Source organism: Pseudooceanicola batsensis HTCC2597, assembly GCF_000152725.1.
Lineage (GTDB): Bacteria > Pseudomonadota > Alphaproteobacteria > Rhodobacterales > Rhodobacteraceae > Pseudooceanicola > Pseudooceanicola batsensis.
This window is the reverse complement of record NZ_CH724131.1, coordinates 1811409-1867921: the sequence shown is the minus strand read 5'-3', so window position 1 is coordinate 1867921 and position 56513 is coordinate 1811409. Positions and strand designations below refer to the sequence as shown.

Here is a 56513-nt window from a genome sequence, read left to right as displayed (position 1 = left end):
TCTGCGTGGGATAATTCCAGGCCCCGATCCCGACGCAGACGCCAAGCGCCTCGCGGATCGTGTAGACCCAGTCCCGACCGAGGGGGATGTGCTCTCCGGTCAGGGTTCCGGCCAGTCCGCCGAAATATTCCAGCGCGTCGGCCCCGCTGGTGGCGTCGGCCACGAGCGTTTCCTGCAGGGGCTTGCCGGTGTCGCGCGTCTCCAGCACCGAAAGCTCGTGGTTCCGCGCGCGCATGATCTGTGCGGCGCGGGTGAGGATGCGACCGCGCTCGCGCGGGCTGAGGGCGGCCCAGTCCGGCTGCGCCGCCTCGGCCGCGGCCAGCGCCTGGTCCACGACAGACGCCGTTGCGGCATGGACGGTCGCGATCCGGTCCCCGGTGGCCGGGTAGATCACCGGAATCGCGGCGCCGGCCGTGTCCTCCACGTAGCGGCCGCCGATATGGTGGCTGGCCTCGGGCTGCGTGTCGTAGGTCATCGCCGGCTCCTTCATTCGCCGCGCGGAAAGCGCTGCTTTTCCTCGACCACGTTCAGGTCCATGTGGTTGCGCATGAACCGCTCGCTCGCTTTCTGCAGCGGCTGGTAGTCCCACGGGTAGTAGGCCCCGTTGCGCAGCGCCTCGTAGACGATCCAGCGCCTGGCCTGCGACCGCCGCACTTCGTCGTCGAACCGGTCGAGATCCCATCGGTCTTCCGCCTCGGCGCGGAACTCCGCCAGCGTGTCGGCATGGGCCGGGTCGTCGGCGAGGTTGGTCATCTCGTGCGGGTCGGCCTCGAGATCGAACAACTGGTCGGGGTCCAGCTTGCAGCGATTGTATTTCCACCGTCCCCTGCGCAGCGAGACGAGCGGCGCGTAGGAGGCCTCGGCCGCGTATTCCATCCGCACCGGCGTCTCGCGCGGCGTGCCGTTCGCGATCGGCACCAGCGTCTCGCCGAAGGACCATTGCGCGACCTCGGCCATCGATATGCCGGCCAGGTCGCAGAGCGTCGGGCAGGCGTCGATGTTCGACACCGGGTCCGTGACCAGCCCCGGGGCGATGCCGGGGGCCGAGATCATCATCGGCACCCGCGACGAGCCTTCGTAGAAGCTCATCTTGAACCACAGCCCGCGTTCGCCCAGCATGTCGCCGTGATCCGAGACGAAGAGGATCACCGCCTCCTGCCGCGTGCGGTCCAGCACGTCGAGGATTTCTCCGATCTTGTCGTCGAGATAGCTGATGTTGGCGAAATAGGCGCGGCGGGACCGGCGGATATCCTCGTCCGTTATGTCGAAGCTGCGCCAGTCGTTGGCGTCGAAGATCCGCTTGGAGTGGTTGTCCTGCTCCTCGTAGGGGATCTTGCCCACCTCGGGCTCGAGATGCTCGCAGTCCTCGTAGAGATCCCAGTATTTCTTCCGCGCCACATAGGGGTCGTGCGGATGGGTGAAGCTGACGGTCAGGCACCAGGGTCGCGCATCGTGCCCCCGCGCCAGGTCATAGAGCTTGCGGGTCGCGTTGTAGGCGACCTCGTCATCATACTCCATCTGGTTCGAGATCTCGGCGACCCCCGCCCCGGTGACCGAGCCCATGTTGTGATACCACCAGTCGATCCGCTCGCCCGGCTTGCGGTAGTCCGGGGTCCAGCCGAAATCGGCGGGATAGATGTCGGTCGTCAGCCGTTCCTCGAAGCCATGGAGCTGATCGGGGCCGACGAAATGCATCTTGCCGGAGAGGCAGGTCTGATACCCGGTGCGGCGCAGGTGGTGGGCGTAGGTCGGCAGGTCCGAGGGAAACTCGGCGGCATTGTCGTAGACCCCGGTGACCGAGGGCAACTGCCCCGACATGAACGACGCCCGCCCCGGCGCACAGAGCGGCGAGGCGGTATAGCAGTTGCGGAACCGCGCGGATTTCGCCGCCAGCCGCTTGAGATTGGGCGCGTGCAGCCAGTCGGCCGGGCCGTCGGGAAACAGCGTTCCGTTCAACTGGTCGACCATCAGGATGAGGATGTTGGGTTGTGTCATGACAGCGCCTTGAGTTCGTAGTCCAGTGCCGCGAGGACATGGTCGGCGGCATGTTCGCCGGTGGTGTCCCCGGGGTTCACGGCGAAGCGCAGATAGATGCCGTCGATCAGCCCGCCCAGCCGTTCGGCGATGTCCGGCGCATGGTCCCCCGCCAGAGGGCGCAGATCATGCGCCAGGTTGGACTTGAGCCGCCGGTGATAGATCGACAGAAGCCGCCGCGCTTCCGTCGACCGCTGCGCCATCACGTAGAAGTTCAGCCACGAGGCGATGACCTCTGACCGGAAGTTCGTCGCGCTGAAGCTCGCGCGGATCACGCCTTCAAGGCGGCCCCGGCGGGACGTGGCGCCGGCCAGGGCGCCGCGCACCTCGGCGCCGTAGATCGTCAGCACATAGCGCATGGCGGCCAGGAACAGGTGGTCCTTGTCGCCGAAATAGTGGAACGCCAGCGCCGCCGACACGCCCGCCCGCTTGGCGATCTGCCCGACCGTCACGTTCAGCGAGCCGCTGGTTCCGATCTCGTGGATGGCAGCCTCGACAAGCTGCAGTTTTCTGGCGGGCAGGGGAGGCATGGTGACCGGTACTCCGAAACAGGGGGTCTGCCCGCTTGGTAGCCGGGGACTGATTGACCAGTCAATCAGAAAGCGGTTCCGCGGCACTCGCGGCGCCGTGTGCCCCTTTCAGCACCTGCGACGGCTCGCCCGTGGCGCGGCGCGGCGACGGCCCCGGGGCACCTCGTGCGTGGCCCGGGCTGTCGCCGGATCTCACCGCGAACGCCCCCGACCCGAAGGGGGGCGCGCAATGGCCCGTTCCGTGGCGCAGCGGGCTGGCTGTTGCGCCGCTTCCGGGGGCGCCGCACGGTCGGTTTACCACTCGGAAAGGGCGCGCCGTTATCAATGCCTAATCTTCGTGCAGCAGGTAAGGGCTTCCCATGCAAGTACAATTCCGCCGTTGCGACGGGGTGCGCGCCCCCGGACTTGACAGGCTGTCGCCGAGGCGCACCATCGGCTTCAGACCGGTCGGCGCGGGGCGGAACCCGCGCCAAACGGCACCCCGGCAGGGATCGGGACAATGTTGAGCAGTGCGGGAGGCACGCGCGCGGACCCCCGGGGGGCCGGTGGCGCACCAGGTTCCCGCACGAGTGATCGAACGCTTTGCCAGGGAGGGCAAAATGACTTCATTTCACAGGATCCGGGGGCTGCGCGGCTCCTTTCTGATCGCCAGTGCCATGACCGTCGGGCTGGCCGCGATGGCCGAGGCGCAGTCCCTCCGCTTCTGGACGACCGAGGAACAGCCGGAACGGCTGGCGCGGCAGGAGCAGATGGCCGCCGATTTCCAGGAGATGTCCGGCATTGCGGTCGAGGTGATCCCCGTCACCGAAAGCGAACTGGGCACCCGGGCCACGGCGGCCTTCGCCGCCGGCGACCTGCCGGACGTGATCTACCATACGCTTCAGTACGCGCTGCCCTGGGCCGAGGCGGGCATCCTCGACGCCGAGGCGGCGACCGAGGTGGTCGAGGATCTGGGCCGCGACACCTTTGCGCCGGGCGCGCTGGACATGGCCTCGTTCGAGGGCGGTGTCGCCTCGGTGCCGGTGGACGGCTGGACGCAGATGATCGTCTACCGCAAGGACCTGTTCGAGGAGAACGGGCTCGAGCCGCCGACCACCTATGCCAATGTCACCGCCGCCGTCGAGGCGCTGCACAACCCGCCCGAGATGTACGGGTTCGTCGCCGCGACCAAGGTGGACGACAACTTCATGAGCCAGGTGCTCGAACATGTCTTCCTCGCCAACGGCGTCTCGCCGGTCGGGCCGCAGGGCCTGCAGGAGCTGGACGAGGCGAAGACCGTCGAGGTGCTGGAATTCTACAAGACCCTGGTCGAGGCCTCGCCGCCGGGCGACCTGTTCTGGAAACAGTCGCGCGAGGTCTATTTCGCCGGCGACGCGGCGATGATCATCTGGTCGCCGTTCATCCTGGACGAGCTGGCCGGCCTGCGTGACAGCGCACCGCCCACCATCACCGACGACCCCACCTCGTCCGAACTGGCCTCGAAGACCGGGATCGTGACCAACTTTGCCGGCCCCTCGAATTCGGAGGGCGCCGCCTGGGCCGAGATGAACCTTTTCGGGATCACCGTGGATGCCGAGATCGACGACGCCATCGACTTCGTCAAGTTCTCGATGGAAGACGGCTACATGAACACGCTGGCCATCGCGCCCGAGGGCAAGTTCCCGATCCGGCGCGGCACCGCTGAAGAGCCGTCCCGGTTCGCCGACGGGTGGGCCGGCCTCGATGTGGGCGTGGACCGCAAGGCGCCGCTCGGCGATCTCTACTCGGCCGACATGATCGAGCAGATCGTCGGCGGTCTGGACGTCGCCAAGCGCTGGGGTGTCGAGGACGGGCAGCTGGCGCTGGCCTCGAAGATCGTGAACAGCCAGGCCATCAACCGCCTGGTGCGCGAATATGTCGACGAGGCGCGCAGCGCCGAGGAGACGGTCGCGATGATGAACGAGGAACTGGCCGCGATCGAATGATCGGCCACCTGGTGCCCCGGCCCTGCGCCGGGGCCTCTGCGCCCCGATGAGCGACACGACCGAACCCGCGCCGATCCAGCCGCCCCCGGCCGCCACCCCGCCCCGGGGACGCGGCCGGCTGGCGCGGCGCGAGGCGCGGCTGGCGTGGCGGTTGCTGCTGCCGACGCTCTTCGCCGTCTCCCTGGCGGTGGTGGTCCCGCTGCTGGCGATCTTCTGGATCTCGGTCAAACCGGTGGAGCTGGCGGACCTGCGGCCGCCGGCGCCGGTCGTGCGGGAAAGCCTGCGCGGCTCGGGCGAGGAGATGCGCATCCAGTACCGTCTCCGCAACTCGTCGCGGGATCGGGAGATCCGGGGCGTCGTCCTCACCGACACGCTGCCCGGGGTCCTGCGCCTGCGCGGCGAGCCGGAGGCACCCTGCACGGTCGAAGGCAGGGAAATCACTTGCGATTTCGGCGATATCGAGGGCGGCTTCCGTGCCTCGGTCGAGGTGCCGGTCGCGGGGGACGAGGACGAGGAGGTGCTCGAGGCCGCGGCGGAAGGCTCGGCCCCGGTGGTCACCGGCCAGGCCTCCCACGTGTTGACGGACGGGACCTTCACCCTGGCGAACTTCGCCCGCATCTTCGACGGCGAGGCGTTCTGGCGCGTTCTCGGCGTCACGCTCTTCTACACCTTCTTCGGCACCGCCGGGGCGCTGCTGGTGGGCCTTTTCGCCGCGCTCCTTCTGGACCGCTCGTTCCGGGGGCAGGGCATTCTGCGGGGGCTCTACCTCTTTCCCTATGTGGCGCCGGTGATCGCGGTGGCCTTCACATGGGTGACGCTGTTCGACCCGTTCTCGGGCTCGGCCAACGCGCTGCTCTTGCGGATGGGGGTGACGGGGGAGGCGATCAACTTCTTCGGGGAGCGGCCGCTGGCGCTGATCATGGTGACGCTGTTCGAGGTGTGGCGGTATTTTCCGTTGTCGTTCCTGTTCATCCTGGCGCGGATGCAGTCGATCGACACCGACATGTACGAGGCGGCGGACATGGACGGGGCCTCGCCCTTCCAGAAGTTCCGCTACCTGTCCCTGCCGCAGCTGACGGGGATCCTGTCGGTCCTGTTCCTGCTGCGCTTCATCTGGACCTTCAACAAGTTCGACGACATCTTTCTGCTGACCGGCGGCAACGCGGGGACGCGGGTGCTGACGGTCAATGTCTACGAACAGGCCTTCGCGCTGTCGAACATCGGCGCGGGGGCGGCCGTGGCGGTGGTGATCTTCCTGTGCCTCGTGTTGTTCAGCGCCTTCTTCTTCCGGGTGATGAGCCGGGAGGAGGGGCTGTGAGGGCGCCTTGCCGGGATGTTGCGCCGGCCCGGGGCCGTCGCGCCGGCGGGGGGCCAGCCCCCCGCGCCCCCCGGGATACTTGCCGCAAGAAGAATGAGGGGGCGCGGACATGAGGGTGCTGTGGTTCGGGTTCGTGGCCGGGCCCCTTCTGGGGGCGCTCTGGGCGGTGGTGGCGGTGGTGACGGTCGCGGTGGCGGTCGCTTTCGCCACCGGGGAGGCGGTGCGGCCGGGGATCGGCATGGCGGTGCTGGCGGGGGCGTTGGCCGGGCTGGCGGCGGTGGTGCGGGGCGCGCGCTGGCTGACGATGCTGGTGGCCCTGGCGATCACGGCCTCGCTCGCCGTGGCGGGGGCCGGGGTGCTGCGGTTCGGACCGGAGGTGGCGCCCCGGCTGGAGGCCGTGTCGGTGCTGCTGGCGGCGGCGGCGATCGCGGGGCCGGTGGCGCGCGTCCTGGAGGGTGTCGGGTTCCGCGCCATCACGCGGCATGCCTTCGAGGCGGCGGTGATCCGCTTCCTGACGGGCTTCGGCTATGTCTTCTTCACCGCCATCGTGGTGATCCCCTTCTACGTGATGATCATGACCTCGCTGAAGTCGCAGCAGGCGCTGTTGCAGAACCCCCTGGATTTCACCCTCGAACTCGGGCGGGGGGCGGATCTCTTCCGGTCCTACCGGGAGCTGCTGACGGATTACGATTTCGGCCGCTACCTCTGGACCTCGTTCGTGGTCTCGGTGCTGACGGTGCTGGTCACGCTCGCCTTTTCGATCCCCGGGGCCTATGCGGTGGCGCGGCTGCGGTTCCGGGGACGGGCGCTGTTCTCGCGCTCAATCCTGCTGATCTACATGGTGCCGATGATCGTGCTGGCGCTGCCGATCTACATCGGGTTCTCGATGGCGGGGCTGCGGAACACCGTTTTCGGGATCGTGCTGATCTATCCGGTGACGACCATTCCGGTCGCGCTCTACATGCTGCAGGGCTATTTCCGAGGCCTGCCGGCGGAGGTCGAGGAGGCGGGGCTGATGGACGGGCTGGGCCGGCTGGCGGTGATCTGGAAGATCACCCTGCCGCTGTCATTGCCGGCGCTGGCGAGCGTTTCGCTCTATGTCTTCATGATCGCCTGGAACGAGTTCCTGCTGGCCTTCATGCTGCTGGACGATCCGTCGAAATTCACGCTGACGCGGGGGATCGCCTCGCTCAATTCGTCGGAAATCCCGCGCCAGCACCTGATGGCGGGGGCGGTGATCGCGACGGTGCCGATCATGGCGCTGTTCCTGGGGCTGGAGCGGTTCATGACCCGGGGGCTGGCGGCCGGAGCGGTGAAAGGATGAGAAGATGAGCGCGATCACGCTGGAAGGCGTCGAGAAATGGTTCGGCGAGGCGCAGGTCATCAAGGGGATCGACCTGGAGGTGGAGCCCGGGGAGTTCGTGGTCTTCGTCGGGCCCTCGGGCTGCGGGAAGTCGACACTGCTGCGGATGATCGGCGGGCTGGAGGAGATCAGCAGGGGCCGGCTGCTGATCGACGGGCGGGACGCCACCGCCGAGCCGCCGTCGAAGCGGGGACTGACCATGGTGTTCCAGTCCTACGCGCTCTATCCGCACATGACGGTGGCGGAGAACATGGGCTTTTCGCTCAAGACCGCCGGCGCGCCCCGCGACGAGATCGGGCGCAAGGTGGCGGCGGCGGCGGAGGTGCTGAAGCTGGAGCCGCTGCTGGAACGGCAGCCGAAGGATCTGAGCGGCGGGCAGCGGCAGCGGGTGGCGATCGGGCGGTCGATCGTGCGCGACCCGACGGCGTTCCTCTTCGACGAGCCGCTGTCGAACCTGGACGCCGCGCTCAGGGTCGAGATGCGCTACGAGATCGCCAAGCTGCACCAGCGGCTGCAGAAGGCGATGATCTACGTCACCCACGACCAGGTGGAGGCGATGACGCTGGCCGACCGGATCGTGGTGCTGGACGCCGGGCGGATCGCGCAGGTGGGAACCCCGCGGGAGCTTTACGAGCGGCCGGCGGACCGCTTCGTGGCGCAGTTCATCGGTTCGCCCAAGATGAACGTCATGCCCTGCCGGCCCCGGGGCGAAAGCTGGGAGGAGGCCGGCGTGCGCGGCGGCGGCGGCGCGCCCGCGGGGGCGGTGGAGCTGGGCGTGCGGCCGGAGCACATCACCCTCGGGTCGGTCGGAGAGGGGGCCTGCGACGGGACGGTCGATGTGGTCGAATATCTCGGAGCGGATACCTTCCTGGTGGTGGATGCGGGCGACCTGGGGCGGATCACGGTGCGGATTTCGGGCGAGACCGCGCGGCGGCCGGGCGAGCGGGTCGGGCTGGTCTTCGACCCGCAGCGGCTGGTCTTTTTCGGCGAAGACGGCCGGGCAGTGTGACGGAGTGACCGGGCGCGCCCCGGGGCGCGCGGTGGCGGGAGATCCCCGGTCGGGGCCGGGGATGATCCTTGCGGAGCGTCGACGGCGGAGCCCGGAGGAGGGCGCGGCGGGGGGCTGTCTGCCCCCCGTCCGCCGCGGGCGGCGGCCTCCCCCCGAGGATATTTTCCGGACCAAAGAAGCATCTGTCGTTCGAGGAGGCGGCGGCTGTGGAGCGGAGGGTCGCCCGGATCGGCGCGCATGTGGCCCCCGCGGCCGGGGACGGAAGCGGACCGCGGGCGTGTGGGGTCAGTTGCCGCGGAAGATGCGGGAGGCGCCCAGCATGTTCTCGAGTGCGGCAATTCGGTCGGCGCTCTGACCGGAACTGCGGCTCTGGATGTCGGCGACCAGCGCCTCCACGACGAAGTTGATGGCGAGGGTGGAATCCCAGCTCGACGGGACCTCGACCATGGCGCGGAAGGTGTGGGCGGCGTATTTCTCGATCGGCGAGCCCCAGGCGTCGGTGAAGAGCACGATCTCCGCGCCCTGTCCGACCGCAAGGCGGGCGAGCTTTTCCAGTTCGCGTTCGTAGCGGCGGATGTCGAAGACGATCAGGACCGAACGGTCGTCCATGTCCAGCAGCGACTGCGGCCAGACACTGGGCGAGCTGTCCATCAGGAGGACATGCGGACGGATGATCTGGAGATGGTTGAAGAAATAGTGGGCGTTGGAGCGGGTGATCCGGCCGCCCAGCAGGTGCAGGCGCCGGGCGGGATCGGAGAGGAGTTCGGCCACCGTGTCGAACCGGGCCAGGTCGAGCCGGTCGAGCGTGCGGTTGATGTTCTCGGACACGGCCTCGACAAAGCGCGAGACAATGTGGTCGCGGGCATCGTCGCGCGCCGCCTCGAGCTTGGCGAGGGGGCGTTTCATCCGTTCGGCCAGTTCGACGCGGATGGCGTCCTGCAGGTCGGGATAGCCGTCGAAGCCGAGTTTCCGGGCCAGTCGGATCACCGTCGGGGTCGAGACCTCGGCCACCTCGGCGAGGCGGGTGATGGATTGCAGGCCCGTGACCATCGAGTCCTCGAGAAGCACGGCGCTCAGCCTGCGTTCCGAAGCGGTCAGCTCGGCCTGCTTTTCCTTCAGGAGGTCGCGCACCAGCGGCTTGCTGCCCAAGAGAGAGGTTCCTTTCTGTACAAAGGACCGGCGTTTGTAGAAATTGTTACAGGATATTTCTTGACAGACCAGAAAAACCTGTAGTGATGATTGCAGGAACGACGCAGGGGGCGAAATTCGTGCAGGGCGAGGCGACAGCGGCAGAGATCATCCGGCCGGAGGGCAAGGCGTCCGTGGTGCTGGTCTGCGAACATGCCTCGAACGCGATCCCGGCGGAATACGGCGATCTCGGGCTCGACGCGGCCGCGCGCACCTCGCACGTGGCCTGGGACATCGGGGCGCGCGACGTCGCGGTGGCGCTGTCGGAGCTGCTGGACGCGCCGTTGGTGGCCGGGCGCCTGTCGCGGCTTCTCTACGATCTCAACCGGCCGTGCGAGGTTGCCTCGGCCGTGCCCGAAACCAGCGAAGTCTTCGACGTGCCGGGCAACCGCGGGTTGAGCGAGGCGCAGCGCCTGGCGCGCTGCCGGGACATCCACGACCCGTTCCACGCGGCGCTGACCCGGCAGGTCGACCGGGCGGTCGCGCAGGCCCCGGGGCCGGTCAGGCTGGTGACGGTGCACAGTTTCACGCCGGTCTACATGGGGCGCGAGCGGGCGGTCGAGATCGGGTTCCTGCATGACGCCGATGACAGCCTCGCGCGGGCCGCGCTGGAGGTCGAGACCCGCAAGGGGGCCTATGTCACCGCGCTGAACGAACCGTATTCCGCGGCGGACGGCGTCACCTATACCCTGGCCAAGCATGGCGAGGCTCGGGGGCTGACCTCGCTGATGATCGAGATCCGCAACGACCTCGTGGCGACGCCCGAGCAGGCCCGCGCGATGGCCCGGCACCTGGCGGACACGCTCCGTTCGGCGCTGAGCGGCGCTCCGGCGCGGCGGGAGGCCACGGGATGAAGGCGATGCGCCGCTATGTCGCGCTGGTCGACGGCTTCAACCACCGGTTGGGGCGGCTGATCATGTACGGCATCTTCGCCCTGATGGGCGTGCTGCTGTGGTCGACCTTTTCCAAGGTGGCGCTGTCGCCGTCGCTCTGGACGCTGGAAATGGCGCAGTTCCTGATGGTCGGCTACTACATCCTCGGCGGACCTTACGCGATACAGATGGGATCGAACGTGCGGATGGACCTTTTCTACGGCGATTTCTCGCCGCGCCGGAAGGCGTGGTTCGACGTCTTCACGGTGTTCTTCCTGCTGGTCTACCTGGGCGTGCTGCTCTGGGGCGGCATCGAAAGCACCCAGTACGCCTTTCAGTACGGCGGAGAGCGCAGTTCCTCGGTCTGGCGGCCCTATCTCTGGCCGATCAAGGTGATCATGTGCATCGGCATCGTGCTGATGCTGCTGCAGGCGGTGTCCGAGCTTTTCAAGGACGTCCTGTTCCTGAAGACCGGAGAGCCGTGGCGCGAGGACCAGAAGGGGCCGGCCGATGCCCTATGAACTGATCGCCATCCTGATGTTCTCGACCATGATGGTGATGCTGTTCACCGGTCAGCGCGTCTTTGGCGCCATCGGCTTTGTCGCCGTGATCTCGGCGGTGCTGCTCTGGGGGGACCGGGGCGGCTACGACATCGGGTTCTCGGCCGCGATCAAGCTGATGCGGTGGTACCCGCTGCTGACCCTGCCGATGTTCATCTTCATGGGCTACGTCATGTCGGAATCGAAGATCGCCGACGACCTCTACAAGATGTTCCACGTCTGGTTCGGCGGCATTTCGGGTGGGCTGGCCATCGGGACGATCGGGCTGATGGTGCTGATCTCGGCGATGAACGGGCTGTCGGTCGCGGGCATGGCCATCGGGGCGACCATCGCCCTGCCGGAGCTTCTGAAACGCGGATACAACAAGATCATGGTGACGGGGGTGATACAGGCGGGATCCTCGCTGGGGATCCTCGTGCCGCCCTCGGTGGTGCTGGTGCTCTACGCGATGATCGCGCGGCAGCCCGTGGGGCAACTCTGGCTGGCGGGGGTGTTGCCGGGGCTGATGATGGCCACGCTCTTCATCATCTACATCGCCGTGCGCTGCCGGCTGAACCCCGAGCTCGGGCCCGTCCTGCCGAAGGAGGAACGCGATGCCGTTACCCTGCGCGAAAAGCTGGCGCTGCTGCGGGCGGGGCTGCTGCCGCTGGTGATCTTCGCGGTGATGATGGTGCCCTTCGTCAACGGCTGGACCTCGCTCGTCGAAAGCTCGGCCGTGGGGGCCATCGCGGCCTTCCTCGCGGCGGTGCTGAAGGGCCGGATGACGCGGGCGGTGTTCGAGACCTGCCTGCGCCAGACCCTCGGCGTGACCTGCATGTTCATGTGGATCATCCTGGCCGCGCTGGCCTTCGGCGCCGTGTTCGACGGGCTGGGCGCGGTCAAGGCGATCGAGACCCTTTTCACCGAGCGGCTGGGGCTGAATCCCTGGGTCATCCTGATCCTGATGCAGCTGTCGTTCCTGGTGATGGGGACGTTCCTCGACGACACGGCGATGCTGGTGATCGTCGCGCCGCTCTATGTGCCGCTGGTGGGGGAGCTTGGGTTCAACCTGATCTGGTACGGCGTGCTCTACACGATCACCTGCCAGATTGCCTACATGACGCCGCCCTTCGGGTATAACCTGTTCCTGATGCGGGCCATGGCGCCGCCCGAAATCGGACTGAGGGACATCTATCGGTCGATCATTCCCTTCGTGGGGGTGATGGTCGTGGCGCTGGCGATCGTGATGGCCTTTCCGCAGATCGCGCTGTGGCTGCCCGAGGTCGTATACTCAAGATGAATCAAGAGGCCGGGGCAACCGGCCCTTCAGACCGAAACCAACAGGAGAGAAAGAAGATGACGACAAGACGTTCATTTCTGAGAGGCGCGGCCACCGCCGTGCCCGCGACACTGGCGGCCCCCGCCATCGTCAAGGCGCAGGATGCCATCCGGTGGCGCTTCCAGACCTATGCCGGCTCGGCGCTCGGCGAACAGGTGACCAAGCCGATCATCGACTACATCAACACCGCCGCCAACGGCGAGCTCGAGATCGAGCTGTTCTACGCGGACCAGATCGTGCCGACCGGAGAGCTTTTCCAGGCGCTCCAGCGCGGGACGATCGACGGGGTGCATTCGGACGACGACTCCATGGCGTCGCCCACGCCGCTGCGCCAGTTCGGCGGGTATTTCCCCTTTGCGACCAAGCACATCCTCGACGTGCCGGTGCTGTTCAACCAGTACGGGCTGAAAGACATCTGGGAAGAGGAATATGCCAAGGTCGGGGTCAAGTGGCTGTCGGCCGCCGGGCAAGACCCGTGCAACTTCAACACCAAGAAAGAGATCACCTCGGTCTCCGATCTCGATGGTCTCAAGCTCTACACCTTCCCGACGGCGGGCCGTTTCCTGGCGCAGTTCGGCGTGGTGCCGATGAACATCCCCTACGAGGATGCCGAGGTCGCGGTGCAGACGGGCGAACTGGACGGGATGGCCTGGTCCGGGATCACCGAGGACTATACCGTCGGCTGGGCGGATGTGACCGATTACTTCCTGACCAACAACATCTCGGGCGCGTGGATCGGGTCGTTCTTCGTGAACGAAGGCCGCTGGGCCGACCTGCCGGATCACCTCAAGTCGCTGGTCATGGCGGCGATCGAGGCCGGCCACACCTACCGCAACCAGTGGTACTGGGGCGGCGAGGCGCGGCTGCGGGCGCAGGGCGACAAGCTGGAACTGCGCACGGTGCCGGCAGCGGAATGGGCCGAGGTCGAGAACGCGGCCAAGGCGTTCTGGGAAGAGGTCGCGCAGGAAGGCGAAGTGCACCAGAAGATCGTCAACATCTTCAAGGAGTACAACTCCGTCATCAACCAGGCAGGCCCGCCGTACACCAACGGCTGAGCCGCCATATCAATGACTTGCAGGGTGGCCCTCACGGGCCGCCCTGTCGCGTGACACGGGAAGGAATGGAACATGCCGGGCAACCTGACAATCGAGACGCTCGAGGAACTGGCCGCGACCGGAGAGATCGACACCGTCCTGGTGGCGCTCGTCGACATGCAGGGGCGGCTGATGGGCAAGCGGTTCCACGTGTCGAACTTCATCGACCACTCGGTCGAGGAAACGCATTGCTGCAACTATCTCCTGGCGACCGACCTCGTGATGTCGACGCCCGACGGCTACAAGTCCACCTCGTGGGAGACGGGCTACGGCGACTATACGCTGAAGCCTGACCTTTCGACGCTGCGCCGTGTGCCCTGGCTGGAAGGGACGGCGCTGGTGCTGGGCGATCTCGAGGATCATCACACGCATGCGCCGGTGCCCCATTCGCCGCGCCAGATGCTGAAGACCCAGGTCGAGCGGCTGGCGGCCATGGGCTACGAGGCCATGATGGCCACCGAGCTGGAGTTCTTCCTGTTCGAAAAGGACTATCGGACCCTGCAGAAGGAAGGCTACCGCGAGCTCGTGCCGCTCTCGGGCCACAACGAGGATTACAACCTCTTCCAGACCACCAAGGAAGAGGGCATCCTGCGGCCCCTGCGCAACCACCTCGTCGGTGCGGGCATCCCGGTCGAGAACACCAAGGGCGAGGCGGAACTGGGCCAGCAGGAACTGAACATCCGCTATGCCGGCGCTCTGGACTGCGCCGATCATCACACCATTGCCAAGCACGCCACCAAGGAGATTGCTTGGCAGAACGGCCGCTCGGCCTCGTTCCTGCCGAAATGGGCCTCGGACAAGGTCGGATCCTCGAGCCACGTTCACATGTCGCTCTGGAAGGACGGCGAGGCCGCGTTCTTCGACAAGGACGACGCGCACGGCATGTCCGGCGTGATGAAGAGCTTTACCGCCGGGCTGCTGAAATATGCCCGGGACTACACCTTCTTCCTCGCCCCCTACATCAACAGCTACAAGCGCTTCGCCAAGGGCACCTTCGCGCCGACCAAGGCGGTCTGGTCCGTCGACAACCGCACCGCCGCCTTCCGGCTCTGCGGCGAGGGGACCAAGGGCGTGCGGATGGAATGCCGGATCGGCGGCTCGGATCTGAACCCCTATCTCGCCCAGGCGGCACTGCTGGCGGCGGGCATCAAGGGTATCGAAGAGGGGCTGGAACTGGCCCCCGCCACCAGAGGCGACGTCTATGACGCCCTGGACGTGACCGAGATCCCCACCTCGCTGCGCGAGGCGACCGAGACGCTGGACGGCTCGTCCCTGCTGCGCGAGGCCTTCGGCGACTTCGTGGTCGACCACTACGTCCGCAACGCGAAATGGGAGCAGGAGGAATACGACCGGGTCGTGACCGACTGGGAAATCGAACGGGGGTTCGAACGGGCCTGATCATGATCGACCGCATCGACCATGTCGTGCTGACCGTCCGGGACATCGAGGCGGCGGTGGCCTTCTATACCCGCGTTCTGGGGGTCGAGGCCGTGACCTTCGCGGGCGGGCGGCGGGCGCTGGCCTTCGGGCAGCAGAAGATCAACCTCCAGACGCTCGGGCAGGAGCAGCGCAACCATGCCTGCATCGGGTCCGGCGATCTCTGCCTGATCACGACCCGGTCGGTGGAGGAGGTGCAGCAGAAGCTCTCGGACGAGGGCGTCGAGGTGGTGGAGGGGCCGGTCGCCAAGTCGGGGGCGCTCGGTCCGATCACCTCGGTCTATTTCAACGATCCCGACGGCAACCTGATCGAAGTGAGCCGCTATGACTGAGACCTTGAAATGTATCTCGCCGATCGACGGATCGGTATTCGCGGAACGTCCCGTGCTGTCGTTCGACGAGGCCACGGCCGTGGCCGAGAGCGCCCGCGCCGCGCAGGCCGCCTGGGCCGCGCGCCCGCTGAAGGAACGCATCGAGCTGGTGATGGCCGGTGTCGCCGCCATCGGCGCGATGAACGACGAGATCGTGCCGGAGCTGGCGAAGATGATGGGCCGGCCGGTGACATACGGCGGCGAGTTCGGCGGGTTCGAGGAACGCGCGACCTACATGGCCGGGATCGCCGAAGAGGCGCTGGCCGATATCGAGGTGGGCGAGGACGCGACCTTCCGGCGCTATATCCGCCGTCTGCCCTGGGGCGTGGTCTTTGTCGTGGCGCCCTGGAACTATCCCTACATGACCGCGATCAACACGGTCGCCCCCGCCCTGATCGCCGGCAACACGGTGGTGCTGAAACACGCGACCCAGACCCTGCTGGTGGGCGAGCGCATGGCGCGGGCCTTCCACGAGGCCGGCGTGCCCGAGGAGGTCTTCCAGAACGTCTTTCTCGACCACGACACGACGGATGCGCTGCTCAAGGCGCGGGCCTTCGATTTCGTCAACTTCACCGGATCGGTCGGCGGGGGCCGGGCGATGGAACGCGCGGCGGCCGGAACCTTCGTGCCCGTCTCGACCGAACTGGGCGGCAAGGACCCGGGCTATGTGATGGAGGATGCGGATATCGATGCCGCCATCGCCACGCTGATGGACGGGGCGCTCTTCAACTCGGGCCAGTGCTGCTGCGGGATCGAGCGGATCTATGTGCATGAGAGCCTCTACGACGCCTTCGTCGAAAAGGCGGTGGCCTTCGCCAAGGCGCTGAAACTCGGCGACCCGCTGGACCCGGAGACCACGATCGGGCCGATGGCGAACGTCCGCTTCGCGCGCACCGTGCGCGACCAGATCGACGCGGCGGTCGCGGCGGGGGCCGTGGCGCATGTTCCGACCGATCCCAGGGACGATGGCGGCGCCTACCTGACGCCGCAGGTGCTGACCGACGTCACGCACGATATGGAGGTCATGCGCGAGGAAAGCTTCGGGCCCGTGGTCGGCATCATGAAGGTCGCCTCCGACGACGAGGCGGTCGCGCTGATGAACGACAGCAAGTTCGGCCTGACCGCGTCGCTCTGGACGCAGGACCTCGATCGGGCGGTGGCCATCGGGGACCGGATCGAGACCGGGACCGTCTTCATGAACCGCGCCGACTATCTCGACCCGGGCCTCTGCTGGACCGGCTGCAAGGAAACGGGGCGCGGCGGCGGATTGTCGGTCATCGGCTACCAGAACCTGACCCGGCCGAAGTCCTACCATCTCAAGCGTTTGAAGAACGCTTGACCCCCGATGATCGCCGATGGCCGGAGAGCGCGCAGCGCGGCAGGGCATCGGCGACGCAACCCTTTCACCAAACGCACAAAGAAAAGGTGACATCATGACTTCCAGCACGTCTCCGGCTGCCAACTGGTCCTACCCCACGGCCATCCGTTTCGGGGCGGGCCGTCTCTCCGAACTGCCGGAGGCCTGCATCGCGGCGGGCATCACCCGCCCGCTGCTGGTGACCGACAAGGGTCTGAAGTCGATGGAGATCACGACGCGCGCGCTCGACATCCTGGATGCGGCGGGTCTGGGGCGCGGGTTCTTCGCCGAGGTCGATCCGAACCCGTCCGAGGTCAACCTCGAGGCCGGGCTCAAGGTCTACCGCGAGGGCGGGCATGACGGGGTGATCGCCTTCGGCGGCGGTTCGGGGCTCGATCTCGGCAAGATGGTCGCCTTCATGGCGGGGCAGTCGCGGCCCGTGTGGGATTTCGAGGACATCGGCGACTGGTGGACGCGCGCGGACCCGGCGGGGATCGCGCCGATCATCGCCGTCCCGACGACCGCCGGGACGGGGTCGGAGGTCGGCCGCGCCTCGGTCATCACGAATTCCGAGACCCATGTGAAGAAGATCATCTTCCACCCCAAGGTCCTTCCGGCGGTGGTGATCTGCGACCCGGAGCTGACGGTCGGGATGCCGAAGCACATCACGGCCGGCACCGGGCTCGATGCCTTCGCGCATTGCGTCGAGGCGTTCAGCAGCCCGCACTACCACCCGATGAGCCATGGCATCGCGCTGGAAGGGATGCGGCTGGTGATCGAGAACCTGCCGCGCGCCTATGCCGACGGCACGGATATCGAGGCCCGGGCGAACATGATGTCGGCGGCGGCCATGGGGGCGGTGGCCTTCCAGAAGGGGCTGGGCGCCATCCACGCGATGAGCCATCCCGTCGGCGCGGTCTACGGCACGCACCACGGCACGACCAACGCGGTCTGCATGCCGGCGGTGCTGGACCTGAACGCCCCGGCGATCCGGGAGAGGTTCGACCGCGCGACCGGCTACCTCGGGATCGAGGGCGGTTTCGCAGGGTTCAGAAGCTTCGTGACCGAGTTCAACGAGGGGTTCGCCATCCCGAAGGGGCTGGGCGAGATGGGCGTGGGGGCGGACCGGATCGACGATCTGGTGGACATGGCGCTTGCGGACCCGTCCTGCGGGGGCAACCCGGTGGAACTGACAAAGGACAACCTGAAGGGGCTGTTCGACGCGGCGATGTGACGGGCCGCGCGGCCGCCGCCCGGGCAGCGGTCGCCGTCCCGCACCGGACGCCTCGCCGGCGCTGCCGCCCCGATTTACGCGCCGCGTCATCCTCGGGCGGGCGCGGGGCTCTCTCGCCGCTGGCGTGCGGCGTGGCCGGAAATGACGGTGGTACGAAGCCCAGGAGATCCTCGGGTCGAGCCCGTGGATCACGTCGGCTTTGGGGCGATACGCTCGCGTCGGACCCGAGGATGACGCAGAGAGGCAGGCGCCGGTCGTGCGGCTCGGGATGGCCGCGAAGCATACGCTCCGACGCTTCTAGAGCTGCCTCTCTCCGAGACCTTCCCTCGGCGTACCGAACCTGTCTTCCGGCCGGCGGTGTCGCCGGGCAGGGCTGCCGCCCGCGGCGGCGCTGCCCTCGTCGCCTCGGACGACCGCCGGACACCGCGGGAAGCGGCTGGGGGTGGCCGGAAGATCCTCGGGTCGGGCCCGAGGATGACGGTGGCATGGGATGGCCGGGATATGCCCGGATCGGCCCCGAGGGTGATGAGGCCTATGCCCCTGTCACTTCGGCGCCATCCGGATCGAGCCGTCGAGGCGGATGACCTCTCCGTTCATGTACTGGTTGCCCACCAGGAACCGGACCGCGTCGGCGAACTCGGCCGGGGTGCCCAGGCGCGAGGGGTAGGGCACCTGCATGCCCAGGCTCTGCTTGGCCTCCTCGGGCAGGCTCGCCAGCAGCGGAGTCTCGAAGATGCCCGGCGCGATCGTGTTCACGCGGACGCCCGAACGGGCCAGTTCGCGGGCGACGGGAAGGGTCATGCCGACGATGCCGCCCTTGGAGGCGGAGTAGGCCGCCTGGCCGATCTGGCCGTCGAAGGCGGCGACCGAGGCGGTGTTGACGATGGCGCCGCGGGCGTTGTCGTCGAGCGGCTCTTTCGCGAGCATGCAGGCGGCGGCCAGACGCATGACGTTGAAGGTGCCGATCAGGTTGACCTTGATCACCGTCTCGAAATTGGCCAGCGGCATCGGGCCGTTGCGGCCGACCATCTTCTCCGGCGGGCCGATGCCGGCGCAGTTCACGACGATCCGGAGCGGCGCCAGCGCGTCGGCCGTATCCACCGCCCGCTGCACGTCCTCCTCGGAGGTCACGTCGCCCGCGGCGGCCGCGCCCGACACCTCCTTCGCCATCGCCTCCGCCGCCTCGGCGTTGCGGTCCAGTACGGTCACCTTGGCGCCCTCGTCCGCCAGCATGCGGGCCACTGCCTGGCCCAGGCCCGAGCCTCCGCCGGTCACCAGTGCTCCGAGTCCTTCGATGTTCATGCGCTTACCTCCCTTTTCGGCAGGATGACGTCGGGGTCATCCTCGGCATACAGTCGTTCCACCAGATCGGCGCGGTGCCGCAGCACGGCGCGCTGGTTAACGGAACCCTTATCAGTCACCTCGCCCTTGTCGAGGTCCAATGGTCGATCCATCAGCATGGCGGCGGTGATCCGTCCCGAGGAACCGCCGGCGGTGCGCCCGTGGTCGGCCAGTTTCCCGGCCACGGCCGCGCGGACGGCGGGGTCGCGCGTCACGCCGGTCGCGGGGGTGCCGGGCGCCGCGATCCTGGCCAGCCGGGCCATGTCGGGCACCAGCAGGGCGGTCAGCCGGTCGCGGTTCTCGCCCACGATCACCGCATCCGAGGCGAGGCCGCCCATCTGGTCGACCAGTTTCGCGCGCAGGGCGCCGACCGCGACCCAGGTGCCGGTCTGGAGCTTGAAGTTCTCGGCGATCCGGCCGTCGAAGAAGAAGCCCCGGGCGGGATTGCCCGGTTCGGCGAAACGCAGGGCGTCGCCCAGCATGTAAAAGCCTTCCTGGTCGAAGGCCTCGGCGGTCATCTCGGGATTGCGCCAATAGCCGGGCGTGACGTTCGGCCCCTTGATCCGCACCTCGAGCTTGTCCTCGACCGGTACGAGTTTCATGATCACGCCCTGCGAGGGGATGCCCACGTTGCCCGGTCCGGGCTGGGGATCGGTGCAATAGAGCGAAAAGGGCGCCGTCTCGGTCGAGCCGAGGCCGGTCGACATCAGCACCCTGTGGCCGACCGTCTGCTCGGCCAGCTCTTCAAGCCGCGTCCAGGTGTGCTGGGCCAGGCCCGCGCCTGCATACATCATGTGCTTGAGATCGCGGAAGAAGCTCTCGCGCAGGGCGTCGTCGGTCTCCATGGCCCTGGCCAGCGCCTCGAACCCGGCAGGGACCGTGAGGTGCCAGTTCGGAGAGATTTCGCGCAGGTTGCGGATCGTCTCGGCCATGCCGCCGGGCGTCGGCTTGCCGTGGTCGATGTAGTAGGTGCCGCCGTTGTAGAGCACCATGTTGAAGACCTTGTTGCCGGCGGCGGTGTGGCTCCAGGGAAGCCAGTTGACCACGACCGGCGGCTCCTCCCGCAGGAAGGCGTAGCAATCGGCGACGATCTCCTGGTTCGAGGTCAGCATCCGGTTGGTCTGGATGACGGCCTTGGGCGTACCGGTGGTGCCGGAGGTGAAGAGGAACTTGACCACCGACTCGGGCCCGGTCGCCGCATGGGCCGCCGAGACCGCATCCGTCGGTTCGGTGTCGATCCCGGACCAGAGGGCGGTCTCGCGTCCCGTCACCCGGCCTTCGGCGGTGATGACGAGGACGTCCTCGGGCAGGGCCGTGAGGATCGCGTCCTCGAAGGGCGCCGCCTGCTGGGCGAAGACGGCGCCGGGGGTGATCTGGGCCGCGATGCCCCTCAGCTTGGCGAAATCCGAAGCCACGAGCGAATAGGCCGGAGAGATCGCCGCCGAGGGGATGCCGACATACTGGGCCGAAAGCGCGATCATCGCGTGTTCCAGCGTGTTCTCCGACAGGATCATCAGTGGCCGTTCGACCGAGAGGTTCCGATCGAGAAGCCACTGCCCTACCCGGCGCACGGTCGCGGCCAGGTCGCCATAGGTGACCCGCCGCCAGTCGTCGCCGTCGCGGTCCGCCATCCAGACCGCCTCGGGCGTCTTTTCGGCCCAATGGTCGATCAGGTCGGTCATCCGGTCGGGGTAGGGGGCGATCGGGTCGTCGCGCCAGATCAGCCAGGTGCCGTCGGGCCGTTCCTCCCATCTCAGGGCAGGATTCCAGAGCTTGGCCTGACGATATCCGGGTGCATTGGCCATATCGGCCCTCCTCCGATCGAGCACGAGAATTTTGTTTACAAGGAAACAGTTTTCTGGGAAACAATCAAGGTGAAAGTGAGGAGAGCGTCATGTCCGACAGCGAAATCGTCCGCTACGAACTTGATGGTGAGGTCGCGGTCATCACCCTGAACCGCCCGGAAAAGCGCAATGCCGTCAGCGACCGGCTGATCCGTGCCCTCGCCGATGCGGTGACCCGGGCGCAGACCGAGGCGAAGGCCGCCGTCATCTGCGGCGCGGGCAAGCATTTCTGCGCCGGGCTGGATCTGGGCGAACACGTCAAGCGGACGCCGATCGAGGGCGTGCACCATTCGCGTGGCTGGCACGCCGTCTTCGAGACGATCGAGGCGGGCCGGATCCCGTTCTTCAGCGCCCTGCACGGCGCGGTGGTCGGGGGCGGGCTGGAACTGGCCGCCGCAACCCATATCCGCGTCGCCGATGCCACGACCTTCTTCGCGCTGCCCGAGGGGACGCGGGGGATCTTCGTCGGCGGCGGCGGGTCGGTGCGCGTCGGTCGGCTGACCGGCGTCGCGCGGATGACGGACATGATGCTGACAGGGCGCACCGTCTCGGCCGAGCAGGGCGAGCAGTGGAACCTCTGCCAGTACGTGGTCGGCGCGGGCGAGGCAAAGTCCTTTGCCATCGACCTCGCGCGGAAGGCGGCGCAGAATGCCGAGATGTCCAACTATGCGATCATCCACGCGCTGCCGCGTGTCGAAGACATGTCACGGGCGGACGGGCTGTTCCTGGAAAGCTTCGTGGCGTCGATGGCCGCCTCGTCGCCCGAGGCCGAAGAGCGGCTGAACGCCTTTCTCGACAAGACCGCGGCCCGGCTGTCGCACCCCTCCACGTGACCCGCGAAAAGCCGGTGGCCGTGCCGGACGAAACGGGGGGGATCGACCTCGGGCCGCTCGCCGACTCGCTCGGGTTCCTGTTCCGCGTCGGGCAGGTCGAGGTGTTCGAGATGTTCTTCGAACAGCTGGGCAAGCTCGGGCTGAAGCCGGGCGAGTTCTCGGTGCTCTGGGTTCTCCACCTCAATCCACGCGTGCGCCAGGGGGCCGTGGCCGACACGCTGCGGATCAAGCGGGCGCACATGACCAAGCTGGTGCGCACCTTCGAGGAAGAGGGGCTGATCACGCGCGCCATTCCCGATGACGACCGCCGCGGGATCGAACTCAGCCTGACCGCGGCCGGCAACGCCTTTGTGCAGGACCACGCGGAGGCGTTCTTTGCCACCGCCCGAAGTGAGACCGACCGGCTGTCGCCGGACGAGGCGCAGGAGCTGATCCGGCTGATGCAGAAATTCACCCGCCTTGGAGGAGAGACATGAACTTTGACGATCTGGTCGCCATCGACATCCACACCCATGCCGAAGAGCCCTGCAACCACCACCGCGACGATGGTTACAACGAATTCCAGGCCGGCATGGCCAGGTACTTCCGCAACCCCGCCGGGGCCGAGGGGATGTTGCCGACCGTGCCGCAGACCGCGGAGTATTTCCGCGAACGCAAGATCGGCGCGGTGATCTTTCCGGTCGATGCGGAACGCGAGACGGGCTTTCGCCGCTATTCCAACGAAGAGGTCGCGCAGCTCTGTGCCGAGAATGACGACATCCTGATCCCCTTCGCCTCGATCGATCCGCACAAGGGCAAGGCCGGCGTGCGCGAGGTGCGGCGGCTGGTGAAGGATTTCGGCGTCCGGGGCTTCAAGTTCCACCCGACGATGCAGGGGTTCTGGCCGAACGATTACAAGCTCGTCTACAAGATGTACGAGGCCATCGAGGAGGAAGGCGCCATCGCGCTTTTCCATACCGGGCAGACCGGCGTGGGCTCGGGGATGCGGGGCGGCATGGGGATGCGGCTGAAGTATTCCAACCCGGTGCATGTCGACGACGTGGCCGTGGATTTCCCGGACCTCAAGATCATCCTCGCGCATCCGTCCTTTCCCTGGACGGAAGAGGGGCTGATGGTCGCGCAGCACAAGCCGAACGTCTATATCGACATGTCCGGCTGGTCCCCCAAGTACTTTCCCGAGATCTTCATCAAATACGCGAACTCGATCCTGAAGAAGAAGATGCTCTTCGGATCGGACTGGCCCGCGATCACGCCCGACCGGTGGCTGAAGGACTTCGAGGAGATCGGGATCAAGGACGAGGTGCGACCGCTGATCCTCAAGGAAAACGCGATGCGGCTGCTGGGCGCCGCCTGAGCCGCGTTCCTCCTGTTCCGCCTGTTTCGCGGGCGAAACCCGTTCGCGCAACACCCGGTTCGCGCAACACCAGCGGCGCGGAACGGGCGGGGTGTCCGGCAGTCCGGGACCGCCGGACGGTGCCGCTCAGTCGATGTCGAAGACGAGGCGGCCGCGGACCTTGCCGGCGATCAGGTCGTCCGCCAGCGACTCGACCTCGCGGATATCCGCCGATTGTGTGATCTCGGCCAGTTTCGCCCGGTCGAGTTGCTTGTCCAGCAGGGCCCAGGCGGCCTCGCGGCGGGCCTTGGGCGCCATCACGCTGTCGACACCGGCCAGGGTCACGCCCCGCAGGATGAAGGGCATGACGGTCGCGGGCAGGTCGAAGCCCTGCGCCAGGCCGCAGGCGGCGACGGTGCCGTCGTACTTGATCTTGGAGAGGACATTCGCCAGCGTCGTGCTGCCGACGGAGTCGATGGCCCCGGCATACAGTTCCTTGTCCAGCGGGCGGCCCTTTTCCGACAGGGTGTTGCGATCGACGATCTCGGTCGCGCCCAGCCCCTTCAGATAGGCCTCTTCCTCGGTCCGCCCGGTCGAGGCGGCGACGGTGAAGCCGAGCGCGGCGAGCAGCGAGATCGCCACCGATCCCACACCGCCCGAGGCGCCGGTGACCAGGATCGTGCCGTCCTCGGGGGTCAGCCCCGCGTCCTGAAGGCGCTGGACGCAGAGCGCGGCGGTGTAGCCGGCCGTGCCGAGCGCCATGCATTGCGCGCCGCTCAGCCCCTCGGGTTTCTTCAGCAGCCAGTCGGATTTCATCCGGGCGTATTTGCCGTAGCCGCCCCAGTGGACTTCGCCCACGCCCCAGCCGTTCATGATGACCTCGTCGCCGACCTTGTAGTCGGGGCTGTCCGAGGCCGTCACCTCGCCTGCGATGTCGATGCCGGGAACCATGGGGAACCTGCGGACCACCGGGCTCTTGCCGGTGATGGCCAGCGCGTCCTTGTAGTTCATCGTGGTGTGGCGGACGCGGATGGTGACGTCGCCCTCGGGCAGGTCGTCGGTCGAGACCGTGGTCCAGCCGCCGGACTGGGTCTTGGTCTCTTCGTCGCGGGTGATGACATAGGCGTCGAACGTTTCGGACATGGCGGTTCTCCTCTTTCAGCGGTGGTTAGCGCGTTCGCGCAGCGCCGTCGAGTCGGAGTGTCGCCGCTATGCGGACAGGGGCGGGGATGGTAGGATCGCCGCGACGCGCAGGGGATCGATCATGACGACGACCGGGCTGACACTTCTCATCGGAACCACCAAAGGGGCCTTCCTGATCGACGGCGGGGCGGAGCGGTCCGGCTGGTCGGTGCGGGGTCCGTTCTGCAACGGCTGGACGATCAATCACGTGGTGGGCGATCCCGATACGGGGACGATCTGGGCGGGTGGCGGCGGGGATTTCTTCGGCGCCGGGGTCTGGCGGTCATCGGATGGTGGCGCCAGCTGGGACCTCGCCAAGCTGACGAAGGGGCAGATGGACGACTGGGCGGCCAACGATCCGGAGTTCGCCGCGATGACGGGCTGGACCGGGACCCAGGCGCCCTTCGGCGAGGATTTCGTGCAGGTCTGGTCGCTGCATTCCTCGGCCGGCGCGGTCTATGCGGGAACCAAGCCCGCCGCCCTGCTGACCAGTCGGGACGGCGGCGAAAGCTGGGAGAAACTCGAGGCGCTGACCCACCACCCCTCGGCCGGAAGCTGGAACCCCGGCGCGGCGGGGCTGGTGCTGCATACCATCGTCTCCACTCCGCACGATCCGGCGAAACTGTGGGTCGGGATCTCTGCCGCCGGGGTCTTCGCCTCCGAAGACGGAGGCGCCAGCTGGGAGCGGCGGAACCGGCTGGCCAATGCGGGGGCCTGTGCCGATCACGCTCATCCCGCCGGGCCGTCCGGGGGCGAAATCGGCCATTGCGTGCACAACATGGTGCGCGCGGCCGGAGAGGGCGACCTGCTCTACCAGCAGAACCATCACGGCGTCTGGCGGTCGCGCGACGGCGGCCGGAACTGGGACGACATCACCGCGGGGCTGCCCTCGACCTTCGGCTTTCCGATCAACGTGCATCCGCGCGACCCGGAGGTGATATGGACCCTGCCGCTGAACGGCGACATGGCGGGCCGGTTCCCGCCCGGCGCGGCGGCCGCGGTCTGGAAATCGGAGGATGGGGGCGACAGCTGGTCGGCGCGGCGGGCGGGGCTGCCGCAGACGGGGTGTTTCTTCACCGTGTTGCGCCAGGCCATGGCCGGGGACGGGCGCGATCCGGCGGGCGTCTATTTCGGCACGAACAGCGGATCGGTCTTCGGCAGCCTGGACGAGGGGGAGACCTGGGACGAGCTGGCGCGGCATCTGCCGACGGTCCTGTCGGTCGAGGTGCTCGACCGGGCCTAGCCGTCCGGACCGTCGAGAGGCGCGGCCTTGGCCGCCAGCCGGACGAATTCCGCGTATTCCTTGGCGGTGAGGCCGGGCAGGATGTCGGCCTGCAGCGCCTGAACCAGCGGGTCGAGGCGGTCGACCATCGCGCGCCCCGCATCGGTCAGCGCCAGTTCCCGTGCCCGCTTGTCCCGGCGGCTGACCGCCCGTTCGATCAGGCCCTTCTGTTCCAGGCGGTCGAGGACGGCGCCGACGGTGGCGCGGTCCTTGGCGATGGCCTGGGCGAGGCCCGCCTGGTCGATGCCGGCATTTTCGCGCAGCGCGTCGAGCGCCACGAACTGGACCGGGGTCAGGTCGTACCCCGCCTCGCGCATCCGGTCCGCGAAGACCCTGGTGGACCGCTGGTGCAGCCGCCGGATCAGGTGACCGGGGAGACTGGCGCTTCTGGTGGTGATCCGATCCTGGGTCATCCCCGGAATTATTCACCGATCGCGGGGGAGCACAACCGGGTGGTGCGGGGGCCTGCCGCTCCGGTTGACGCGGGACGGTCCGCTATTTAGTAAGTGTACATATCTATTTTGGGAGGTGGCGGTGCAATATCATCTGAACGGTTTCCGTCCCGGCGATCCCGAGCTTGACGATCCGGCGCCCGGCCGCGAGGTGCAGGGGCCTCTGCCGGACGAGGTCGACGTGCTGATCGTCGGATGCGGCCCGGCGGGGCTGACGCTGGCGGCCCAGCTGTCGCGGTTTCCCGAGATCACCACGCGGATCGTCGAGCGCAAGCCGGGCCCGATCGAACGGGGGCAGGCCGACGGGATCTCGTGCCGCTCGATGGAGATGTTCAACGCCTTCGGTTTCGCCGACACCGTCATGCGGCAGGGGTATCAGGTCAACGAGACGACCTTCTGGAAGTCGGGGCCGGGCGGGGGCGCGCCGCTGGAACGGATCGGCCGGGTGCAGGATGTCGAGGACGGGTTGTCCGAGATGCCGCACATGATCCTGAACCAGGCGCGGGTCCACGACATGTACCTGGAGGTGATGCGGAAATCCGCGTCGCGACTGCGTCCGGACTACGGGATGGAGTTCCTCGGGCTGAACGTCGCCGAAACGGACGAGCATCCGGTGAAGGTCCGGTTGCGCGACATCGCGGGCGACCAGGACCGGACGGTTGCGGCGCGGTACGTGGTGGGGTGCGACGGCGCGCGCAGCGGCGTGCGCGGAGCGATCGGTCGGGCACTGTCGGGGGACAGCGCCAATCAGGCCTGGGGGGTCATGGATGTCCTGGCGGTGAGCGATTTCCCGGACATGCGGTGCAAGACGCTGATCCAGTCGGCGGCCGAGGGCAACGTGCTGATCATCCCGCGCGAGGGCGGTTATCTCGTCCGGCTCTATATCGAGATGGACAAGCTGGCGGAAGGCGAGCGGGTCTCGGGCCGGAACATCACCGTGGATCACCTGATCGCGGCGGCGCAGCGGATCTTCTCGCCCTACCGGTTCGAGGTGAAGGACGTGGTCTGGTGGTCCGTCTACGAGATCGGGCAACGACTGACCGACCGGTTCGACGATACCTCAGGAGACGAGGTTCCCGGGCGCCTGCCGCGTGTCTTCATCGCCGGCGACGCCTGCCATACGCACAGCCCCAAGGCGGGGCAGGGGATGAACGTCTCGATGGGTGACGCGTTCAACCTGGGCTGGAAACTGGCGTCGGTCCTGACCGGGCGCGCGGATCCGGAGATCCTGCGCAGCTACTCGGCCGAGCGGCAGGCCGTGGCGCAGGACCTGATCGACTTCGACCGGGAATGGGCACGCATCATGAGTGCGCGTCCCGCGGCGGATGACGGTGGCGCCACGCCGGAATTCCAGCGCTATTTCATCGAGCACGGGCGCTATACCGCGGGCATGTCGGTGACCTACCGTGCCTCGCCGCTGACCGGGGGGCCGGAGCATCAGGCGCTGGCTCCGGGCTTCGGCATCGGAACCCGGTTTCACTCGGCGCCCGTGATCCGCCTGGCCGACGCCAAGCCGATGGAGCTGGGTCACGTCATCCGGGCCGACGCGCGCTGGCGGGTCTTTGCCTTCTGCGGCTCGGGCCGGGCGGGGGACCTCGCCGATCTGTGCGGGTTCCTCGACGCCGCGGCGGCCTCGCCGCTGCGACGGTTCCGCCGCGAGGGGGAGGATGTGGACGCGCTGATCGATCTGCGCGCGGTGCTGCAACAGCCGTTCCGCGAGGTCGACTGGGGCGCGCTGCCCGGCTTGCTCAGGCCGGCCAAGGGGCGATACGGGCTGATCGACTACGAAAAGGTGTTCTGTGCGGATACCGCGCCGGGGCGCGACATCTTCGATCTGCGCGGCATCGACCGCGACGAGGGTGCGGTGGTGGTGGTGCGGCCGGACCAGTACGTCGCGCATGTCCTGCCGATGGACGCGCACGACGCCCTGGCGGCGTTCTTCGGCGGCTTTTTGGTGCCCGGGTAGCCGGGACAGCTCTGCCGCCGAAGATGGCCGGGATCAGACCAGGAAGTCCGAACTGTCGATATCCGACGGCGACAGCGAGGCCCCGAAGAGGTGGATCGCGTCGGTCGAGACGCCGTTGAAGTAATCCAGCCGGACGCCCTGTGCGGTGTCGACCTCGGTAAAGCTGGCATGGGTCAGGCCCGAGCCGCGCAGGTCGATCTTGTCGTAATTGTCCTGCCAGTCGAGGATGAGGTCGCGGCCGAAGCCTGCGGCGTCGAAGACGAAGGTGTCGGCATTGCCGCCGCCCAGCAGGACATCGTTGCCGAGCCCGCCCTTGATCGTGTCCTCGCCGTAGAGCCCTTCCAGCCGGTTCGCCTGGTCATCGCCCGTCAACGTGTCGCCCGCGTTCGAGCCGACGACATTCTCGACGTTGACGAAGATGTCGCCCTCGGCCGCAAAACCCGAGCCGGTGCCGGCCGCGAGGTCGATCTGCACCGCCGAGGTGTTGGCATAGCGCACGGTGTCGATCCCCGCACCGCCGTCGATGCTGTCGGCGCCGGTTCCGGCGTTGATCGTGTCGTCTCCGTCGCCGCCCATGATCGTCGCGGCGCCGCCGTAGTCGATGATCGTATCGTTGCCGCCCGCACCCTCGATGATGGGGGCGGTGCCGCCGCCGACGAGGTCGTCACCGAAGGCGGAACCGATGATCCGCTCCATGTAGATCAGGACGTCGCCGTCGGCCGTGCCGCCAACACCCGTCCTGTGGATGCCGACCTCGATCGCCGATGCGCTGTCGCTGTAGTCGGCCGTGTCGATCCCGAGATGCCCGATCATCGTGTCGGCGCCGAGCCCGCCCTGGAAGACGTCGTCGCCGCCCAGCCCTTCGAAGCGGTTGGCATTGGCATCGCCCGTCAGGATGTCGGCATTCTGGCTGCCGACGAGGTTCTCGATGCCGCTGAAGGTGTCGCCCTCGGCTTCGCCGCCGGTCGCGGTATTGGTGGCGAGGTTGATGGTCACGGCCGCCGAGCCGGCATAGCGGGCGGTATCGATACCGGCGCCGCCGATCAGGTTGTCGGCCCCGCCGCCGCCGACGAGCGCGTCGTCGCCGTCACCGCCGTCGATCGTGTCCGCCCCGTCGTTGCCGAAGATGAGATCGGCGCCGCCGAGGCCGTTCAGCGTGTTGGCCAGGGTCGAGCCGATGATCGTGTCGGCGAAATTCGAGCCGATGGCGTGTTCGATGTTCGTCAGCACGTCGCCGTCGGACTGGCCGCCGACGCCCGCCGTGCCGCCGAGCGACAGGCGCATCGCGCCCGAGGCCGCGTTTTCGTAGGTGACCGTATCATCGCCTGCGCCGCCGTCCATGCTGTCGGAGCCGGAGCCGCCGTCGATCATGTCGTCGCCCGCACCGGCGTCGATCGTGTCGTTGCCCAAGTCGGCCTGGATGATATCGGCGAAGGAGGTGGCGACGAAATCGTCATCGCCGGTCGTGCCCTCGATGATGGGGACGCCGGAAGGATCGGTCTGCTGGCCGAACCAGACATGGTAGATCCGGCCGTTGTACTCGAGAGACGGGTCGTCGGACTGGATGACGCCGACGCCGATGGCGTTCCAGGTGGCGCTGCTCCAGGAGCCTTCGTTCATGATCACGCTGTTATGGCCCGGAGAGCCCTGCCAGCCGCTCAGCGCGGCTTCGATCGTGGCGAAGCCGGCGGCCGAGATCTCGTAGCCGCTGTCGGTATAGCTGGAGCCGATCCGGCTGGGCGCATCCCACATCACGGTGGGGTCGCGGTGATCGGAATAGTAGTAGGCGTCGGACCAGCTGTGCAGGTTGGCACCCTCGGGCAGGGTGACGTTCTGGGCCCAGATATTGTCATGGGTGTCCACCGCGTGACGGCCCGCGGTAGCAGACAGCCCCACGGACAGCGGAACCGCCGCCAGGCCTTCGGTGGCGCGGTAGTTCATCAGAAGGTGGTAGAGTTCGAGTTCGACCAGGTTGATCGAGTCGTGCGAAGTCGGCGCGTAAATATCGGTCAAAGTTGCTCTCTATTCTTTTGCAGACGCGTTTTTCGTCAACATAGGCGGATAAGCGGCCGTTTCAAAGTTGCATCGTCGTGCGGAAGGGCCGGACCGCGTGCCTTCGGCATGCGACACCCTACACCAGCCCGTCCGGACATGGATCTCACAGCTGCGTCAAACCGGGCGTGTGTCGATTGATCTGTTGAAAGTCCGTTGCGGATTTTTTCGCTGTTCGACCGTTCCCGTGCGGCGTGCGGCGGGACCGGCGGCGCGTCTCAATCCTGCGACGACCCCTGCTCGCCCGTGGTGGCCTCCGACGGGCCGGGGGCGTCGTCGTAGACGGACCAGCCGTACCGGCCTCCGGTCCCGGGCAGTTTCGTCCGGTCGGAATTGCGGATGATGTAGGCCTTGGCGATGAAGTTCGCCGTGATGGGCGCGGTGAGCAGCAGGAACAGCGTGATCAGCAGTTCATGGAACGACAGTGCGCCCTTCACGGCCAATGCGTGGATCATCGAGGCGATGAGCACGCTGCCGATGCCGAGCGTGGTGGCCTTGGTCGGGCCGTGGAGCCGTTGCATCGTGTCGCGCAGCTTGAGCAGCCCGTAGGAGCCGACGAGGCCGAAGACGCCGCCCAGGACGATGAAGATCGTGACGAGGATTTCCGCGGGATCGGTCATGGATGCCTCACTCGATGATGTCGCCGCGCAGGATGAAGCGGCAGTAGGCGACGGTTGAGACGAAGCCGACCATGGCCACAAGCATGGAGGCCTCGAAATAAACGGCCGTCCCCTCGCGCACGCCGTAGAGCACGAGCAGCGCGATCACGTTGATCACCATCGTGTCGAGTGCGAGGATGCGGTCGGCCGGGTTCGGGCCGACGGTGATCCGCCAGAGACAGAACAGAAGGCCCAGTCCGAAACAGGCGAAGGCGAATGTCAGGGCGATGTCGATCATTCGAATATCTCCTTCAGCGGACCTTCGTAGCGGCGCTTGATCTGGTCGCGGTCGCCCTCGGGGTCATCCGTATGCAGGCAGTGGACGAGGATGGCCCGTCCGTCTGCCGAGAGCATGGCCGAGACCGTGCCGGGTGTCATCGTGATGGTGCCGGCGAGCACGGTGATCGCCTCGGGCGAGGTCAACTCGAGCGGCACGGTGATCCAGCGCGAGCGGAAGGCATCGCGCGGTTTGAAAAGGATCATGATCGCCACCTGGACGTTGGCGACGATGATGTCCCACAGGACGATCAGGATGTACTTCACGGCCACCAGCGGGCGCCGCAGCGTCGGCCGGTTGGGCCAGTAGGGCGCGGTGACCATCGGCACGGCCAGCCCGAGAAGAAGGCCCAGCAGAAGGTTGCCCAGGGTGATCTTGTTCACCAGGCCGAGCCAGACGAGGGTGAGCATGATGCTCAGCAGCGGATGGGGGATGAGCCGTTGGATCATTTCAGTTCTGCATCCGTGTTCAGGACCGTGGAGATGTATCCCTCGCGGTCGAAGAGTTGCGCCGTGGTCCCTTCGAGATAGTTCATCAGCGGCCCCGCGAAGGCGGCGAGCAGCGCCAGGACGGCGACCGCCGCCATGGTCGGAGCCACCTGGGCCACGCCCGCGGGGCCCGGCGCCTCGGGCTCATCGGCGGGGCGGGGCGGGCGGACGGCGGCCCCGACGGCGGTGGATTTCCAGAACAGCATGCTGCCGGCCCGGGCGAAGCCCACGATGGTCATGAGCGACCCGACGAGCACGGCGCTCCAGGCCCAGGCGAGCGCGCCGGGGGCGCGCAGCGCGTCGAGCACCAGGAGCTTGCCCAGGAAGCCGCTGAGCGGCGGCATCCCGGCCATGCCGATGGCCGCGGCGAAGAACAGGGCCGCGAACAGCCCGTTCTGCACGGTCACGGGGCGGGCGCGCAGCCAGTCTTCGCGACGCCGGGCGAGGACGAGATCGGCCAGCAGGAACAGGGCGGCGGCGGCGAAGGTGGAATGCACGAGGTAATAGAGCGCCGCCGTCGTCGCCGCGGGTGAAAAGGCCGAGACGGCGACCATCAGCGTGCCCATGGAGCCCAGCACCGAAAAGGCGATCAGCGGCATCAGGCGCCGCGCGCCCAGCACGCCGATCGCGCCGATGGCGATGGTGACGATGGCGGCGGGAAAGAGCCAGTCGCCGGCCATCCCGTCCGTCGCCTCGATCCCCGGACCGAAGACCAGGGTGTGGACCCGCAGGATGGCGTAGGCCCCCACCTTGGTCATGATCGCGAAGAGCGCGGCCACCGGTGCCGGGGCGTTGGCATAGGTGCCCGGCAGCCAGAACTGGAGCGGGAAGAGTGCGGCCTTGAGCCCGAAGACGATCATCAGCAGCATCGCCGCCACGCGGACCAGAGCGGCCTCGCCTGGGGGGACCTCCTGCAGGCGCTGCGCGAGATCGGCGATGTTCAGCGTGCCGGTGGTGGAATAGAGCACCCCGAGCGCGAAGAGGAACAGCGTCGAGCCGGCAAGGTTGATGACCACGTATTGCAGCCCCGCCCGCATCCTCTCGGGGCCGCCGGAATGGATCATCAGCCCGTAGGAGGCGATGAGCAGGATCTCGAAGAAGACGAAGAGGTTGAAGATGTCGCCGGTCAAAAAGGCGCCGACGATCCCCATCAGCTGGAACTGGAAGAGGGCATGGAAATGCCGCCCCCGCGCGTCCCAGCCGGTGGCGACGGCATGGATCAGCACGAGCAGCGCCAGGACGGTGGTGATCAGGACCATCAGCGCCGAGAGCCGGTCCAGCACCAGCACAATGCCGAAGGGGGCCGGCCAGTCGCCGAGGTAGTAGACCTGCGGATCCCCTCCGGCCAGCACGAAGAGCCCGATCGCCATGGCGGTCAGGGCCACCGTGCCGGCCAGCGAGAAGACCCGCGCCAGCGTCATGTCGTGACGCATCACGAAACCGAGGATGGGGGCGAGAAGCGCCGGCAGGATGACCGGCGCGATGATCCAGTGGTTCATCGGGGCGTGCCTCCGTCGGTCGCGGCGTCGATCTCGGCCCCGTCGGCCTCGCTCTCGGTCATGTCGATCCGGTCGTCGTCGGTTTCGAGAAAGGCGCCGAGCGCGACCATCACCAGCACCGCCGTCATCCCGAAGGAGATCACGATCGCGGTCAGGACGAGGGCCTGGGGCAGGGGGTCCGTATAGCTCGCCTCGCCGTAGGGCGACAGGATCGGCGGCAGGTTGACCGACAGGCGGCCCGAGGCAAAGAGGAAGACGTTCACCGCGTAGGACAGCAGCGCGAGTCCGAGGATCGTCGCGAAGGCGCGCAGCCTGAGGATCAGATAGACGCCTGCGGCGGTCAGCGCGCCGACGGAACTGGCCACGATCATCTCCATGTCATTCCTCCTCCCTGAGCGCGCGGATGCGCGTCGAGGGGTCATAGTCCATCGGTTCGGGATTGACCGTTTCGCCGGCGTAGCGCGCGATGCGCGACAGGCTGTAGAGCATCAGCATCACCGCGCCCAGCACGGCGAGGAAGACGCCGAGGTCGAAAAGCATGGCCGTCGCCAGTTCGAATTCCTCGATCGGCGGGAAGTGATAGTAGTCGTAGCCGCTGGTCAGGAAGGGCTTGCCGCCGAGCCAGGCTCCGGCGCCGGTCAGTCCGGCGATCAGGACGCCCCAGCCGATCATCGAGTGGTACTCGATCCGCTGACGGGACTGGGTCCAGGCGAAGCCCGACGCCATGTACTGCATCAAGAGCGCGATCGACACGACCAGGCCCGCGACAAAGCCGCCGCCGGGTTCGTTGTGGCCCCGCAGGAAGATGAAGACGCCGACCATCAGCGCGATCGGCATCATCACCCGCGTGGCGATCACCGTCATCAGCGGGTGGCGGTCGCGCGAGCGGTCACGGGAATAGTCGGTGTTGCGCAGCTTGCGCGCCGCCGGTCCGTTCAGCAGCGCGTCCATCACCGCGTAGATGATGAGCCCGGCGATCCCCAGCACGATGATCTCGCCATAGGTGTCGTAGCCGCGGAAATCGACGAGGATCACGTTCACCACGTTGGTGCCGCCGCCGCCCTTGTAGGAATTCGCCAGGTGATAGTCCGAGATCGAGGCCGTGTCGCGCAGCAGGAACATCCAGGCCAGCGCGCCCACGCCGCCGCCCGCGCCGAGCGCGATGATCCCGTCGCGGATCCGGCGTCCGGCCGTGCTTTCGACCGGAGAGGCCTTGGGCATGTAGTGCAGCGCCAGAAGCAGGAGCATGATGGTCACCGTCTCGACCGAGATCTGGGTCAGCGCGAGATCCGGGGCGGAGAGGTAGACGAAGCCGAACGAGATGGTGAGGCCGATCACGCCGATGATGACGAGCGCCCGGAACCGATCCCTGTGGACCAGCACGACCGTTCCGGTGGCGACGAGCAGCATCACCCATCCGACCAGCACGACCGGCGGCACCGGCAGGAGGTCGCGCGTCGGCGCCGGCAGGCCGCTGCCGCTGAAGGCGATGTAGCCGAGCGCCAGCGTCGCCGCGACGAAGATCGCGAGATAGCGCGACATGGCGCCGTCATGGCTGCCCCCGGCGATGCGGCCCGAGAGGGAGACGGCCCCTCCGACGAGGCGGTCGAAGATCGCCTTGGCCTCGGGGCGGGGCGTCGCGATCCAGGCGCGGTCCAGCGGGCGGTGCAGCGCGAGCAGGACGAGGCCGCCCAGGATGGCGATCCCCGACATGAAGAGCGCCGGGGTGATCCCGTGCCAGATCTTGAGGTGGATGTCGGGCAGCACGCCGCCCGTCACCGCGCCCGCCGCCATCATCACGACCGGCTCGGCCAGGTGCGGCAGCACGCCGATCAGCACGACCAGCACGACCAGAAGGGCGGGGGCGGCCCACATGCCGAACGGCGGGTCATGCGGCTTGTGCGGATAGTCGTCGCGCACCGGGCCGAGGAAGACATGGGCCACGAAACGGAAGGAATAGGCGACGGAGAGCAGCGCGCCGAGCGTGGCGAGCACCGGCACCGCATAGTGGCTGCCGGCCCAATCGGTGTGCGAGGCTTCCTCGAGCATCATTTCCTTGGACAGGAACCCGTTCAGCAGCGGGATGCCGGCCATCGACAAAGCGGCCAGCGTGCCGATCACGAAGGTGACGGGCATCAGGGTCCGCAGCCCGCCGAGGCGTTTGATGTCGCGGGTATGCGCCTCGTGGTCGATGATGCCCGCGGTCATGAAGAGCGCGGCCTTGAAGGTCAGGTGGTTGATGATGTGAAACACCGCCACCAGGGCGGCCACGGGCGTGCCGAAGCCGAGAAGCATGGTCAGCAATCCCAGGTGGCTCACGGTCGAGAAGGCCAGCAGCGCCTTGAGATCATCCTTGAAGAGCGCGATCAGCGCGCCCAGGACCATGGTGATCAGGCCGGCGGTCGTGACGATGTAGAACCAGGCGTCGGTCCCGGCGAGCGCGGGCCACATGCGCGCCATCAGGAAGACGCCGGCCTTCACCATCGTGGCCGAGTGCAGGTAGGCCGAAACCGGCGTGGGCGCGGCCATGGCGTGCGGCAGCCAGAAGTGGAACGGGAACTGCGCCGACTTGGTGAAGGCGCCGAGCAGGATCAGGATCAGCGCGGGCAGATACCATTCCGAGGCCCGGATCCGGTCGCCCGCGGCCAGGATGTCGGTCAGGTTGTAGCTGCCCACGATATTGCCGAGGATCAGCATCCCGCCGATCATCGCGAGCCCGCCGGCGCCGGTCACGGCAAGAGCCATTCGCGCGCCCTGGCGTCCCTCGGGCAGGTGCTTCCAGTAGCCGATGAGCAGGAAGGACGAGAGCGAGGTCAGTTCCCAGAAAATCAGCAGAAGCAGGATGTTGTCGGACAGGACGATCCCCAGCATCGCGCCCTGGAAGAGCAGCAGATAGGTGTAGAACTGCCCCATCGGATCCTCGCCCGAGAGGTAGAACCGCGCGTAGAGCGTGATCAGCAGCCCGACGCCCAGGATCATGCAGGAGAAGAGCAGGCCGAGCCCGTCGAGGAAGAAGGAGGCGGACAGCCCGAGTTGGGGGATCCAGTCCAGCTCGGCGGTGATGACCTCGCCCTGCATGACCCGGGGGGCCAGCAGGATCAGCATGGTCAGGGCCAGCAGGGTCGGCAGCGCCGTGAAGACGGCGCAGGCGTTGCGGCCCGCGCGGATCATGAGCCCGGGCATGAGCGCTCCGGCGAACGGCAGCAATGCGATGACGATCAGCGAATAATGTTCTGCGCTCACGTATTCATTCCGTCCCTTGCAGTACTGCCCTGACACCCGGGCGGGTGCCGCCCCTCCGCATTCTTCCGGTGCGGTCCGCGTTTTCCGGCCCCTTCAGATCTCGGCTGGGAATCTGCTCCGGAACGCGAGCGACAGAGTATTGTTTTGTTACGGCTTCGCAACCACCTCTTCCCCGGCTCGCGACAATGTCGCAGGCGGTTTCGGTGCCGGGGACCGCTCTGCGGGGCGAGGGTGCCGGCTCATCCGGCGGACGGGGCGGCAGGCGGGGCGGCGGTCGAGGAGCGTTTCACCAGCCTTGCGGCGATGGGGGTGGCCGGAGGGAGGCTGCGCCGGAGCGTGCCCTCGCTCCCCTGCATCATCTGGGTGATCCGCCGTGCGGCGGCGCGCCCCATTTCCTTGCGGGGCTGGTGGATCGTGGTCAGCGAGGGCAGGAACCTGTCGGCAAAGTCGATGTCGTCGAACCCCATGACCGAGACTTCGCCCGGCACGTCGAAGCCCATGTGCACGCATTCCGAGATGAACCCCAGGGCGCATTCGTCGGAGGCGCAGAAGACGCCGGTCGGTCGGTCGCGCAGGCGGGACCAGCGGCGCGCGGCCTCGGCGCCGGCCTCGAGGGTGAAGTCGCCGGGCAGCACGATCCGTGCGAGATCGCGGCTTTCGGCGGTATCGAGAAACCCTTCGCGGCGGGTGAGGGCCAGGACGTTGTCCTCGGGGCCGCTGACGTGGAGCAGCGCGCGGTGTCCGAGATCGGCGAGGTGGTCGACCGCGAGGCCCGCCGCGGCCCGGTTGTCGATGCCGAGCCGGGGGGCGTCGTAGGCGTCGTTCCATTCGCTGAGCTGGACCAGCGGCAGGTGCCAGCCGTTCACCAGTTCGGGGTCGAGACTGCCGTCGAGCAGCACGATGCCGTCGGCGCGCCCGTCGTAGCCGAGCGACAGGAGCCTGTCGCGGCCGATGCGGCTGTCGCTGATCTGGACGGTGAGGCCGACGGCGCTGGCCTCTTCCTGGATGGCGGCGAAGATGCGGCTGAAGAAGGTGTTGGACAGGTTCGGCGCGAGGATGAGGATCGAGCGCGCCCGCCTCTGGCGCAGGTCGCGCGCCGCCGCGTTGATGCGGTAGCCGGTCGCCTTCACGGCCTCCATCACCTTGTCGCGGGTGGCCGGCCCCACGGTATCGGGCGAGGACAGCGCGCGGCTGACGGTTGCCGTGGATACCCCGGCAAGCGTTGCGACGTCCTTGATCCTGACCCTTGCCGACATGCCGCCTCCTGATCCTGCCTCCGGTTAATCGATTACATTTTTCATTGCAATCACGCCGTGAATCGGATGTAATCGATTTCAAGGTGCCGGGAGGACGGCGCCGCGGGAGGTTTCATGAAGACGATCAAGGGTCCGGCCCTGTTCCTGGCGCAGTTCGCCTCGGACGAGGCGCCGTTCAACGACTGGGATTCGATCACGAAATGGGCTGCCGAGTGCGGCTACGAGGGCGTGCAGGTGCCCAGCTGGGATGCGCGGCTGTTCGACATCGCGACCGCCGCGACTTCGCGCGATTACTGCGATACGTTCAAGGGCCGGGCGGCCGAGAACGGGATCGCCGTGACCGAACTTTCGGCGCATCTGCAGGGTCAGCTGGTGGCGGTCCACCCGGCCTATGACATCGCCTTCGACGGATTCGCAGATGCCTCGGTCCACGGGGATCCGAAAGCCCGGCAGGAATGGGCGGTGCAGCAGGTGCGGCAGGCGATAGACGCGTCGCGCAACCTCGGCCTCACGGCTCTCGCGGCCTTTTCCGGCGCGCTGGCCTGGCCCTATGTCTATCCCTGGCCGCAGCGGCCGCAGGGGCTGGTCGAGACCGCCTTCGACGAGCTTGCCGCGCGCTGGCGGCCGATCCTGGACCATGCCGAGGAGAGCGGCGTCGACATCTGCTACGAGATCCATCCGGGCGAGGATCTGCACGACGGCGTCAGCTTCGAGATGTTCCTCGACCGGGTGGATCAGCACCCGCGGGCGCGGATGCTCTACGATCCCTCGCACTACGTCCTGCAGTGCCTCGACTACATCGCCAACCTCGACGACTATGCCGAGAGGATCGGGATGTTCCACGTCAAGGACGCGGAGTTCAATCCGACCGGCAAGCAGGGCGTCTATGGGGGCTATCAGTCCTGGGCGAACCGGGCCGGCCGGTTCCGCAGTCTCGGCGACGGGCAGGTGGATTTCGGGCAGGTCTTCTCGAAGCTCACGACCATGGGCTTCGACGGCTGGGCCGTGGTCGAGTGGGAGTGCGCGCTGAAGCACCCCGAGGACGGCGCGCGCGAGGGGGCGCAATTCGTCCGCGACCACATCATCCGGGTCACGGAGAAGGCGTTCGACGATTTCGCGGATGGCGGGGCCGACGACGCGGCGAACCGCCGGATGCTTGGTTTGGGGGGCTGAGATGGCGGAGGCACCGATCAGGCTGGGAATGGTCGGCGGGGGCGGCGACGCCTTCATCGGCGGGGTGCACCGGATCGCCGCGCGGCTGGACGGACATTACACGCTTGTCGCCGGGGTGCTGAGTTCGACCCCCGAGAAGGCAAGGGCCAGCGCCGAGGCGCTCGGCCTGCCGCGCAGCTACGACACCTATGAGGACATGGCGCGAACCGAGGCCGATCGCGAGGACGGGATCGATGCGGTGGCCATCGTGACGCCGAACCACGTGCATGCGGCGGCGGCCATCGCCTTTCTCGAGCGGGGCATCCATGTCATCTGCGACAAGCCGCTGACATCGACCATGGAGGATGCGGAACGGCTGGCCGAGGCCGCCCGCGCCTCGGGTGCGCTCTTTGTTCTGACGCACAACTACACCGGGTATCCGGTAATCCGGCAGGCCCGGCAGATGATCGCCGAGGGCAAGCTGGGCAGCCTGCGGCTGATCAACGTGGAATACGTGCAGGACTGGCTGACCGGGGCCGCCGAGGGCAAGCAGGCGGAATGGCGGGTCGATCCCGCGCGGTCGGGGGCGGGCGGCTCTATCGGGGATATCGGGACCCATGCCTACAACCTCGCCTGTTTCGTATCGGGCCTGACGCTGGACCGGCTGGCCGCCGACCTCGACGCCTTCGGCGCGGGGCGGGAGCTGGACGACAATGCCCATGTCATGCTGCGCTGGCAGGGCGGGGCCAAGGGGATGCTCTGGTGCAGCCAGGTCGCGCCGGGGAACGAGAACGCGTTGCGCCTGCGGGTCTACGGGGACCGCGGCGGGCTCGACTGGTCGCAGGAAGAGCCGAACAGCCTGTGGTTCACCCCCTTCGGCGAACCCAAACGCCTGCTGACCCGCAACGGGGCCGGCGCGACCGAGGCGAACACCGCGACGAGCCGGGTGCCGGGCGGGCATCCCGAGGGCTATCTCGAGGCCTTCGCGACCATCTATTCCGAGGCGGCCCGCGCGATCCACGCGCAGCGGCGCGGAGAGCCCGTACCGGAAGACCTGCTTTATCCGACCATCGAGGACGGGCTGGACGGGATGCGGTTCGTCGCCGCCTGCGTGCGGTCCTCGGCGAACGACAGCGCCTGGGAGACGCCATGAAACTGGGGATCAACCTGCTCTGTCTCGGCGGGCATATCGAGGAAAGCCACCTGCCGCAGATCGAACGGATCGCCGCGATCGGCTTCGATCACGTCGAGGTGCCGGTGATGCGCGGCTCGCCCGACCATTACGCCTGGCTGGGCGATCGGCTTCACGCGATGGGGCTGGGGCGGGCGCAGACCTCAATCGTGCCCGAGCCCGCCGCCAATCCCCTGTCCGGGGATGCGGATGAGCGGCGGCGCGGGGGCGAGCACCTGAACTGGATTCAGGACTGCGCCGAGGCGCTCGGCTCCGAGACCATCGGCGGGCCGTTCCATGCGCCGATCGGCCATTTCACCGGCCAGGGCCCGACCCAGGCCGAGCTGGAGCGCGGGATCGAGGCGCACAGGGCCATGGCCGAACGGGCCGCGCGCAACGGGTATCTTCTGGCGCTGGAGCATCTCAACCGGTTCGAGACCTATTTCCTGAACACGATGGAGCAGGCCCGCGCCTATGCCGACCGGGTGGATCATCCGGCCTTCGGCATCATGTACGACACGTTCCACGCCAATATCGAGGAACAGGACCAGGCCGGGGCGATCCGTCACCTGGGCGACCGGATGCACGTGCTGCATGTCTCCGAAAACGACCGGGGCGTGCCGGGGCGCGGGCAAATCGACTTTGCCGCCGTCGCGGGCGCCGCCAAGGCCGCCGGCTTCGACGGCCATGTCGTGGTCGAGGCCTTCGGGGCGGGCGTGCCCGAGCTGGCCGCGGCCACCCGGGTCTGGCGGCCGCTCTTCCCTGATTTCGAGACGCTGTTCACCGAGGCGCACGACTTCATCCGCCGGACGTGGGAGGCCGCATGACGCCGCCGGTGATCGAGATGAAGGGCATCACCAAGAGCTTTCCCGGCGTCCGTGCGTTGGGCGACGTGAGTTTCGAGGTGCGTGCGGGCGAGGTCCAGGCGCTGGTCGGCGAGAACGGCGCGGGGAAATCGACGCTGATCAAGATCCTGTCGGGCGTCTATCACGCCGATGCGGGCGAGGTCCGGCTGAACGGCGAGGCGGTGCATTTCTCGCACCCGGTTGAGTCGCTGCATGCCGGGATCGCGGTGATCTACCAGGAGTTTTCGCTGCTGCCGGAACGGACGGTGGCGCAGAACCTCTTTCTCGGCCGCGAGCCGCGCACGCGGTTCGGGCTGATCGACGGAGCGAGGATGCGGGCCGAGGCGCGCGAGGTCCTGTCGCTTTTCGCCGCGGCCGGGCGGATCGACCCGGACCGGATGGTCGGCGAACTGGACGTCGCCACGCAGCAGGTGGTCGAGATCGCCAAGGCCGTCTCGACCGGGGCGCGGGTGGTGGTGATGGACGAGCCGACCGCCGCGCTGAACGAGGCGGAATGCGAAGAGCTTTTCACCACGGTCGACACGCTGCGCGAGCGCGGGGTCGCCATCATCTACATCACGCACCGCATGCGCGAGATCACCCGGCTGGCCGACCGCGTGACCGTACTCAAGGACGGCGAGGTCGCGGCGCGGTTCGACACGGTGCCCGCGCCCGAGGCCATCGTGCGCGCCATGGTGGGGCGCGACATCGCCGATTTCTACGCCCCGCCGGCCACGTCCGAGGAGATCGGAGAGCCGGTGCTGAGCGTGCGGGGGGCAGGCAACGACCGGCTGCACGACATCGGCCTCGACGTGCGGGCGGGCGAGATCGTGGGCCTTGCCGGGATCCAGGGCGCGGGCCGGGTCGCGCTGGCCATGGCGCTCTTCGGAGAGAGCCCGTTCGACCGGGGCGAGGTCACCCTGAACGGCGGGACGGTGGACTTCCGGTCGCCGCGCGCGGCGATCACCGGCGGGGTCGGGCTTTTGCCCGGCGACCGCAAGGGCGAAGGTCTGGTGCTGATGCAGTCGGTCCGCGACAACGGGATGCTGACCTCGCGCGCCTTCGCGCCGCTGTGGTCGAGCGACCGGCGCAACACTCGTGCGGACACGACGCGCATGGACGAACTGCTGGATCACATGGAGATCCGCGCGGCCTCGTACGATCAGGACATCCGCGCGCTCTCGGGCGGCAACCAGCAGAAGGCGATTGTCGCGCGCTGGCTTTCGATGCGGCCGAAACTGCTGATCTTCATCGAGCCGACGCGCGGCATCGACGTGAACTCCAAGGCCGGGATCTATCACCTGATGCGCGATCTCGCGCGCGAGGGGGCGGGGATCCTGATGATCTCGTCCGACCTGCCCGAGGTGATCGGTGCGGCCGACCGGGTGCTCGTCATGCAGCAGGGGCGGATCGTCGCCGAATTTCCCCATGGCGCGAGCGAGCAGGACATCATGCACGCCGCCACCGAAGAGCGGGAGGTGGCCGCATGAGCATCGCCGAGGACGCAGCGCCGCGCAAACCCGGCTTCCGCTTCGAACGCTGGGCGCCCCTGATCCTGCTGGTGGGGGCGTTCGCGATCTACGTCGGGATCGCCCTCGGGACCGACCAGGCGCAGTACCTGACCTTCGACAACCTGATCGCCATCCTGGGCCGCTCGATCGCGCTCGGGATCACGGCCATCGGGCAGACCTTCGTGATCCTCGTCGCCTCGATCGACCTGAGCGTGGCCAGCCTCATCTCGGCCACCGCCGTTCTCGCTTCGGTGGTCATGGACGGGTCGCCGGCGATGATCCTGCCCGCCATCCTCGCCGCGCTGGTGCTGGGGGCGGTGGTGGGGCTGACCAACGGGCTGGTGGTGAGCGGGCTCAAGGTGAACCCGCTGATCGCGACGCTCGGCATGAGCCTGATCATCCAGGGTTGCCTGTCGGCCTTCGTGTCGAATTTCGCGGGCGAGGTTCCGGCGGCCTTCCAGGTCTTCGCCTATGGCGAGATCGGGCCGTTTCCGTTGGCGCTGATCTTTCTCTTGGCGCTTGCGGTGCTGGCCTGGGCGGTGCTGCGGTTCACCAAGTTCGGGTCGGACATCTACGCCGTCGGCGGCAATGAGGAGGCGGCGCGCTTTGCCGGGATCAAGACCGGGCGGATCGTGGTGCTCAGCCATGTCATCTGCTCGGTCTGCGCGGCCATCGCGGGGCTCTACCTGGCATCGCGCCTGCGCTCGGGGGCGCCGTGGATCGGGGCCGACGGGGTCTACGACCTCGAAAGCATCGCGGTGGTGGTGATCGGCGGCACCGTCCTGGCCGGCGGACGCGGCGGGGTCTGGGGAACCATGGCCGGGATGCTGATCTTCTCGCTCATCGATTCGGTCTTCAACATCGCCGGCGTCGACAGCTTCGCCAAACAGGTGCTGCGCGGGATCATCATCGTCGCCGCCGTCGCCTTCTACGCCATCCGTTCGAAGAGGATCGTGGCATGACCGACCGGGCCGACCCGTCCGGCGCGAGAGAGCGCCGCCGACTGCCCCAGATCAACCCGGTCTGGGTGCTGCTGGCCGCGCTGATCGCCGCCATCATCTTCATGAATCCGGGGTTCGTCGAGCCGACGGGCTACATGAACTTCCTCAAGCGCGCGGCGCCGCTGGCAATCCTGGCGGCCGGTCAGGTCTATGTCATCACCTCGGGCGGCTTCGATCTCTCGGTCGGCTCTCTGATCACGCTGGTCGTGGTGGGATCGTCGATGCTGACCAACAACGATCCGGCCGCGACCTACTGGGTCGTCCCGGTGATGCTGGGCATCGGCGTCGGGGTCGGGGCGATCAACGGGCTGATCGTGTGTTTCCTGCGTGTTCCGTCGCTGATCGCGACGCTGGGCATGATGATCACGCTGAACGGCCTGGCCTTCCTGTGGTCCGGCGGGGCGCCGCGCGGCTACCTGCCCGACACGTTCCGGTTCTTCGGGCGCGAGCTGATACGGGACGTGCCCCTCGTCCGGTTCATCCCGGTCTCGGTCATCGTGCTCGTCGTCGTGGTCGGGCTGTTCGCCTGGCTGATGCACCGCACGAACCTGGGACGGCAAGTCCATGCGATCGGGGACAATCCGGTCGCGGCCCGGCTGGCCGGTGTCGCCGTGAACCGGGTGCGCATCACCGCCTTCGTCCTCTCGGGCCTGTCCGGGGCCATCGCCGGGATCCTACTGGGCGGTTTCGCCGGCGTGTCCACCGATGTCGGCACCGGATATGAGCTTCAGGCGATCACCGCCGCGGTGCTGGGCGGCGCGCAGCTGCTGGGCGGGCGCGGTTCTGTCCCGGCCGCCTTCGGCGGCGCGCTGGCGCTTACCGCAATCTTCACGCTTTTGAACTTCCTCGGCCTGCCGCAACCCGTCCGGCAGGTGGTGCAGGGGCTTATCCTCATCGCGGCCGTCGCGCTGGCCATGCACCGAAGGAAACAGACGGGAACCTGAGGGGCGCGCGCCAGGCGGCCCCCCATCACTAGGGAGAGAGTAATGAAACATCTACTGTTGGCGACCGGAGCGCTGGCCCTCGGCCTTGCGCCCCTCCACGCCCAGAACTTCGACGATCCGGAAGAATTCGCAAAGCAGCAGGAGCAGCTTCAGGCCGAGTCCATGGGGCCCGAGGGCCAGCCCTGGGTCCAGCACATCGGCGGCGACATGGTCGAGACCGCCGATCTGGGAATCGAGGGCCCGGCGACGGTGTGCTTTTCGAACGCGGGGGTGAACAACCCCTGGCGCGTCGTGGGCTACACGAACATGACCGAGGAGGTCGAGAACCACGACTCGATCGGCGAGTTCATCCACGTCGACGCCGAGGGCTCCGACGACAAGCAGATCGCCGATATCGACGACCTGTTGGCGGGCGGTGACTGCGACGTGATGATCGTGTCGCCCAACACCACCGCCGCGCTGACCCCGGCCGTGGAACGCGCCTGCGAGGCGATGCCGGTCATCGTCTTCGACCGCGGCGTCAACACCGACTGCCCGGTGACCTTCATCCACCCGGTCGGCGGCTACGGCTTCGGCATCCAGGGCGCCGAGTTCATCGTCGACAACGTCGAGGAAGGCGCCAACGTGCTGATGCTGCGCATCCTGCCGGGGGTCGACGTGCTCGAGACGCGCTATTCCGCAGGTCGCCGCATCTTGGACGAGGCGGGCATGAACATCGTCGGGGCCGAGTTCACCGACGGCGACAACGCCAAGACCAAGTCGATCGTCGAGGACTATCTGATGCGCGGCGACATCGACGCGGTGTGGATGGATGCGGGCGCCACGGCCGTCGCCGCCATCGAGGCCTTCGAGGATTCCGGGTACGACATTCCGGTCTTCGTCGGCGAGGACCAGCAGGACTTCCTCCGCAAGTGGCAGGACAAGGGGCTGACCGCCATCGCACCCACCTATCCGACCTACCAGTGGCGCACGGCGGTGATCGCCGCCGCCCGCGTCATCGAGGGCGAAGCGCTCCCGGGGCCGGAATGGGTTCTGCCGCAGCCGGCGATCACGCAGGAGAACCTGGACGAATACGTCAACCCGGCGATGCCGCCGCTGCACTATGCGATGTGCGGTTGCGAGGACATGGCCAACTATCCCGAAGCCTGGGGTGGCAACTGAGTTGACAGGAGGGGGCGGCGTGAGCCGCCCCTTTCATGTCGGGAAGGACCGGACGAGGGAGGACGACGAAATGACCGGGACGATCGAGGAACACCAGTCGATGCCGCGGGGGCGCGTGCCCAACAGCCGCTATCCGCTTCTGATCCACCGCGGCGGCGTGCCGGGCGGCGGCATGGATGCGGTGCGGACGCGCTTTCAGGAGAACGGCTGGCTCAACAACTGGAACTATCCGGGGATCTACCTGTACCACCATTTCCACTCTACGAGCCACGAATGCCTCGGCGTGGCCGAGGGCTGGATGGAACTCGAGCTGTTCGGCAAGGGCGGGACCAAGGTCCGCGTGGAGGCCGGGGACGTGGTGGTGATGCCCGCGGGGGTATCCCACGCCATGATCGGCAACTCCGAGGATGTCATGGTGGTCGGCGGCTACCCCGAGGGACGCGACTGGGACAACATCCAGGAGGAGTTCGTCAGCGAGGCGGATTTCCGTGCCGCGGCCAAGCTCATCATGTCCCTGCCCATCCCGGCGAGCGACCCGGTGACCGGCAGTCCCCTGAGCCGGTGGCGCGACGCGCCCTCGTCGGTGGATGCCGGCTGGAACGACTTTCGCGACGGTCTCGACGCGACCGGGTGAGCGGCCTGTGCGGCTCCCCGGCGGGCCCGAGCAGTGTTCTCGGGCCCGGGCGCTCCCGGGCCTCACAATGTGAACGGGGCCGTCGTGGTGCGACAGCCGTCCGCCGGCCAGCAGGTCACGCTGCGGTCGATTGCGTCCGCGCATCACCTGGAGGTCGATTGCGCCCAGAACGGTGCCCGTGCTTGCGGGCTTCGGGACTTCGATAGGACCGTTTTGATATCGCGATCCCTGCCTCGGCGCTTGCCGAGGTCGTGTCGCCTCGTCTGGCTTCCGTTGCTTCTTATCCGCGGGCGCGCTGAACAAGCGGCCTCTTTGCCTGAGGTTAAGGTGAGGATCGGTTTTGTCCAGCGAGCAGAGCAAAAACGGAATGTTCAGGCAATTGCTAGGACTGGCCCGGCCGCGTCCACTCTGCGTCCGCCAGGTCATTGAAACCGTTTGGAGGCGAGTACCGGAATCGAACCGGTGTACACGGATTTGCAATCCGCTGCGTCACCACTCCGCCAACTCGCCTCGGAACGGTCCGCGTGGACTAGCCTATCTGGCCGCCTCCTGCAAGCGTCAAGGCGCAAGGCTGCAACGTTTGGGAAAATAGTGGCGGGGCGGCAAAGCTTTGGCCTTGCCAGACGTTGCCGGAAAGGGTGACTTGTGGCAAAAAGCTTTCCAACGCAATTCCGAACGGGCCAGTTCAGCATGACCGACTTCGCCGCGCGCCGCACCATGATGGTGGACAACCAGATCCGTCCCGCGGATGTCACCAAATTCCCCATCATCGAGGCCATGCTCGCCGTCCCGCGCGAGGCCTTCGTGCCCGCCGACAAGCGCGACGCGGCCTATCTCGGCGAGAATATCGACCTCGGTCAGGGGCGGGTCCTGCTGGACCCGCGGACACTGGCCAAGATGCTGGACGCGCTGGACATCCATGCGGACGAACTGGTGCTCGACATCGGGACGGGCACGGGATACTCGGCCGCCGTCGCCGCGCGTCTGGCCGAGGCGGTGATCGCGCTCGAAGAGGACGAGGCGCTGATCTCGGACGGGAATGCCGCGCTGACCTCCGAGGGGGCGGACAATGTCGTCCTTCACGAGGGCCCCCTGTCCGAAGGCGCGGCCACGCACGGACCCTATGACGTGATCATGATCCAGGGCGCGGTGGAGCATCTTCCCGAGGGCGTGACCGATCAGCTCAAGGAGGGCGGGCGCATCGCGGTGCTCTTTGCGGAAGGGCACCTCGGGGTGGTCCGGATCGGATACAGGATCGACGGCAGGATCAACTGGCGGTTCGCCTTCAACGCGGGCGCGCCGGTCCTGCCGGGATTCGAGCGACATCAGGCGTTCACGCTCTAGAACAGAACGGCCGGCAAACGGCAGAAAAGGGCAGGCAGATGAGCAGATCGATGACAACCCTCCGGATGGCAGTGGCGACGCTGGCTCTGGCGGCCGGCGCGGCTCTGGTGCCGGTCAAGGCCGCGGCGGAAACGCTCGCGGATGCGCTGGCCTCGGCCTACAAGCATTCGGGGCTGCTGGAGCAGAACCGGGCGCTGCTTCGCGCCGCCGACGAGGACGTCGCGCAGGCGCTCTCGCAGCTTCGTCCGATCGTGTCCTGGACGGCGAACCTGACCAGCAACTTCGGCGCTTCCTCTTCCGCGGCGACGGGGTTCAATCTGGTGAACTCCCGCTCGGCGTCCGCCTCGATCGGGCTGACCGCCGAGATGCTGATCTACGATGGCGGCCGGACGAACCTGGGCGTCGAAATCGCCAAGGAAACCGTTCTCGCGACCCGCGAGGGGCTGACTTCGATCGAACAGCAGGTGCTGCTGCGGGCGGCGGTCGCCTACCTGAACGTGCGGCGCACATCCGAATTCGTGGCGCTGCGTCAGAACAACCTGCGCCTGATCACGCAGGAACTGCGCGCGGCCCGCGACCGGTTCGAGGTGGGCGAAGTCACGCGTACCGACGTCTCGCTTGCCGAAGCCCGTCTGGCCGCCGCGAAATCCGGCCTGGCCGCGGCCCAGGGCGACCTGGCGCAGGCGCAGCTGGAATACCTGGCCGCCGTGGGGCACAGGCCCGGCCGCCTGACGCCCTCGGGCGCGCTGCACCGCCTGCCGCACTCGCTCGAGGCGGCGAGCGCGACCGCCCTGCGACAGCATCCCGACATGGCTCAGGCCCGGCGCCAGGTCACCATATCCGAGCTGCGGGTCGATCTGGCCGATGCGGGGCTGAGCCCGACGGTTTCGGCGACGGCCACGCTCGGGTTGAACGACACGCTCGGCACGGGGGCTCATGGGCGGTCCGCTTCGATCGGTCTGGCGGGGCGCCAGACGATCTATGCCGGCGGGCGGCTCAGTTCGCTGCAGCGCCAGGCGATGCAGAACCGCGATGCGAGCCGCGCGAACCTGCACGTGGTGTCGCACCAGATTCGTCAGAACGTCGGCAATGCGCTGGCCACGCTGCAGGTCGCCCGATCCTCGATCGAGGCAAGCCAGCAGCAGGTCCGCGCCGCGCAGGTCGCGTTCCGCGGCATCCGCGAGGAAGCCACGCTTGGCGCGCGGACGACGCTGGACGTGCTGAACGCCGAGCAGGAGCTGCTCGACGCACGCGCCAGCCTGATCTCGGCGCAGGTTGACGAACTCAGCGCAGGCTATAGCCTGCTCGCAGCGATGGGAGAACTCACCGCTCAGAACCTGGAGCTCAAGGTCAGAATCTACGACCCGGCAGGCTATTATAACTTGGTAAAGGATGCCCCGGCGGGCCTGAGCGAACAGGGGCGGAAGCTTGACCGCGTCCTGCGTCGCATCGGAAAAGACTAAAATCCGCCGCATCCATTGAGTGGAAACCCCTCTGGCGTTACCCTGACACCGAGGCATTGGCAGCTGGAATGAGATGGCAGATTCTGTAACCAACGTGCAGATCGAGGATGTCCTGTCCTCCATCAGAAAACTCGTTTCCGAAGAAGTACGGGCGCAGTCGCGCGAAACGGCGAACCAGCCCAGGCGGCCGGACCGTCCGGCCGCGCCGGCGGCCGACGACCGGCTGATCCTGACGCCGTCACTGCGTGTCACGCCGCAGACCGCGGCCGAGGAGACCGGGGACGACGAGGGCGAGGCCGGGTTCATCCATGCCGAATCCGACGACGCGCCCGAGAGGGAGGCCGACCTTCTCAACCTGATGGAGCGTGTGCGCGCGGCGGGCGACCGACATTCTCGGATCGAGGCCAACCGCCCCACCGGAATCGCCCCCGTCCGGGACCCGGCGACCGAGGCGCGCGACGCCGGTTCGCCGGATATCGCCATCGAGGCCGCGCTGGCGGCCCTGGGCGTGGCGCGCGATGCGGACCCGGACGCACCCGAAGCGGATGCCCCCGATCCGACTCTCCTGCCGGCGTCCGAAGCGGCCGAACCCGACGCCCTCACCGGCGAGGCCGAGAGCGACGAGAGGGAGGCCTCCGTCGCCCCGGCGGAAGAGGAACTCGACGAGGGAATCGCGGTGTCCAGAGGCGCCATCCCCACGCCGCCCGAGACGGGCGAGGACGTGGTGCCGACATTCCTGCGGCACCGGGGCGTGACCTCGCTGGGACAGCGCGTGGCCGAGGTGGAAGCGGTCGTATCGACCAGCGGCGGCGAATGGGAACCCGAAGCGGACGAGATCTCGGACGCGGCGCCGCAAAGGCTCGACCCCGCGCCGGCCTGGGATGACGAGGATGAGGACGAGGCGCAGGCGGACGCTCTTGCGGCCGAGACGTGGCAGACTGACCCGACCGCACTTTCCGCTGACGAGGCCTGGGCGGTCGATCCCATAGACGACGCGGATATCGCCGCCATGGCCGACGCGAGTCTTCGGGCCGTGACCCCGCTTGCGGCGGTGAAGCCCGAGCGGGACATCGAGGACCGGGATGCCGGAGTCGAGGATGCCGAAACGGCTGATGCGGATGCCGCGCGTGACGTTGCCAGCGTCGCCGAGGCCGAAGACCGGGACCCGCCCGAGGACGATTTCGACGACGCCGCCTTTGACGAGGCGGGGCGGAACGCCCTGACGGCCGAGGACACGGCCGTTCTGGACGAAGAGATGCTGCGCGACCTGGTGGCCGAGATCGTCCGGCAGGAGCTGCAGGGCGCCTTGGGCGAGCGGATCACGCGCAACGTCCGCAAGCTCGTGCGCCGCGAAATCCACCGCGCGCTCTCCGCTCAGGACTTTTCGTGATCGCAGGACCGGTCGGCTATCGGGTCACCGTGGCCGCCAGCCCGAACAACCGATCCAGATCGACGTGACGGCCCAGGTGGGCCGCAAGCCGGTCGAGGACCTCTTCGACGCCGGTCTCGTAGCTCAGGTCCGACCGCCCGCCCATGCGCCGCAGATCGTGCGCGCGAAAGGGGTCGGAGGCGTAGAGCCCGTGAAGATAACAGCCGCGCACCCGGCCGTCGGCCGATTGCGCCCCTTCGGGGCGGTCGCCGATCCGCAGCCACGCGCGGTCGCAGTCCGGCCCGGACGTCGACCCCAGATGGATCTCGTAGCCCGAAACCGCTTCGCCGCTGTCGCAATGGCGCGCGTCGCTCAGGCGGACCCGTTTGGCGGGTGACATGACCGTCTCGATATCGAGCAGCCCGAGGCCCGGCCAGCGGCCCGGTCGCCCCTCGATCCCGTCCGGGTCCTCGATCCATCGGCCCAGCATCTGGTATCCGCCGCAGAGGCCCAGCACATGCCCGCCGCGCCGGACATGGGCCGCGAGGTCGATGTCCCATCCCTGCGCGCGGAAGGCCTCGAGATCCGCGACCGTCGTCTTGGAGCCGGGGATGAGCACGAGGTTCGCGTCGCCGGGCAGGGGGCGCCCCGGTTCGATGATCTCGACCGTGACGCCGGGTTCCGACGACAGCGGATCGAGATCGTCGAAATTGGCGATCCGGCCCAGCCGGGGCACGGCGATTTTGAAGGCGCCGCCCGTGGGGCCGGAGGCCAGGTCCAGGACATCTTCGGCCGGCAGTTTCCACGCATCCGCGAACCAGGGGACGAGGCCGAGCGCCGCCCAGCCGGTCCGGTCCGCGATGATCCTCATCCCCTCGTCGAAAAGATCGGGATCGCCGCGGAAACGGTTCACCAGAAAGCCCTTGATCCGCGCGGCATCAGAGGGGCAGAGCACGGCCTGCGTCCCGACAAGCTGCGCGATGACACCGCCCCGGTCGATGTCCCCGGTCAGCACGACCGGCACCTGCGCGGCCTCGGCAAAACCCATGTTGGCGATGTCCCCGGCGCGCAGATTGATCTCGGCGGGGCTGCCCGCGCCTTCGACGAGCACAAGGTCGACGCCCTCGGCCAGGCGGTGGAAACTGTCGAGAACTCCGGCGAGCAGGACGGGCTTCTCGCGGGTATAGTCGCGGGCCGAGAGGGTGGCGTGGCGGCGGCCCTGCAGGATCACCTGCGCGCCTGTGTCGGTCTCAGGCTTGAGGAGCACCGGGTTCATGTCGGTCTGCGGTTGCCGCCGCGCCGCGCGGGCCTGCAGCGCCTGGGCGCGCCCGATCTCGCCCCCGTCCAGCGTGACGGCGGCGTTGTTGGACATGTTCTGCGCCTTGAACGGGGCCACGCGCAGGCCGCGGTCGGCAAAGGCCCGGGCCAGGCCCGCCACCAGCAGCGACTTGCCGACGTTCGAGCCGGTGCCCTGGATCATGATGGCGCGTGCCATGGTCGTTCCCGATGCTGTCCCTGCCGGCACAGGACCACAAAAAAACACGCCCCGGAAGGGCGCGTCTTTTGCCGTGTCGCGCGAAGATCAGGCCGCGTCGGCCTGTTCCGCCGCGTGACGACGTTCGCTTTCCTCGCGGGACAGCGCGACCGAGGTCCGGACGCCGCGGGAGACGAACTCCATCAGGCCCGAGACGACACGTTCGTTCGGATCGATCCCGGCACAGCTCAGAACTTCGCGGCCGTCGCGCGACCGCGCCCAACGGGCGATCTGTTCCGGACCGTTGCCGTATTTCTTGTCATCGGCAATGGCATCGTCGAGAGCAGCCAGAACCACGGCGGCGAAGAGTTTGCGCGACCGGTTCCCCTGTTCGTTGTTGAATGCCGTACCGTCAACGAAATCTTTCATGTTTCGACCTTTGTTATTGCTCTTGCAGTTTCGGGCGTGGCGCCTTTTATGGCGAAATTGTGTCGATTCGGGTGGGCTACTTTCTCAACCCTGCTATGCACACACCGCATATCGCCTCCAGAGCATTGCAACTTGGCCGATCCCTTGTCAGGAACCGGAGCGCCAGATATAGGACCGCCCTGAAGGCGATCAACCCGAATAGGCGGAGTCTTGCATGCCAAAGATTAACGGAAACGAAATTCGGCCCGGAAACGTGATCGAACACAACGGAGGGCTCTGGGCCGCCGTCAAAGTCGACCATGTCAAGCCGGGGAAGGGCGGCGCCTTCGCCCAGGTCGAGCTGCGCAACCTCCGCAACGGCTCGAAGCTGAACGAACGCTTCCGCTCGGCCGACAAGGTCGAACGGGTGCGGCTCGAGCAGAAGGACCAGCAGTTTCTCTATGAAAGCGACGGCATGCTCGTCTTCATGGATACCGAGACGTACGAACAGATCGAGCTTCCGGCGGATCTGCTGGGCGAACGCCGGCCCTTTTTGCAGGACGGGATGACGATCGTGGTCGAATTCTACGAAAGCGAGGCGCTGAACGCGACCCTGCCGCAGAAGGTCACCTGCAAGGTGGTCGAGACCGAGCCGGTCGTGAAGGGCCAGACCGCGGCCAACAGTTTCAAGCCGGCCATTCTGGACAACGGGGTCAAGGTGATGGTGCCGCCGTTCGTGGGCACCGACGAGGACATCATCGTCAACACCGAGACGATGGATTATTCGGAACGCGCCTGACCGGCAGAGGGGGCCCGGCCTGCGGACCGGCGTCGGCCGTTCGAACGGCCCGCGACTTTGCACCGGTTGCATGGCTTGTGACGTAGGGGAAGCCGGCCGCGCCCGCAGCGGCCTGTTCCCGGTCTAGTCCCGCGCGGTCCCGGCAGGCGTGACCCGCGCCTCGCCGGCTGTCATCCCGGGCGCGAGCCGGTCGAAACGCGCGTAAGCGATCGCCTGTCCGTCCGACTGGGTGTAGAGGATGCCGACCTTCTTGCCCTCGCGCTCGATCTCGGTCCCGGCCGGAGCGGCCCCTTCGACATCGACGCGGATCAGCCCCTTGCGCAGCTCGGTCTTGTGCTTCATCCGCGCGGTCACCTCCTGCCCGACATAGCAACCCTTGCGGAAATCGACGCCGTTCAGCCGGTCGAATCCGGCCTCCAGGATATAGGTCTCGGGCCCCAGCTCGATCCCGCTTTCCGGGATGACCCCGGCCACACGGATGGCGGCGAAATCCGTGCCGTCATCGCCGTCGCTCTCGCCGTAGAGCCGCCAGCCGAGCGAGGGGTGCCGCGGATCGGCCACGGCGCCCTCCGGCGCGGCTCCGGTCCCGCGTCGGACCTTGATCCCGGTCGGCTCGATCCGCACGTCCGCGCGCAGCCGGTACATGTTCAGGCGCTGGACCAGCGGGTCGGCAAAGGCCTCGGCCACGTCGACAAGCAACGCCTCGCCGTCCTGCAGCACGAGGAAATCGGCGATCAGTTTGCCCTGCGGCGTCAGCAGGGCGGCATAGACCGGCCCCTCGCTCAGCCTGTCGAGGTCGTTGGTGACGAGGTTCTGGAGGAAGTCGAACGTGTCGCTGCCGCCGACCCGTATCACGCGTCTTTCGTTTTCGCTTGTCATGGTCCTGCTCTCTCCCCATGGCTATGGGGCAGATATAGCACTCACGGGCCGGGACGAAACATGCGCGCGCCGATATCGGTCATCATTCCCACGCTCGACGCCGCGACCGGCCTTGCCGGCTGCGCCGCCGCCTTGATGGAGGGGCTGCAGGCCGGGCTGATCCGCGAGCTTGTCGTGACCGACGGCGGATCGTCCGACGGCACGTTGCGGATCGCGCAGGAGATCGGCGCCGTCGTCGTGAGCGGGCCCGCGTCGCGCGGGGGGCAGTTGGGCCGGGGATGCAGGGCGGCGCAGGGTGAGTGGCTGCTGGTGCTGCACGCGGATACGCAGCTCGATCCGGGCTGGACCGGGGCGGTGGCGGGGCATCTGGCCTCGGACCGGCCGGCGCATTTCCGGCTGGCCTTCGACCGGACGGGGGCCGCCGGGCGTATGGTGGCGGGCTGGGCGAACCTGCGCAGCCGGGTCTTCGGGCTGCCATACGGGGACCAGGGGCTGCTGGTCCGCCGGGATGTTCTGGAGCGGGCCGGCGGCTATGCGGACATCCCCCTGATGGAGGACGTAGACCTGGTCCGCCGGTTGCCCCCGATGGCGGCCCTGCCGGTCACCGCGCGAACAAGCGCCGCCAGATACGTCCGGGAAGGCTGGTTGCGCCGGGGGGCACGGAACCTGATGCTGCTGCTTCGCTACCGGGCCGGAGCCGACCCGCACGCGCTAGCGCAAGCTTATCGGCCGTCATCCCGTCGGTCCTGAACTGCAGGTCGTAGAGACGGGCGTACAGCCCGCCGCGTTCGATCAACTCGTCGTGCCGGCCCTGATCGACGACGCGGCCACGGTCCATCACGACGATGCGGTCCGCCTCGCGCACGGTCGAGAGGCGGTGCGCGATCACCACCACGGTGCGGCCGTGCGACAGTCGGTCGAGCGCGTCCTGAACGACCTTTTCGGATTCCGCGTCCAGCGCCGATGTCGCTTCGTCCAGCAGCAGGATCGGCGTGTCCCGCAGCAGCGCCCGGGCGATGGCCACGCGCTGCCGCTGCCCGCCCGAAAGGTTCGACCCGCGCGGCCCGACCGGGCTTTCGAGGCCCTCGGGCAGCTTGTCGAGAAAGTCCGAGACATGGGCGGCGTCGAGCACCTCTTTCAGACGGCTTTCGCTAATGTCGGTCCGGCCGAGCAGGATGTTCTCGCGCAGGGATTCGTCGAAGAGTGCCGCATCCTGCGACACGACGGACAACAGGCCCCGCAGGTCCGGCAGCTTCATCGCGGCGACATCCACGCCGCCGATCTCGACCGCCCCGCTCTGCGGTTCGACCAGCCGGGCGAGCAGGTTGAACACCGTCGATTTCCCGGCGCCCGAGGCCCCGACCAGCGCCGTGGTCCGGCCGGCCTCGGCCACCAGGTCCAGCCCGAAGAGGACCTGCGTGTCGCCATAGCTGAGATCGACGCCGCGCAGGGCCACCTCGGGCACGCCTTCGGGCGGCGCCAGCGGGTTGGCGGGCGAGACGATGGTGGGCTCGGCATCCAGCAGTTCCTTGACACGTTCGATGCCCGCGGCGGCGATCTGCCACACGCCCGATACCGTGCCGAGCCGCCGCAGCGGTTCGAAGGCAAAGCCGATGGCGGTGAAGAAGGACATGAACTGCCCGACCGTCTTCTCGCCCGAGATGATCTCGCCGCCGCCGAAGATCAGGACGCCGAGAAAGCCCACACCGGCCATGGCGTCGATCAGGCCGGGAATCGCCGCCGTGCCCAGCGTCGCGCGGACCTCGGCCTTGACCAGATCGTCCGTCAGCGCCCCGTAGCGGTCGGACTGGTAGTCCTCGAGCCGGTTCAGCTTGACCGGCACGATTCCGTGGAACACCTCGTCGAGGCGCGTGGCGAGGCGCGCGCCCAGGTCCCGCGCCTCGCGGGATCTGCGCCGCACGAAACGCTGCACCACCACCGAGGGCATGACCAGGAGGGGCGCGCCGATCAGGGCGATGAGCGTCCATTGCCAGTCCACCGAGACGGCAACGCCCATCAGGATGACGAGCGCCACGGCATCGCGGCCCGCACCCGTCAGGATCGTGTTCCAGACGTCGTTGATCGCGGTGACGTCGCCCTGCACGCGCTGGATCAGAAAGCCCGGCGGATGGGTCTGGTGGAACACCCCGTCCTGCCGCATGAGACGGGTCAGCAGGTCCTTGCGCAGCGCGGCGGAAGTCCCCTGCGAGATGCGCGCCAGCAGGACCTTCTGCGCGACCGAGGCCAGCGCCCGGACAAGGAAGATGCCCAGGATCGCCGCGCCGACCCAGCCGAGGGCGCCGGTGTTGCCCTCGATGAAGACGTCGTCGAACATCGGCTTCATCATCCAGCTCAGCGCGCCCAGCATCGACCCTTCGAGCGTCATGAAGAACAGCGCCGCCAGCATCGGCCAGCGGTAGCGGTGCAGGTACCGGGTCCAGAGCCAGACGATGAGGTGCCGCCCCTCGTCGGTCAGCGGCTTGGGGGGGCGGGACTGCGCGTCGGCGCTCATGCCTTGCCCCGGGACTGGTCGAAGGAAAGTTGCATCGCCTGCGGATCGTATTCGGTCCGGATCCAATCCTCAAAGCCGATTTCCGAGGCCGCGTTGCGGGCGGCGTAGTGGTCCAGGATGTGGTCGAGGATGCCCGTCCGGGTCCAGCGGAAGTGGATGTAGCGCGGGCTCAGCATGCGGCGCGCGCGCTCGACCGGTTCGCCCTCGATGACCATGAGGTAGATGGCGCTGGCGAACCCGGCCCGGTCCGCGCCCGACTTGCAATGCATGACGAAGGGCTTTTCGATCCGCCGGAAACAGTCGATCAGGTTGAGGATGTCCTCTTTCGGGGCGGCGGCCCGGGCGATCAGGTTGCAGTCGACCATTGTCAGCCCGAGTTCGCCGCAACTCACCCTCTCGGTCAGGTAGGGCGCGCCCGACTCGGTGCCGCGCAGGTTGAGGACCGTGGTGATGCCGCGGGCCTTCATCCGCGCCAGCCGCGCGTGCGTGG

The 56513-nt window shown here is 67.7% G+C and carries 50 protein-coding genes, 1 tRNA gene and 1 pseudogene (2 of these 52 cut by a window edge); 30 read left to right on the top strand and 22 right to left on the bottom strand.

The annotated features are described in order from the left end of the window. The 3 genes in view from betB to betI are tightly spaced (at most 11 nt apart) and all read right to left on the bottom strand, a layout consistent with a single transcriptional unit that may run on beyond the window. A protein-coding gene (betB, locus tag OB2597_RS12970) for a betaine-aldehyde dehydrogenase (protein ID WP_009806032.1) crosses the window boundary here: on the bottom strand, window positions 1-475 show its 5' portion. It extends 983 nt beyond the left edge of the window; only the first 475 of its 1458 coding nucleotides appear in the window; the start codon lies at window positions 473-475; its stop codon lies off the left edge, out of view. Between the two features lie 11 nt (window positions 476-486). Then, entirely contained in the window at window positions 487-1995 is a 1509-nt protein-coding gene (betC, locus tag OB2597_RS12965) for a choline-sulfatase (RefSeq protein WP_009806031.1), read from the bottom strand. Then, on the bottom strand, window positions 1992-2564 hold the full coding sequence (gene betI / locus OB2597_RS12960; RefSeq protein ID WP_009806030.1) for a transcriptional regulator BetI: 573 nt from the start codon (window positions 2562-2564) through the stop codon (window positions 1992-1994). Before betI ends, betC begins: the two co-directional genes overlap by 4 nt. 599 nt (window positions 2565-3163) lie before the next feature. On the opposite strand from betI, the gene OB2597_RS12955 reads away from it, so the two are divergent. The 4 genes from OB2597_RS12955 to OB2597_RS12940 all read left to right on the top strand — a co-directional run bounded on the left by OB2597_RS12955 (window position 3164) and on the right by OB2597_RS12940 (window position 8218). Beyond that, entirely contained in the window at window positions 3164-4528 is a 1365-nt protein-coding gene (locus OB2597_RS12955; protein WP_009806029.1) for an ABC transporter substrate-binding protein, read from the top strand. 46 nt (window positions 4529-4574) lie between these two features. Further along, the gene (locus OB2597_RS12950) at window positions 4575-5846 is read left to right on the top strand and encodes a carbohydrate ABC transporter permease (RefSeq protein ID WP_009806028.1); all 1272 of its coding nucleotides are present in this window, start codon (window positions 4575-4577) and stop codon (window positions 5844-5846) included. 109 nt (window positions 5847-5955) lie between these two features. Beyond that, on the top strand, window positions 5956-7170 hold the full coding sequence (locus OB2597_RS12945; protein WP_009806027.1) for a carbohydrate ABC transporter permease: 1215 nt from the start codon (window positions 5956-5958) through the stop codon (window positions 7168-7170). Between the two features lie 4 nt (window positions 7171-7174). Next, entirely contained in the window at window positions 7175-8218 is a 1044-nt protein-coding gene (locus tag OB2597_RS12940; protein ID WP_009806026.1) for an ABC transporter ATP-binding protein, read from the top strand. Window positions 8219-8503: 285 nt separating this feature from the next. On the opposite strand, the gene OB2597_RS12935 is transcribed toward OB2597_RS12940, so the two are convergent. Beyond that, window positions 8504-9367 (bottom strand): MurR/RpiR family transcriptional regulator, encoded by an 864-nt coding sequence (locus OB2597_RS12935; protein ID WP_009806025.1) that lies wholly within the window; start codon window positions 9365-9367, stop codon window positions 8504-8506. 86 nt (window positions 9368-9453) lie between these two features. On the opposite strand from OB2597_RS12935, the gene OB2597_RS12930 reads away from it, so the two are divergent. The 8 genes from OB2597_RS12930 (at window position 9454) to OB2597_RS12895 (ending at window position 17649) form a co-directional block, all read left to right on the top strand. Next, window positions 9454-10260, top strand: coding sequence for an N-formylglutamate amidohydrolase (locus OB2597_RS12930; protein WP_009806024.1), 807 nt, complete (start codon window positions 9454-9456; stop codon window positions 10258-10260). Continuing rightward, on the top strand, window positions 10257-10799 hold the full coding sequence (locus OB2597_RS12925) for a TRAP transporter small permease subunit (RefSeq protein ID WP_009806023.1): 543 nt from the start codon (window positions 10257-10259) through the stop codon (window positions 10797-10799). The genes OB2597_RS12930 and OB2597_RS12925 overlap by 4 nt, the downstream gene beginning before the upstream one ends. Beyond that, window positions 10789-12117 carry a TRAP transporter large permease gene (locus OB2597_RS12920; protein ID WP_009806022.1) on the top strand — a complete coding sequence of 443 codons (1329 nt, stop codon included), beginning with the start codon at window positions 10789-10791 and terminating at the stop codon, window positions 12115-12117. Before OB2597_RS12925 ends, OB2597_RS12920 begins: the two co-directional genes overlap by 11 nt. A 56-nt stretch (window positions 12118-12173) precedes the next feature. After that, on the top strand, window positions 12174-13211 hold the full coding sequence (locus tag OB2597_RS12915) for a TRAP transporter substrate-binding protein (RefSeq protein WP_040609330.1): 1038 nt from the start codon (window positions 12174-12176) through the stop codon (window positions 13209-13211). A 72-nt stretch (window positions 13212-13283) separates the two neighbouring features. Further along, window positions 13284-14648, top strand: coding sequence for a glutamine synthetase family protein (locus tag OB2597_RS12910; protein ID WP_009806020.1), 1365 nt, complete (start codon window positions 13284-13286; stop codon window positions 14646-14648). 2 nt (window positions 14649-14650) lie between these two features. Next, window positions 14651-15019 (top strand): VOC family protein, encoded by a 369-nt coding sequence (locus tag OB2597_RS12905; protein ID WP_009806019.1) that lies wholly within the window; start codon window positions 14651-14653, stop codon window positions 15017-15019. Beyond that, window positions 15012-16397: an aldehyde dehydrogenase family protein gene (locus OB2597_RS12900; protein ID WP_009806018.1), complete on the top strand. Its 1386-nt coding sequence runs from the start codon at window positions 15012-15014 to the stop codon at window positions 16395-16397. The genes OB2597_RS12905 and OB2597_RS12900 overlap by 8 nt, the downstream gene beginning before the upstream one ends. Before the next feature lie 94 nt (window positions 16398-16491). After that, the gene (locus tag OB2597_RS12895; RefSeq protein WP_009806017.1) at window positions 16492-17649 is read left to right on the top strand and encodes an iron-containing alcohol dehydrogenase; all 1158 of its coding nucleotides are present in this window, start codon (window positions 16492-16494) and stop codon (window positions 17647-17649) included. 543 nt (window positions 17650-18192) lie between these two features. Here the strand turns inward: OB2597_RS12895 and OB2597_RS12890 are convergent. Both OB2597_RS12890 and OB2597_RS12885 read right to left on the bottom strand, forming a co-directional pair. Beyond that, window positions 18193-18951 (bottom strand): SDR family NAD(P)-dependent oxidoreductase, encoded by a 759-nt coding sequence (locus OB2597_RS12890; RefSeq protein WP_009806016.1) that lies wholly within the window; start codon window positions 18949-18951, stop codon window positions 18193-18195. After that, window positions 18948-20795, bottom strand: a complete 1848-nt coding sequence (locus OB2597_RS12885; protein ID WP_009806015.1) for a feruloyl-CoA synthase — start codon at window positions 20793-20795, stop codon at window positions 18948-18950. The genes OB2597_RS12890 and OB2597_RS12885 overlap by 4 nt, the downstream gene beginning before the upstream one ends. Before the next feature lie 89 nt (window positions 20796-20884). Here OB2597_RS12885 and OB2597_RS12880 point away from each other — a divergent pair, with 89 nt between their 5' ends. The 3 genes from OB2597_RS12880 to OB2597_RS12870 are packed head-to-tail and all read left to right on the top strand — an operon-like array spanning window position 20885 to window position 23021. Next, window positions 20885-21667: a crotonase/enoyl-CoA hydratase family protein gene (locus OB2597_RS12880; RefSeq protein WP_009806014.1), complete on the top strand. Its 783-nt coding sequence runs from the start codon at window positions 20885-20887 to the stop codon at window positions 21665-21667. Next, complete coding sequence (locus OB2597_RS12875) at window positions 21664-22143, top strand: MarR family winged helix-turn-helix transcriptional regulator (protein ID WP_009806013.1); 480 nt, start codon at window positions 21664-21666, stop codon at window positions 22141-22143. Before OB2597_RS12880 ends, OB2597_RS12875 begins: the two co-directional genes overlap by 4 nt. Further along, complete coding sequence (locus OB2597_RS12870) at window positions 22140-23021, top strand: 4-hydroxyphenyl-beta-ketoacyl-CoA hydrolase (RefSeq protein ID WP_009806012.1); 882 nt, start codon at window positions 22140-22142, stop codon at window positions 23019-23021. The genes OB2597_RS12875 and OB2597_RS12870 overlap by 4 nt, the downstream gene beginning before the upstream one ends. Window positions 23022-23147: 126 nt before the next feature. Here OB2597_RS12870 and acuI read toward each other — a convergent pair whose 3' ends face one another. Next, window positions 23148-24143 carry an acrylyl-CoA reductase (NADPH) gene (gene acuI / locus OB2597_RS12865; protein WP_009806011.1) on the bottom strand — a complete coding sequence of 332 codons (996 nt, stop codon included), beginning with the start codon at window positions 24141-24143 and terminating at the stop codon, window positions 23148-23150. 121 nt (window positions 24144-24264) lie between these two features. Here acuI and OB2597_RS12860 point away from each other — a divergent pair, with 121 nt between their 5' ends. Then, on the top strand, window positions 24265-25425 hold the full coding sequence (locus tag OB2597_RS12860) for a WD40/YVTN/BNR-like repeat-containing protein (RefSeq protein WP_009806010.1): 1161 nt from the start codon (window positions 24265-24267) through the stop codon (window positions 25423-25425). Here the strand turns inward: OB2597_RS12860 and OB2597_RS12855 are convergent. Continuing rightward, window positions 25422-25877: a MarR family winged helix-turn-helix transcriptional regulator gene (locus OB2597_RS12855; protein WP_009806009.1), complete on the bottom strand. Its 456-nt coding sequence runs from the start codon at window positions 25875-25877 to the stop codon at window positions 25422-25424. The genes OB2597_RS12860 and OB2597_RS12855 overlap by 4 nt on opposite strands. A gap of 121 nt (window positions 25878-25998) precedes the next feature. Here OB2597_RS12855 and OB2597_RS12850 point away from each other — a divergent pair, with 121 nt between their 5' ends. After that, a complete protein-coding gene (locus tag OB2597_RS12850) occupies window positions 25999-27882 on the top strand; it encodes an FAD-binding monooxygenase (RefSeq protein ID WP_040609329.1) in 1884 nt (627 codons plus the stop codon). Between the two features lie 33 nt (window positions 27883-27915). Here OB2597_RS12850 and OB2597_RS12845 read toward each other — a convergent pair whose 3' ends face one another. From OB2597_RS12845 to OB2597_RS12810, 8 genes are all read right to left on the bottom strand, one after another. Continuing rightward, complete coding sequence (locus OB2597_RS12845) at window positions 27916-29895, bottom strand: hemolysin-type calcium-binding protein (RefSeq protein WP_009806007.1); 1980 nt, start codon at window positions 29893-29895, stop codon at window positions 27916-27918. A 257-nt stretch (window positions 29896-30152) separates the two neighbouring features. After that, the gene (locus OB2597_RS12840; protein WP_009806006.1) at window positions 30153-30554 is read right to left on the bottom strand and encodes a Na+/H+ antiporter subunit G; all 402 of its coding nucleotides are present in this window, start codon (window positions 30552-30554) and stop codon (window positions 30153-30155) included. 7 nt (window positions 30555-30561) lie between these two features. Beyond that, window positions 30562-30831 (bottom strand): K+/H+ antiporter subunit F, encoded by a 270-nt coding sequence (locus OB2597_RS12835; RefSeq protein ID WP_009806005.1) that lies wholly within the window; start codon window positions 30829-30831, stop codon window positions 30562-30564. Next, complete coding sequence (locus OB2597_RS12830) at window positions 30828-31319, bottom strand: Na+/H+ antiporter subunit E (RefSeq protein WP_009806004.1); 492 nt, start codon at window positions 31317-31319, stop codon at window positions 30828-30830. Before OB2597_RS12830 ends, OB2597_RS12835 begins: the two co-directional genes overlap by 4 nt. Further along, window positions 31316-32857 carry a monovalent cation/H+ antiporter subunit D gene (locus tag OB2597_RS12825; protein ID WP_009806003.1) on the bottom strand — a complete coding sequence of 514 codons (1542 nt, stop codon included), beginning with the start codon at window positions 32855-32857 and terminating at the stop codon, window positions 31316-31318. Before OB2597_RS12825 ends, OB2597_RS12830 begins: the two co-directional genes overlap by 4 nt. Further along, window positions 32854-33234: a Na+/H+ antiporter subunit C gene (locus OB2597_RS12820; RefSeq protein WP_009806002.1), complete on the bottom strand. Its 381-nt coding sequence runs from the start codon at window positions 33232-33234 to the stop codon at window positions 32854-32856. The genes OB2597_RS12825 and OB2597_RS12820 overlap by 4 nt, the downstream gene beginning before the upstream one ends. Before the next feature lies 1 nt (window position 33235). Then, window positions 33236-36100 (bottom strand): monovalent cation/H+ antiporter subunit A, encoded by a 2865-nt coding sequence (locus OB2597_RS12815; protein ID WP_009806001.1) that lies wholly within the window; start codon window positions 36098-36100, stop codon window positions 33236-33238. A gap of 239 nt (window positions 36101-36339) precedes the next feature. Next, entirely contained in the window at window positions 36340-37356 is a 1017-nt protein-coding gene (locus tag OB2597_RS12810; protein WP_009806000.1) for a LacI family DNA-binding transcriptional regulator, read from the bottom strand. A 114-nt stretch (window positions 37357-37470) separates the two neighbouring features. Between OB2597_RS12810 and OB2597_RS12805 the strand changes: the two genes are divergently transcribed. The 8 genes from OB2597_RS12805 to OB2597_RS12770 are packed head-to-tail and all read left to right on the top strand — an operon-like array spanning window position 37471 to window position 45775. Further along, on the top strand, window positions 37471-38529 hold the full coding sequence (locus OB2597_RS12805) for a sugar phosphate isomerase/epimerase family protein (RefSeq protein WP_009805999.1): 1059 nt from the start codon (window positions 37471-37473) through the stop codon (window positions 38527-38529). Between the two features lies 1 nt (window position 38530). Continuing rightward, window positions 38531-39661, top strand: coding sequence for a Gfo/Idh/MocA family protein (locus OB2597_RS12800; RefSeq protein WP_009805998.1), 1131 nt, complete (start codon window positions 38531-38533; stop codon window positions 39659-39661). Beyond that, window positions 39658-40506, top strand: coding sequence for a sugar phosphate isomerase/epimerase family protein (locus OB2597_RS12795; RefSeq protein ID WP_009805997.1), 849 nt, complete (start codon window positions 39658-39660; stop codon window positions 40504-40506). Before OB2597_RS12800 ends, OB2597_RS12795 begins: the two co-directional genes overlap by 4 nt. Continuing rightward, complete coding sequence (locus OB2597_RS12790; protein WP_009805996.1) at window positions 40503-42014, top strand: sugar ABC transporter ATP-binding protein; 1512 nt, start codon at window positions 40503-40505, stop codon at window positions 42012-42014. Before OB2597_RS12795 ends, OB2597_RS12790 begins: the two co-directional genes overlap by 4 nt. Then, the gene (locus OB2597_RS12785) at window positions 42011-42997 is read left to right on the top strand and encodes an ABC transporter permease (RefSeq protein ID WP_009805995.1); all 987 of its coding nucleotides are present in this window, start codon (window positions 42011-42013) and stop codon (window positions 42995-42997) included. The genes OB2597_RS12790 and OB2597_RS12785 overlap by 4 nt, the downstream gene beginning before the upstream one ends. Continuing rightward, a complete protein-coding gene (locus OB2597_RS12780) occupies window positions 42994-43980 on the top strand; it encodes an ABC transporter permease (RefSeq protein ID WP_009805994.1) in 987 nt (328 codons plus the stop codon). The genes OB2597_RS12785 and OB2597_RS12780 overlap by 4 nt, the downstream gene beginning before the upstream one ends. 42 nt (window positions 43981-44022) lie before the next feature. Then, on the top strand, window positions 44023-45141 hold the full coding sequence (locus OB2597_RS12775) for a substrate-binding domain-containing protein (protein ID WP_040609325.1): 1119 nt from the start codon (window positions 44023-44025) through the stop codon (window positions 45139-45141). 19 nt (window positions 45142-45160) lie between these two features. Then, window positions 45161-45775 (top strand): cupin domain-containing protein, encoded by a 615-nt coding sequence (locus OB2597_RS12770; RefSeq protein ID WP_009805992.1) that lies wholly within the window; start codon window positions 45161-45163, stop codon window positions 45773-45775. A gap of 436 nt (window positions 45776-46211) precedes the next feature. Here the strand turns inward: OB2597_RS12770 and OB2597_RS12765 are convergent. Beyond that, window positions 46212-46285: transfer RNA gene (locus OB2597_RS12765), tRNA-Cys, on the bottom strand. Between the two features lie 180 nt (window positions 46286-46465). Between OB2597_RS12765 and OB2597_RS12760 the strand changes: the two genes are divergently transcribed. From OB2597_RS12760 to OB2597_RS22295, 3 genes are all read left to right on the top strand, one after another. Continuing rightward, window positions 46466-47119, top strand: a complete 654-nt coding sequence (locus tag OB2597_RS12760) for a protein-L-isoaspartate O-methyltransferase family protein (protein ID WP_009805991.1) — start codon at window positions 46466-46468, stop codon at window positions 47117-47119. Window positions 47120-47157: 38 nt separating this feature from the next. Continuing rightward, window positions 47158-48582, top strand: a complete 1425-nt coding sequence (locus tag OB2597_RS12755; RefSeq protein WP_238529721.1) for a TolC family outer membrane protein — start codon at window positions 47158-47160, stop codon at window positions 48580-48582. 73 nt (window positions 48583-48655) lie between these two features. Continuing rightward, window positions 48656-49972: a hypothetical protein gene (locus OB2597_RS22295; protein WP_009805989.1), complete on the top strand. Its 1317-nt coding sequence runs from the start codon at window positions 48656-48658 to the stop codon at window positions 49970-49972. A gap of 16 nt (window positions 49973-49988) precedes the next feature. Here OB2597_RS22295 and OB2597_RS12745 read toward each other — a convergent pair whose 3' ends face one another. Both OB2597_RS12745 and OB2597_RS12740 read right to left on the bottom strand, forming a co-directional pair. After that, window positions 49989-51446, bottom strand: coding sequence for a cobyric acid synthase (locus tag OB2597_RS12745; RefSeq protein ID WP_009805988.1), 1458 nt, complete (start codon window positions 51444-51446; stop codon window positions 49989-49991). Window positions 51447-51533: 87 nt separating this feature from the next. Next, window positions 51534-51854: a DUF6280 family protein gene (locus OB2597_RS12740; RefSeq protein ID WP_009805987.1), complete on the bottom strand. Its 321-nt coding sequence runs from the start codon at window positions 51852-51854 to the stop codon at window positions 51534-51536. 214 nt (window positions 51855-52068) lie between these two features. On the opposite strand from OB2597_RS12740, the gene efp reads away from it, so the two are divergent. Then, the gene (gene efp, locus OB2597_RS12735) at window positions 52069-52632 is read left to right on the top strand and encodes an elongation factor P (RefSeq protein WP_040609320.1); all 564 of its coding nucleotides are present in this window, start codon (window positions 52069-52071) and stop codon (window positions 52630-52632) included. 123 nt (window positions 52633-52755) lie between these two features. Here efp and ygfZ read toward each other — a convergent pair whose 3' ends face one another. Continuing rightward, complete coding sequence (gene ygfZ / locus OB2597_RS12730) at window positions 52756-53511, bottom strand: CAF17-like 4Fe-4S cluster assembly/insertion protein YgfZ (RefSeq protein WP_009805985.1); 756 nt, start codon at window positions 53509-53511, stop codon at window positions 52756-52758. Between the two features lie 60 nt (window positions 53512-53571). Between ygfZ and OB2597_RS21495 the strand changes: the two are divergent. Continuing rightward, window positions 53572-54177: pseudogene (locus OB2597_RS21495) on the top strand (glycosyltransferase); the annotation flags it as partial. Here the strand turns inward: OB2597_RS21495 and OB2597_RS12725 are convergent. Together OB2597_RS12725 and OB2597_RS12720 are read right to left on the bottom strand one after the other, a co-directional pair. Next, window positions 54113-56023, bottom strand: coding sequence for an ABC transporter ATP-binding protein (locus tag OB2597_RS12725; RefSeq protein WP_009805983.1), 1911 nt, complete (start codon window positions 56021-56023; stop codon window positions 54113-54115). The pseudogene OB2597_RS21495 and the gene OB2597_RS12725 overlap by 65 nt on opposite strands. Continuing rightward, window positions 56020-56513, bottom strand: the 3' portion of a protein-coding gene (locus OB2597_RS12720; RefSeq protein ID WP_009805982.1) for a tyrosine-protein phosphatase. The gene runs 187 nt beyond the window's last position; 494 of the gene's 681 nt are visible here — the last part of the coding sequence; the start codon falls outside the window, past its right edge; it ends in the stop codon at window positions 56020-56022. Before OB2597_RS12720 ends, OB2597_RS12725 begins: the two co-directional genes overlap by 4 nt.

Bases quoted from the DNA above. Each gene is read 5' to 3' on its own strand.
- betC (WP_009806031.1), bottom strand. From the start codon at position 1,995: ATGACACAACCCAACATCCTCATCCTGATGGTCGACCAGTTGAACGGA.
- betI (WP_009806030.1), bottom strand. From the start codon at position 2,564: ATGCCTCCCCTGCCCGCCAGAAAACTGCAGCTTGTCGAGGCTGCCATC.
- OB2597_RS12955 (WP_009806029.1), top strand. From the start codon at position 3,164: ATGACTTCATTTCACAGGATCCGGGGGCTGCGCGGCTCCTTTCTGATC.
- OB2597_RS12950 (WP_009806028.1), top strand. From the start codon at position 4,575: ATGAGCGACACGACCGAACCCGCGCCGATCCAGCCGCCCCCGGCCGCC.
- OB2597_RS12945 (WP_009806027.1), top strand. From the start codon at position 5,956: ATGAGGGTGCTGTGGTTCGGGTTCGTGGCCGGGCCCCTTCTGGGGGCG.
- OB2597_RS12940 (WP_009806026.1), top strand. From the start codon at position 7,175: ATGAGCGCGATCACGCTGGAAGGCGTCGAGAAATGGTTCGGCGAGGCG.
- OB2597_RS12930 (WP_009806024.1), top strand. From the start codon at position 9,454: ATGATTGCAGGAACGACGCAGGGGGCGAAATTCGTGCAGGGCGAGGCG.
- OB2597_RS12925 (WP_009806023.1), top strand. From the start codon at position 10,257: ATGAAGGCGATGCGCCGCTATGTCGCGCTGGTCGACGGCTTCAACCAC.
- OB2597_RS12920 (WP_009806022.1), top strand. From the start codon at position 10,789: ATGCCCTATGAACTGATCGCCATCCTGATGTTCTCGACCATGATGGTG.
- OB2597_RS12915 (WP_040609330.1), top strand. From the start codon at position 12,174: ATGACGACAAGACGTTCATTTCTGAGAGGCGCGGCCACCGCCGTGCCC.
- OB2597_RS12910 (WP_009806020.1), top strand. From the start codon at position 13,284: ATGCCGGGCAACCTGACAATCGAGACGCTCGAGGAACTGGCCGCGACC.
- OB2597_RS12905 (WP_009806019.1), top strand. From the start codon at position 14,651: ATGATCGACCGCATCGACCATGTCGTGCTGACCGTCCGGGACATCGAG.
- OB2597_RS12900 (WP_009806018.1), top strand. From the start codon at position 15,012: ATGACTGAGACCTTGAAATGTATCTCGCCGATCGACGGATCGGTATTC.
- OB2597_RS12895 (WP_009806017.1), top strand. From the start codon at position 16,492: ATGACTTCCAGCACGTCTCCGGCTGCCAACTGGTCCTACCCCACGGCC.
- OB2597_RS12890 (WP_009806016.1), bottom strand. From the start codon at position 18,951: ATGAACATCGAAGGACTCGGAGCACTGGTGACCGGCGGAGGCTCGGGC.
- OB2597_RS12885 (WP_009806015.1), bottom strand. From the start codon at position 20,795: ATGGCCAATGCACCCGGATATCGTCAGGCCAAGCTCTGGAATCCTGCC.
- OB2597_RS12880 (WP_009806014.1), top strand. From the start codon at position 20,885: ATGTCCGACAGCGAAATCGTCCGCTACGAACTTGATGGTGAGGTCGCG.
- OB2597_RS12870 (WP_009806012.1), top strand. From the start codon at position 22,140: ATGAACTTTGACGATCTGGTCGCCATCGACATCCACACCCATGCCGAA.
- acuI (WP_009806011.1), bottom strand. From the start codon at position 24,143: ATGTCCGAAACGTTCGACGCCTATGTCATCACCCGCGACGAAGAGACC.
- OB2597_RS12860 (WP_009806010.1), top strand. From the start codon at position 24,265: ATGACGACGACCGGGCTGACACTTCTCATCGGAACCACCAAAGGGGCC.
- OB2597_RS12855 (WP_009806009.1), bottom strand. From the start codon at position 25,877: ATGACCCAGGATCGGATCACCACCAGAAGCGCCAGTCTCCCCGGTCAC.
- OB2597_RS12840 (WP_009806006.1), bottom strand. From the start codon at position 30,554: ATGACCGATCCCGCGGAAATCCTCGTCACGATCTTCATCGTCCTGGGC.
- OB2597_RS12835 (WP_009806005.1), bottom strand. From the start codon at position 30,831: ATGATCGACATCGCCCTGACATTCGCCTTCGCCTGTTTCGGACTGGGC.
- OB2597_RS12830 (WP_009806004.1), bottom strand. From the start codon at position 31,319: ATGATCCAACGGCTCATCCCCCATCCGCTGCTGAGCATCATGCTCACC.
- OB2597_RS12825 (WP_009806003.1), bottom strand. From the start codon at position 32,857: ATGAACCACTGGATCATCGCGCCGGTCATCCTGCCGGCGCTTCTCGCC.
- OB2597_RS12820 (WP_009806002.1), bottom strand. From the start codon at position 33,234: ATGGAGATGATCGTGGCCAGTTCCGTCGGCGCGCTGACCGCCGCAGGC.
- OB2597_RS12810 (WP_009806000.1), bottom strand. From the start codon at position 37,356: ATGTCGGCAAGGGTCAGGATCAAGGACGTCGCAACGCTTGCCGGGGTA.
- OB2597_RS12805 (WP_009805999.1), top strand. From the start codon at position 37,471: ATGAAGACGATCAAGGGTCCGGCCCTGTTCCTGGCGCAGTTCGCCTCG.
- OB2597_RS12800 (WP_009805998.1), top strand. From the start codon at position 38,531: ATGGCGGAGGCACCGATCAGGCTGGGAATGGTCGGCGGGGGCGGCGAC.
- OB2597_RS12795 (WP_009805997.1), top strand. From the start codon at position 39,658: ATGAAACTGGGGATCAACCTGCTCTGTCTCGGCGGGCATATCGAGGAA.
- OB2597_RS12790 (WP_009805996.1), top strand. From the start codon at position 40,503: ATGACGCCGCCGGTGATCGAGATGAAGGGCATCACCAAGAGCTTTCCC.
- OB2597_RS12785 (WP_009805995.1), top strand. From the start codon at position 42,011: ATGAGCATCGCCGAGGACGCAGCGCCGCGCAAACCCGGCTTCCGCTTC.
- OB2597_RS12780 (WP_009805994.1), top strand. From the start codon at position 42,994: ATGACCGACCGGGCCGACCCGTCCGGCGCGAGAGAGCGCCGCCGACTG.
- OB2597_RS12775 (WP_040609325.1), top strand. From the start codon at position 44,023: ATGAAACATCTACTGTTGGCGACCGGAGCGCTGGCCCTCGGCCTTGCG.
- OB2597_RS12760 (WP_009805991.1), top strand. From the start codon at position 46,466: ATGACCGACTTCGCCGCGCGCCGCACCATGATGGTGGACAACCAGATC.
- OB2597_RS12755 (WP_238529721.1), top strand. From the start codon at position 47,158: ATGAGCAGATCGATGACAACCCTCCGGATGGCAGTGGCGACGCTGGCT.
- OB2597_RS22295 (WP_009805989.1), top strand. From the start codon at position 48,656: ATGGCAGATTCTGTAACCAACGTGCAGATCGAGGATGTCCTGTCCTCC.
- OB2597_RS12745 (WP_009805988.1), bottom strand. From the start codon at position 51,446: ATGGCACGCGCCATCATGATCCAGGGCACCGGCTCGAACGTCGGCAAG.
- OB2597_RS12740 (WP_009805987.1), bottom strand. From the start codon at position 51,854: ATGAAAGATTTCGTTGACGGTACGGCATTCAACAACGAACAGGGGAAC.
- efp (WP_040609320.1), top strand. From the start codon at position 52,069: ATGCCAAAGATTAACGGAAACGAAATTCGGCCCGGAAACGTGATCGAA.
- ygfZ (WP_009805985.1), bottom strand. From the start codon at position 53,511: ATGACAAGCGAAAACGAAAGACGCGTGATACGGGTCGGCGGCAGCGAC.
- OB2597_RS12725 (WP_009805983.1), bottom strand. From the start codon at position 56,023: ATGAGCGCCGACGCGCAGTCCCGCCCCCCCAAGCCGCTGACCGACGAG.